We start from the raw sequence: 42001 nt of genomic DNA on the forward strand, positions 1-42001 counted from the left end.
CGTCCGCACCGACGCCCCCGCCGCCCCCCGCTCCGCCAGCACGCGGACGGTCGCCTCGATCAGGTCGTGCCGACGGGCGTCGGCGGTCACGCGCTTGCTCACGCCGCTTCCTTATTATACGATCGTGCAACACGCACGCGGAGACTCCGATGCCACGTCCAGCCGAGCTGCCCCTTCCCGATCCGGACGCGGACTGGAGCCTGCCGGCGTGGCTATATACCGATCCCGAGGTCTTCGCGCTGGAATGTGCGCGGATCATCCGCCCGTCGTGGCAGATCGTCTGCCATGTCAGCGATATCGCGGAGGCGGGCGCGTGGCGCACCCTCTCGTATCTCGGCGAGAATGTCGTGGTGATGCGGGGGGCCGACGGCGAAATCCGCGCCTTCCACAACGTATGCCGCCACCGCGCGATGCGGCTGGTCGATGGCGACAGCGGCTGCGCGCAGAAGCTGGTCTGCCCCTATCACGCCTGGGTCTATGAACTGGACGGGCGGCTGACCGGCGTGCCGATGCGCCGCGACTATCCCGCGCTCGACATGGCCGCCACCGGGCTGGTCCCGGTCGAGCTCGATACGTGGCGCGGCTTCGTCTTCGTGCGGCTGGAGGACGACGGCGGCCCGCGCGTCGCGGACATGATGGCCCCCTTCGACCATGAGGTCGCGCCCTATCGGTTCGAGGACATGCGCCGGATCGGCGACGTGCGGGTGCGCGACCGCGCGGTCAACTGGAAGAACGTCGGCGACAATTATTCCGACAACCTGCACATCCCGGTCGCGCACGACGGGCTGACGCGGCTGTTCGGCAAGAGCTATGCGATCGAGGCGGCGGGCTGGGTCGACCGGATGTCCGGTCAGCTGGTCGACCGGCCCTCCGCCGATCCGTGGGAGCGCTTCTATCAGGCGCATCTGCCCCCGGTCGATCACCTGCCGGAGGCCAACCAGAAACTCTGGCTCTATTACAAGCTCTGGCCGAACATGGCGTTCGACATCTATCCCGACCAGATCGACTTCATGCAATGGCTGCCGGTGTCGCCGACCGCCTGCGTGCTGCGCGAGATGGTCTTCGCGCTGCCGGGCGACGATCGCCGCGCGATGAAGCTGGTCCGCTACGCCAACTGGCGGATCAACCGCACCGTCAATGCCGAGGACACCTGGCTGATCGAGCGTGTGCAGCAGGGCATGGCCTCGTCCAGCTACACCGCCGGCCCGATCGGCGCGAGCGAGGTGTGCCTGCGCAGCTTCGCCGCGAAGGTGCGCGCGCGCATCCCGGAGGCACGACTGCATCGCGCGCCGCCGCCGGGCTGGTCGCGCAATCCCATGTCGCCCCTGCGAAGGCAGGGGTCCATGACTGTGGATTGAGGGCGGAGGACCGGACACCGGCGCGGCGCCGATGTGTCAAAGCGACGTGGCGGACTGGACAGACATAGGCCCCTGCCTTCGCAGGGGCGACGGGCGGGGCGCGAGGCATGACGAAAAAGTACGACGCACTCATCATCGGCGGCGGGCACAATGGGCTGGTCTGCGCCTTCTACCTCGCGCGCGCCGGGCTGAAGGTGCGCGTGCTGGAACGCCGCCACGTCGTCGGCGGCGCGGCGGTGACGGAGGAGTTCCACCCCGGCTTCCGCAACTCGACCGCCAGCTACACGGTCAGCCTGCTGCGCCCCAAGGTGATCGCCGACATGAAGCTGCACGATCGCGGCTTTCGTATCATCGAGCGGACGATCAGCAACTTCTTCCCCTTCCCCGACACCTATCTGACGCTGGGCGGCGGCACGGCGCGGACGCAGGAGCAGTTCGCGCGGTTCAGCCGCCGCGATGCGGAAGCCTATCCGCATTACGACGCCGCGCTGGAGAAGGTCGCGCAGGTGCTGCGCGATCTGGCGCTGAAGGCACCGCCCAACGCCGGTGGCGGGTTGATGGAGGCGGTCGCGGCGGCGCGACAAGGCTGGCCGCTGGCGAAGCTCGACATCGCGGCGCAGCGCGACCTTCTCGACGTTTTCACCAAGTCCGCGCGCGAGTTCCTGGACGGCTGGTTCGAGGACGATCACGTCAAATCGGCCTTCGCCTTCGATGCGGTGGTCGGCAATTTCGCGGGCGTCTCGACGCCGGGGTCGGCCTATGTCCTGCTGCACCACGTCTTCGGCGAGGTGAACGGCAAGTTCGGCGCCTGGGGCCATTCGGTCGGGGGCATGGGCGCGATCACGCAGGCGATGCAGGCGGCGTGCGTCGATGCCGGCGTGGAGATCAGCCTCGAGGCGCCGGTGTCGCGCGTCCTGATCGACGGCGGCAAGGCGGCGGGCGTCGTGCTCGACAGCGGCGAGCAAATCGCCGCGCCGATCGTCGCCGCCAATGTCGGACCGGCCATGCTCTATCGCCAGATGGTCGAGGGGGCCGACCTGCCCACCGATTTCCGCCGCCGCATCGCGGGCTTCAGGACCGGATCGGGCACCTTCCGCATGAACGTGGCGCTCAGCGAATTGCCCGACTTCACCGTCCTGCCCGGCAAGGAACGCGCCGAACATCACACCGCCGGGATCATCATCGCCCCCGGCCTCGATTATATGGATCGCGCCTTCGACGATGCGAAGGTGCATGGCTGGTCGCGCGAGCCGATCGTCGAGATGAAGCTGCCGACGACGGTCGACGACACGCTCGCCCCGCCGGGGATGCATATCGCCAGCCTGTTCTGCCAGCAATTCGCCCCCGAACTGCCCGACGGCCGCAGCTGGGACGACGCGCGCGAGGAGGTGGCGGACCTCATCATCGACACCGTCGACCGCCATGCGCCCAACTTCAAGAAATCGATCATCGCGCGACAGATCCACTCGCCGCTCGACCTCGAACGCAAGTTCGGGCTGGTCGGCGGCGACATCTTCCATGGACGGATGAGCCTCGACCAATTGTGGTCGGCGCGCCCGGTGCTGGGCCACGGCGATTATCGCGCGCCGATCAGCGGGCTCTACATGTGCGGATCGGGCACGCACCCCGGCGGCGGGGTGACGGGCGCGCCGGGGCATAATGCCGCGCACGCGATCCTCGCCGACCGCAGCCTTATCGGGCGCTGGCGCCGCCGCGCCTGACCAGCGCATAGACCGGCACCCCGGCGAGCAGCAGCACCAGCGCCCAGCCGTTCGCCTCCCACCCCAGCCCGTAGGAGAGCCAAGCGATGAAGCCGGCGGACACCAGCCCCGCCAGCCGCCCCGGCGCGTCGCCGCCCAGCAGCCGGACCGCCGCGAGCGCGTTGACGAAATAGGCGAGCATCCCCGCCGCCAGCGATACCGAGGCGACGAACGCGAACAGGTCGCCCATCCCGCGCGTGTAATTGGCAAGCGTGACGATCGTGACCAGTCCGCCCGCCAGCAGATGCGCGCGCACCGGCGTGCCGCTGGCGCTCTCCCGCGCGAACCAGCGCGGGAACACCCCGCCCGCCGCCATGGCGCGCGGCATCTCGCCCTGCAACAGCACGAAGCCGTTGAGCGTGCCCAGCGCGCTGATCGCGGCGAACAGCGCCACGACCTGCGTCATCCCCGCCCCCAGCGCGCCGCCCAGGAAGTCGGCGATCGGCGATGGCGACGCGGCGACGGCCGCGCGCGGCATCAGCGCGCTGATCGCGCCCGACACCGCCAAATAGATCAGCCCGACCGCCGCCGTCCCGATCAGGGTCGCGCGTGGCACTGTCCGGGCCGGATCATCCACCTTGTCGGCGGGAACGGTCGCGGACTCGACGCCCAGAAACCCCCAGAAGGTCAGCGCGGCGGCGCCCGCGATCGCCTGCGCGCTGATCGGCACCGCCGGTTGTGCGGGCAAGGGGTGTCCGCTCACCACCCACCAGCCCGCCAGCAGGATCACCCCGGCCAGCGGCACCAGCTTCAGCACCATCGTCACCATCTGCACCCGCGCCGCGACCCCGACCCCGGCGATGTTGACCAGTACCGCGAGCCAGACCAGCGCCACCGCGACCAGCGCGGCATGCGGCGCCAGTGACGGGATCGCGACGCTCAAGGCGCTGACCACCGCCACCGCGACCGCCCCGTTACCGGCCCAGACCAGCGTCCAGTAACTCCACGCCGCCGCAAAGCCGATGCGCGGCCCGAACGCCGCCTCGGCATAGGCATAGGGGCCGCCCGCGCGGGGCCGCGCCGCCGCCAGCCGCGCGAAGACCAGGGCCAGGCACATCGCCCCCATGATGGTCGCGATCCAGCCCAGCGTGGCATTGCCGCCCAGCGGCGCAAGCGTCGCCGGCAGCAGATAGATGCCCGCCCCGATCAGATTGCCCATCACCAGCGCCAGCGCGCCGCGAAAGCCCATCGCGCCGCGACCCGCCGTCGCCGCGCTTGATCGCGCGGGGGCGGCGTGGTTTGTTCCGTCTTCCATGTCAGTCCCCAGCCCCGATCGCTTTCCCGACCGCTTTCCCCCGATGCTAGTCGACGCCGCGCTGGCGCTCCACGACAATCGGCTGGAGATCGCCGAACCGCTGCTGCGCTCGTATCTGAAGCGCGATCCGTTCGACGCACGGGCGATCCGGATGCTGGCGGAGCTGGCCGGGCGGATCGGGCGCAACCGCGATGCCGAGACGTTGCTGCGCCGCGCGCTGGAACTGGCCCCCGGCTTCACCGCCGCGCGCGCCAATCTGGCGATCGTCCTCTACCGCCTGAACCGCGCGCCGGAGGCGCTGGCCGAACTCGACACGTTGCTGGCCGACGAGCCGGAGCATGTCGGCCACATCAACCTGAAGGCGGCGGCGCTCGGCCGGCTGGGAAGTTTCGAGGACGCCATCCCGCTCTACGAGCGCGTGCTGGAACAGGCGCCGACGCAACCGAAGGTGTGGATGAGCTATGGCCATATGCTCAAGACGGTCGGGCGGCAGGCCGATGGCGTCGCCGCCTACCGCCACGCCATCGCGCTCCGGCCCGCGCTGGGCGAGGCGTGGTGGAGCCTCGCCAACCTGAAGACGGTCCGCTTCGACGACGCCGACGTCGCCGCGATGACGGCGCAGCTGGCGCGCGACGCTATCGACGTCGCGGATCGCTTCCACCTCGACTTCGCGCTCGGCAAGGCGTGGGAGGAGCGCGGCGATGCCGATCGCGCCTTCGCGCATTATGCCGCCGGCAATGCGCTGCGCCGGACGCAGATCGATTATGACGCGGACGAGACGACGCGCTTCGTCGATGCGATCCGCGCCACCTGCCCGGCCGACTTTTTCGCGGCGCGCGCCGGCTGGGGGTGTCCGTCCGCCGATCCGATCTTCGTGCTGGGGATGCCGCGCGCCGGATCGACGCTGGTGGAACAGATCCTGGCCAGCCACCCGCTGGTGGAGGGAACGACCGAACTCCCCGACCTGCCCGTGCTCGCGCGGCGGATCGAGCATTATCCCGCCGGACTGGCGTCCCTCACGCCCGAACAAGCGCGACAGCTGGGCGAGGACTATCTGCGCCGCGCCGCCGTGCAGCGGCGCAGCGACCGGCCCTTCTTCGTCGACAAGCTGCCCAACAACTGGGCGCATGTCGCGCTGATCCGCGTCATCCTGCCCAACGCCACGATCATCGACGCGCGGCGCGATCCGCGCGCCTGCTGCTTCTCGAATTTCAAGCAGCATTTCGCACGCGGACAGGCGTTCAGCTACGCGCTCGACGACATGGGGCGCTATTATCGCGATTACGTGCGGATGATGGCGCATCTCGACACGGTGCAGCCCGGACGCGTCCACCGCGTGATCCACGAGGAACTGGTCGACGCACCCGAACCGACGATCCGCGCATTGCTCGATGCGTGCGCGCTGCCCTTCGATGCCGCGTGCCTGTCGTCGCACCGGACCGAGCGCCCGGTCCGCACCGCGTCCTCCGAACAGGTCCGCCAGCCGATCTTTCGCGGCGGAGACCGCGCGTGGCGACCGTTCGCCGCGCATCTCGCCCCGCTGGAGCGCGCGCTGGGCGACGTGATCGAACATTATCCTCTTGCGCCGGACTTCTCGTCGGCAGCGTGACAATTTCGCCACGCGGCGTGATTTCAGACGAAATGTTGCCGGATGCCGATTGACCCCGGTCGTGCCGCGTCGCAGCATGCGTCACAAAGGCGCAATAAAGGGCGCAACAAAGGGGGTTGGTGTGGTGGTCAGCTTTCGTCGTCGCGTGATCGTTTCGTTGCTCGCCTCCGCCGCGCTGGCCGGCCCCGCCCTGGCGCAGGATGCGGCGGGTTCCGGCTCCGGCCAGACCACGAAGGCCGACGTCCCCTCGCAACAACCGGACAATTCCACCGACGGCGACATCATCGTCACCGCGCAGAAGCGCGACGAGAATATCCAGAGCGTGCCGATGAGCATCCAGGCGATCGGCACGAAGCGCCTCGACCAGCTCAACATCTCCAACTTCAACGAATATACGCAGCTTCTGCCCTCGGTCGCCTTTCAATCGAGCCAGCCGGGCGTGACCACCGTCTATATGCGCGGCGTCGCCTCGGGCGGCGACGGCAACCATTCCGGTTCGCTGCCCTCGGTCGGCAGCTATCTCGACGAGCAGCCGGTGACGACGATCGGCGGCACGCTCGACGTCCATATCTACGACATCGCGCGCATCGAAAGCCTGGCGGGCCCGCAGGGCACCTTGTACGGCGCGTCCAGCGAGGCGGGCACGATCCGCATCATCACCAACAAGCCCGACACCGCAGGCTTCTACGGCCGCGTCGATGGCGAGGTGAACACGGTGAAGGCCGGCGGGATCGGCGGCACGCTGGAGGGGATGCTCAACATCCCCTTCAACGATCGCATCGCGTTGCGTGTGGTCGGCTTCTACGAACGCGACGCCGGCTATATCGACAACGTGCCGGGCACGCGCAGCTTCCTGCCGCAGCCGGGCGGGATCACCGTCGATAACAAGGCTTTCGTGAAGAAGGACTATAACGACACCGATACCTATGGCGGGCGCGCGGCGCTGAAGATCGACCTGGACGACAACTGGACGGTCACGCCGACGCTGCTGCATCAGGAACAGCGTTCGCACGGCACCTATGGCTATGATCCGAAGGTCGGCGATCTTCAGGTCCAGCACTTCTATCCGGAATATCGCCAGGACCGCTTCACGCAGGCCGCGCTGACGATCGAGGGCAAGGTGGGCAATTGGGACCTCACCTATACCGGCGCGCTGCTCGACCGCCGCACGCTGCAGTCCAGCGACTATACCGACTATTCGGAGGCGTATGACTCGATGTACGCCTCGGTCGGCGGACTGGCCGGCTATTTCGCCTATGTCGACAATGCGGGCAAGACGATCGATCCGCGCCAGGTGATCGTCGCGCGCGACCATTTCAAGAAACTCAGTCAGGAACTGCGCGTCGCCTCGCCGGTCGAGGCGCCGTTCCGGCTGGTCGCCGGCGCCTTCTACCAGCGACAGAGCAACCTGATCTTCCAGAATTACAAGGTGCCCAATCTCGGGTCGCAGGTGTCGGTCAACGACTATCCGGGCACGCTCTGGCTCACGCGGCAGCACCGCGTCGACAAGGATTATGCCGTCTTCGGCGAGGCAAGCTACGATCTGACGCCCAAGCTGACGCTCACGGCGGGCGGACGCGTCTTCATCTATGACAATTCGCTGATCGGCTTCTTCGGCTTCGGTCGCAATCCCGGCGTCGATGCGGCGGACGGCCGTCCCTACACCGCCGAACCATTCAACGCCGCCGGCAGCTCGCGCACCGGCGTCGCCGGCTGCTATCTGGCGGGCGGCGGCACGCTGCGCGACGCCTATCTGAACGGCGGGTCGATCGGCGGCTTCCTGCAGACCCCGGATGTCGGCGGCATCCCGTGCGTCAATCTGGGCGTGCCGGTCGGCAACAGCGTGGTGCCCAAGCGCGCCGATGGCCAGGGCGTCACCTACAAGGTCAATGCCACGTGGAAGCCGATCGACAACGTCCTGCTCTACGCCACTTGGTCGCGCGGCTTCCGCCCCGGCGGGATCAATCGCCGTGGCGATGTCGGTGATTATCAGGCGGACTTCCTGACCAATTATGAAGTCGGGTGGAAGACGACCGTCGTCGACGGCCTGCGCTTCAACGGCGCGGTCTATCAGCAGAACTGGGACCAGTTCCAGTTCTCGTTCCTGGGCGAGAACAGCTTCACGATCATCCAGAACGGGCCGGACGCGCGCATTCGCGGCGTGGAAATGGACGCGGCGTTCAACAGCGGCGGGCTCTCGCTGACGGCGGCGGGATCGTACACCGACGCCAGGACGCTGACCGACCTGTGTTCGTCGGTGACGTGCAGCCCGACGGGCGACGACGTGCTGGCGCCGCGCGGCACCCGCCTGCCGATCACTCCGCGCTTCAAGCTGAGCGGCACGGCGCGCTATGCCGTCCCGATCGGCGCGGTGCGCGCCTATATCCAGGGACTGGTCGCTCACCAGAGCTCCGCCGGCTCGGATATCCGCGTGCTGTCGCTGACCGCGGACGGGACATCGAAGGCGAGCGGGCTGGGCCGGTTGCAACCCTATACCAGCGCCAATCTGGCGATCGGCGGCGAGCTCTCGGGGTATACCTTCGAGGTGTTCGTGCGGAACCTGTGGGACGAACGCGGCGAGATCTCGCGCTTCCAGCAATGCGGCACCTGCGACCAGCGCATCTACATCGTCCCGATCGCCCCGCGCACGATCGGCGTCCGCTTGGGTGCGCGCTTCTAGAGCAAACCGATGGTCGAGCGCGGTGGGAATCACGCTCCGTGACCCCGGCGCGGGCCGGGGTCCATGTCGCCGAAACCCAGTGACGTGAGCGGTTCCGCAACGGCTCAGGTCATGGAGTCCACGGCCATGGAATGCACCGCCATGGCCCGAACACGTCGCGAACTCCGCGAAACACGCTCCCGCGCTCCTGCGAACGCAGGAGCACGGGGCAGCAATTCCCATCCGTCGTTGTCGTACGTGACGCTGGATCTTGGCGTGCGCCGAAACACGGCATCGACCCGGCGCCAGCGGAGGACTCGACCCCGCTCACCCGGTCGCGCGGTAACGTGGCGCCTTGTCGAAATCGGACGCACCGAACGGCCGATCGTAGAAGACGTAATCGTAATAGAAGGCGCGCAGCCGTCGATGAAACGCGCGGATACGGTCCTGATACGCGAGCTGGGCGGTCAGATCGGTGCCGGCCAGTCGGGTCAGCAGCGCCTGCACCCCGACCGACGGCAACACCCATCCGAGCGCATTGGCCGCCGCCGCGCGCCGCTCCAGCCCGGCGCGATAGGCGCGCACGCGCGCCGCCACGCTCTCGTCACCGTTCTGGTGAAACGCGAGATACCATTTGTAGTGGAAGGCCTCGGTCAGCGGCGGCGCGTCCGACCAGCGCCGATGGTTGGCATAGAAGCGCCGCATCGTCTCCTCGCGCGGGATTTCCCACGCGCGGTGGACGTTCTCGCGCTGCGCCAGCGCGATCTGCGCGCCCTCGTCGACCGGGTTCGTCCGGTTGATGACCACGTTCGCCAGCGTCGGGATGATCAGCACCAGCACCAGCCATAGTGCCGCGAGCGTCGCGGCATTGGCGGTCGATCCGCGCCCGCGCGACGATACGAGTCCCGCCAGCCCGATCCAGAAGAGCAGATACAGCGCCGCCACCACGACGATCAGGATAATTGCGCCGATCGCGACACCGGACCATATCGCGCCGGCGAGGAACGGGATCGTCAGCGCGGCGGTGATCGCGACGAAGCGCACCATGGCGCGTCGCCACCACAGCCGCCCCGCCCCCGGCATCGCCTCCAGCATCCGCGCCCGCCCCGCCTCGCACTCGCCGGAGCGCAGGTCGTGGAACAGCGCGATCGTGAACAGCGGAGCCAGAAACACCAGCACGAACGCGAAGTCGAACCGGCCGGGCAGCGCCAGTTCGGGGTTGAAGGTGTCGCCGTCGTAGATCTGCGCCTCGATCCCCAGCGCGCGGACCCGCAGGATATAGGGCGCGACGTCCCGCATCCCGATTGCGGCGAAGGCCAGCGGCGACGGCGCGTCCCAGGTCGGGTGGAAGCTGTAATAGGCCGCCTGTCCGCCATCCTTGCTGCGATCGACGAACGCCCGCACCGCCGCGATGTCCTCCGCCTGTGCCGGCGCGATGGCGGCGATCGCCCCGCGCTGCCGCGCGATCTCGGCCATGCCCGCCGCGACCGCCGCCGCGCTGAGGATCGCCAGCAGGGCCAGCGCCGCCGCCGCCCAGCGCGACCGGAGCAGCAGTTGCGCCTCGTGCATCCACAGCGGCATCACTTCGCTCCCAACCGTCGCGTCGCGGCCGTCAGCATCAGCGTCGCCGCAACCAGCCAGCCGGCGATGATTGCCAGTCCCTGCAGCCCGGCCGCCACCAGCGTAGCCGGCGTCGGTGGCGTGAACGTGAAGACTGGCATCCGCTGCCAATGATCGGCGCCGATCCGCTTCCGGCGATCGGCACCGGCATCCACCGCTGTGTCGTCGGCATAGCTCACCTGATCGGCCTGGAGCTGGTTGAGCCGCTGGACCAGGTCGTAGCGGTAGCGCTCCGCCTGTTCGAGAAAACGCTGATGCCCCCCGAAATCGGTACCCGCCGACGCCATCGACACCTGTCGCAACGCGATCGTGGGACTGAGCAGACCGAAGCCCAGCACCATGCGGTTCTGCGCGGCGTGCGCGGCATAACTCTCCCGCGCATAGCGATCGAACAGGCGGGATGTGATCGCCTCGCCCTCGATCGCCAGCAATCCCTTATAGTTGACGGGCAGATCCTCGACGCGCGTCACGCCGTAGCGGCGCAGTACGTCGGCCTTGAACCGCGCGAAGTGCGGATCATCGGGATTGTGGCTGTCGCCCAGCCAGCGCAGGTCGCGCGCGATCGCGACATCAGTCTGCAAGCGATTGGCAAGTGGGTAGATTTGCCCCGCCACGTCCGGGGCGACGCGGGGAAGCAGGACGACCGTCACCGCCCAGATCGCGAGCAGCGCCAGCAACGCGTCCCTCCGCCGCCGCACCAGTGTCGAAACCAAGGTGATCGCCACCGACCACAGCGCCAGATACGCGCCATAAGCGATGATAATCAAGGCGATAGGACCTATAGACGCGCCGGGCTGTCCGGCGATCAGCGCAAAGCCGATCATCGCGGGCACACCGACCACCCCCGCCACCAGCCCCAGCGCGGCGAGCTTGCCGAGCACGATCGACCATGCCGCCGCGCCCTGCAACAGCAGCGGACGTAACGTGCCGCGCTCGGTCTCGCGCGCGACCGCGCCATAGCCGAGGAAGATCAGCAGCAACGGCACTGCCGCCTGCAGGACGAACGCCGGCGTCAGCTGGCCGAAGCGGACGAGCAGCGAACTCTGTAGCACATCACCGAAATTGCTGGTGTTCTGCCGATGCCCCTCAAGGAACATGGTGTTGCCGGTAAACGGATCGACCCCGGGATCGAACGCCGCCAGCGGGCTCAGCGGCCGGAAGATGAAATGCCCATAGTGGACGACGCGGTGCGGATGCCGGTCCGGCTGTGCCTCGAACGCGGCATTCGCCGCGCGTTGATGGCGCGCGCGCGTCTCGGCGATGCCCTGCTGATGCGTCCAGGCCGTCGCCACCGCGACGACGGTCAGCAGCAACAGCAGCAATACCGCCGTCACCGCGACGTGGTTGCGCCGCATCAGCCGGAGTTCGTCGCGCGCGATCAACGTCATCGCGCTCATGCGGCGCGCGCCCGCTCGCCGAAACGCGCGCGCAGCGCGCGAATGTCGAACCGCTCCGTACCGGTCGCCGCCACCTCCTCGACGATCCGCCCGCGTTCGAGGAAGCCGATCCGGTCGGCGACATCGACGGCGGACAACAGGTCGTGCGTCACCATCAGCACGGCGGTGTTGCGGACACGGATCGCGTGGAGAAGCGCGTTGAAGTCCGCGGTCGCTTGCGGATCAAGCCCGGAAGTAGGCTCGTCGAGCAACAATACCGGCACCTCGCGCAGCCAGGCGACCGCGATCGCCACTTTCTGACGCATTCCCTTGGAAAAGCCGCTCAACCGTGCATCCCAGGCGCGCTCCTGCAAGCCCGCCGCCGCGAACGCGTCCAGGATCGCGGCCCGCGACGGGCGGTTGCCCGACAGTGCCAGCAGATAGGACGCGTTCTCGACAGCCGTGAGATGATCGTACAGCGCGACATTTTCCGGCAGGTAGGCGGTCCGGCCTCGCGCATGATCGGGCTCGACGCCAGGATCGACTCCGCACACCGTGACCCGGCCGTCGTTGGGTCGGACAAACCCGAGGAGAAGCGACAAAGTGGTGGATTTGCCCGCGCCGTTCCCGCCAAGCAACGCGGTGATGCTGCCCGCCGGTACCGCGATCGACAGACCGTCAAGGACGCGGTGCGAACCGTAGGACATCGACACATCCTCGATCAGGATGGGATGGGATGACAAAAGGGGGCTCCATCGACAATTTCATGCGCTGGTTTGCCGAAAATCGTCAACGGATACAAGATATCATATCGGGAGAGCGTCTTCGTCGAGCTTACAGTCGGCCCGCTCGATCCCCCTCCAGTCGTGCAGCGCGATGGCTGTCACGCAGCCGTAGTTCCATCGGCCAGCGCCGTTGCAGCGGCGCGCGCGTGCCGCTGTCGCGGTCGGCGAGGATCGCGACCAGTTCCTCCGCCAGCGCCAGCCCGAGCGCGTTGAGATCCAGCGTGAAACAGGTCAGGTCGGGGGAAAGTGCCCGGCAGGTCGGATTGTCGCGCAGCCCGATCACCGCGATGTCGCGCCCCGGTTCGCATCCCAGACCGCGCAGCGCGCGATAGGCGCCGACCGGCGCGGTCTCGCCCATCAGCAGCAGCGCGGTGGGCGGCGGGATCAACGCCATCAGCGCGCGGGTCGCGAGTTCACCATCCTGCTCGTCGGAATCGCCGTGATGGATCAGCGCCTCGTCGATCGGCAATCCGGCGCTGACCAGCGCGGCGCGATATTCCGCCACCACGACATGGCTGTTGTTGATCGTCACCGGGGGCGCGATCAACCCGATGCGCCGATGACCGTCCGCCAGCAACAGCGCCAGCGCACGCGCCACGACCCCCTCGAAATCGAGATCGATCCACGCATAGTCAGTCGCGGAAGCGGTGCGGCCGAGTGCGACGAACGGGATGTCCCGCTCGATCAGCAATGCGATTCGCGCATCCTCATGCTGCGTCCCGGACAGCAGCCAGCCATCGACGGTGCCGCGCGCGATATGCCGCCGCAGGAAGGTGTCGCCGTCCTCGCCCTTGCGCGCCAGCAGGATCACCAGGTCCAGTCCGTGCGCGAACAACCCCGCCTGGACCCCTTCCAGCAGCGCCATGAAGAACGGATCGCCGTGCAGCGCGCTGTCATGCTCCAGCGTCAGCATGAAGCCGATCGTCCCCGTCCGTCCGATACGCAGCGAGCGACCGAACTGATTGGCGATATAGCCGAACTGCGCCGCCGCCTCCAGGACGCGCTGGCGGGTCGCGGGGCTGACGTCCTTTCGATCGTTCAACGCGCGCGACACGGTGCCGATCGACAAGCCGAGGCGCCCGGCTAGGGTCCGGATATCCATGGCGGTGTGATCGCGTTCGCATGGCGGCGGCGCAAGGGGGTTGACAGCGACCCATGCTGACCGCACACATCCGGAAACGTTTACGGTCCCGGGCTCACCGGGCGTTTGGGGAGGTTGGTGAAGCGTGGACACGCTGACACTGGAAGCGCGCACGATCACCTGGCGCTATGATGGCGACTGGGTACGGATCGAGGCGCATGGCCCCGATGGCTTGCGGCTCCGCGCCTCCACCTACGCACCCCGTGCCGACGCGACCGGCGCGCTCATCGATCTCCCCGCCACCGACGCGGTAGTGACGCGCGACGGCCCGGTTGCCCGGATCACCAATGGCCGGATCACCGGCGAGATCGACCTTCAGGGGCGCGTCCGCTTTCTCGACGGCGATGGCCGCATCCTCCTTGAGGAGAAATGGCGGCAGCGCGACACGGTGACGAAGTTCTGGACGGTCGGCAGCGAGACGGTCGATACGATCAGCGCGCTGGGATTGTCCGGACGCGAGTTCAAGCCGCTACCCGGCGGTGCGGCGCGGATCACGGTGCGGTTCGAGGCGAAACACGCCGAACGGCTGTACGGCATGGGCCAGTACCAGCAGCCGAACCTCGACCTCGCCGGCTGCATCCTCGAACTGGCGCAGCGCAACTCGCAGGCGAGCGTGCCGTTCGTCGTGTCGAACCACGGCTATGGCTTTCTTTGGAACAGCCCCGCGATCGGAGAGGCGTGCTTCGCGGCCAACGGCACCGTCTGGACCTCGCACGCCGCGCACGAGATCGATTACTGGATCACCGCCGGAGCGACACCGGCGGCGATCCTTCGCAACTATGCCCGCGTCACCGGCACCGCGCCGATGATGCCGGACTTCGCGCTGGGCCTCTGGCAAAGCAAGCTGCGATATCGGACGCAGGATGAACTGCTGTCGGTGGCGCGCGCCTATCGCGATCGCGGCATTCCGCTTTCGGTGATCGTCGCCGACTTCTTCCACTGGCCGGTGCAGGGCGACTGGCGGTTCGACCCGCGCGAATGGCCCGATCCCGCCGCGATGTGCGCCGAGTTGCAGGCGATGGGCACCGAATTGCTGGTGTCGGTGTGGCCGACCGTCGATCCTCGTTCGGAGAATTACCCCGCGCTTGCCGAGAAAGGCTATCTGGTCCGCGCGAACCGCGGCGTCGACGTGCAGCAGGAATTTCTGGGCAACACGCGCTTCATCGACGTGACGCATCCGGGCGCGCGCGACTTTCTGTGGCAGACCCTGAAGCGCAACTACCGCGATCAGGGGGTGCGGTTGTTCTGGCTGGACGAGGCGGAGCCGGAATATGGCGCCTATGATTTCGACAATTACCGCTATCACGCCGGTCAGGTGCTGGCGGTCGGCAACGCCTATCCGCTCCACTATGCGCAGGCGCTGCACGACGGGCTGAGCGCCGAGGGCGAGACGGAGATCGTCAGCCTTGTCCGTTGCGCGTGGGCGGGCAGCCAGCGCTATGGCGCGCTCGTCTGGTCGGGCGACATCCACAGCTCGTTCACCGCCATGCGCAACCAGTTGAGCGCCGGGTTGAACATGGCGATGGCCGGCATCCCGTGGTGGACGACCGATATCGGCGGCTTCCACGGGGGTGATGTCGAGGATCCGGCGTTCCACGAACTGGTGATCCGATGGTTCCAATGGGCGGTGTTCACGCCCGTTCTGCGGATGCACGGCCACCGCGACCCGATCACCCCACCCGCCGAGCCGTTCCGCGACGGCGTCGCGCAATGCGACACGGGGGCGGGCAACGAACTCTGGAGCTTCGGCGAGGACGTGTTCACGATCCTTCGCCGCTTCGCTGCCTTGCGCGAGCGGTTGCGCCCCTATGTCGCGGGGCTGATGCGCGCCGCGCACGAGGCGGGCGATCCGTTGATGCGCCCGATGTTCTACGACTTCCCCGAACAGCCGCGAAGCTGGGAGGTCGACGATCAATATATGTTCGGCCCCGACCTGCTGGTCGCGCCGATCGTCGCGGCGGATGTGGCGGCACGCGATATATGGTTGCCGACCGGGACATGGGTCGATGCCTGGGCCGGCAGCGCGATCAGCGGCGGCCGCACAATCCGATGCGATACTCCGATCGACCGGATACCCGTCTTCGTCCGGGCCGGTGCGTCGGTCGCCGCCGCCTTCGCGGAGCCGGACGCATGACGACGATCGCGCAACAGGACGATGCCGCGCCGATCGTCACCGGCGCGGCGCCGGTCGGCCGCGTGCCGTTCAGGGAAAAGGTCGCCTATGGCTTCGGCGATGCCGGGGGCACGATCATCACCGGGCTGATCGCCAATTTCCTGACCTTCTACTACACCGACGTCTTCGGGATCGCGCCCGGCGTGGTCGGCATCCTGTTCCTGTCGCTGCGCATCTTCGATGCGGTGTCCGACCCGTTGATCGGGATCATGGCCGATCGCACGAAGACGCGCTGGGGGCAGTTCCGGCCCTATCTGTTGTGGACGGCGATCCCGGTCGGGCTCAGCTGCTTCCTGACCTTCCAGTCGCCCGATCTGGGCGCGGACGGCAAGGTCGCCTATGCCGCGATCACCTACTTCCTGCTCGCTCTGTCCTATTCGCTCAACAACGTGCCCTATTGCGCGCTGGTGACGCGGATGACCGACAGCGCGGAGGAAGGCGTCGCGTGCCAGTCGGTGCGCTTCGCGATGGTGGCCATCGCCTCGTTCACCGTCTCGGTCGGCCTGCCGATCATGGTCCGCGGACTGGGCGGCGGCGACGTCGCGCGCGGCTATCGCGACGGGGTGGCGATCCTTGCGCTCGCGGCGGTCGCGATGTTCCTGATCTGCTTCCTGTTCGTGCGGGAACGCGTCGCCTTCGCCGGCGCCGAGCAACCGCCGCTGCGCACCGCGATCGCCAACACGCTGAAGAACGACCAGTTGCGGATCACCTTCGCGATGACGCTGCTCCTGATCGCGATCTTCAATACGAAGGGCGGCGCGGCGCTCTACTTCATCACCTATGTCCTGAAGGGCGGCACCACCTATCAGGCGTTCTTCTTCGGGATCGCGACGATCGGCGGATTCATCGGCTCGATCGTCGTCACCGCCTTTACGCGCCGTTACGACGTGCGGACGATCTATATCTGGGTGAACCTGATCCTGGTCGCGGGACATTTCGCCGCCTTCTTCGTGCCCGGCGACTATCCAACTGTGTGGCTGGGGCTGGTTGGCCTCTGCTGCATCGTGCTGGGCTGCACCCTGCCGCTGCACTTCACGCTGATCCAGCTCGCCGACCAATATGGCGAGTGGAAGCTGGGGATGCGCTCCTCCGGCATGAGCTTCGCGTTCAACCAGTTCTTCGTCAAATTGGCCTGGGCGGTCGCGGGCGCGCTGATCAGCGGCGTGCTCGTCCTCGTCTCCTACAAGGCGGGCGCGGGGAACCAGACCGCGCTGTCGCTGACCGGCATCCGTGCGCTGTCGACGATCGTGCCGGGGCTGATGCACCTGCTGCTGGCGCTGACGATCAGCCGCCTGATCCTGAACCGCGCCACGATCGCGCGCATGAATGCGGAGCGTGCCGCATGAACCCTGTCCCCTTCCTCCCGGAGCCCCGTCCGATGCGTGCTGCCTTCCTTGCCGCCCTGCTCGCCACCACCGCCACGCCGCTGGCGGCGCAGGACACGCCGGAACGGCTGACCGTCGACATGAGCAGCGACACCGGCGCGTTCCACGGCGGCGCCTCGGGAACGCTGTACGGCCTGTACGACGCGCGGCTGCCGCACCCCAATCTGGTCGAGGGGATCGACCTCCGCACCGTCTCGACCAAGGCGCAGGACGGGCCGCAGCATCCGGGCGCCGACGCGCTGGAGGTGTCGACGCTGCTGACCGATGCGTCGGGCGGCGACACCTATATCTACATGACCGATGTCTTCCGGGAGTTTCCCTACAAGTGGAAGAGCGGCGACTGCGCGCAGTCCGTCACCAATTATATCGAGGTGCTGAAGCGGCAGGCCGAACAGGTCCGCGCCCTACCCGAACGCTATCGCAAACGCATCGTGTTCGTGCCGTTCAACGAGCCCGACGGCAACATGTTCAGCGCCGATGCCAAGAGCTGCAACGGGGTCAGTTGGCTGAAGGAACCGGCGGTGTTCCTCGACGCCTGGGACCGCGCGGTGCGCGCCTTGCGCCAGACGGCACCGGGCACGCGGATCGCGGGGCCGAACACCAGCATCCTGTTCGATCAGGTCGAGGGTTTCCTGCGCCACGCGATCGCTCAGGACACGATGCCCGACGTCGTGACGTGGCACGAACTCAGCGATCCCGCGACCGTCCGCACCAGCGTGCGCAAATATCGCGCGTGGGAGGACAGGCTGTTCGCCGGCACGAAGTGGCAGGGCCGCCACCTGCCGATCAACATCAACGAATATGCCTATAACTACCACACCTCGGTCCCCGGCCAGATGGTGCAATGGGTGGCCGCGATCGAGGATGCGAAGGTCGATGCCGACATCGCGTACTGGAACATCGACGGCAATCTGAGCGACAGCGCGGTGCAGGCGAACCGCGGCAACGGGCAATGGTGGCTGCTGAACGCCTATGCGGCGATGAGCGGGCACACGCTGGACGTGACCCCGCCGCACCGCGACCAGAGCTATACGTTACAGGGCGTGGCGACGCTCGACCCGGCGCGGCGGCAGGCCCGCGTGCTGCTGGGCGGGAAGAGCGGCGCGGCGACGGTGGCGATGACGAAGCTGCCTGCCTTCTTCGGCCCCGCCGCACAGGTGCGCGTGCGCGAGATCGCGTGGACCGGGCAATTGGGCGACGCGACGCCGCCGATCGTGGCCGCAGACCGGCTGGTCCCGATCCGCGACGGCGCGATCACGCTGACCTTCGGCCGCGACGGCCTGCCGGCGCTGCGGGAGGAATCGGCCTATGAACTGGTCGTCACCCCCGGCACGATCGCTTTGCCCGCCCCCACCGCACCGTGGCGGCAGGACTACGAGGCGGAGGCGGCGACGCGGCGCGGCAGCGGGCTGAAGGTCCGCGGGCCCGAGGGTTCGCCCAAGGACGTCTCGCGTTTCCACACCTCGGGCGGCTATTCGGTCGAGGGGTTCGCGACCGCCAACGACGCCGCGCTCGACTTCACGGTCGAGGTGCCGCGCACTGCGACCTACGACCTGCGCGTGCTGGCCAGCACCTTCAACAAGGACCCGCTGGCCGAGGCGCAGGGGCCGACCAACGTCTTCCTGCGCATCGACGGCACGGACGCGGGCGAGTTGTACCTGCCGCTCGGCTACAAGCCCGCGGTGCTCGACCATGTCGACACGCCGGTCACGCTGACGAAAGGCCGCCACGTCATCACGCTGGCGACGCGCAGCCGCGACGGGCGTGGGAAGACGCAGGGCAACGGGCTGGTCGACCGCATCACGCTGACCGAGGCGACCCCGGCGGGCAGGCCGCGCAGCTATGACGTGCGCGACGCGGTGATGAAGGACGGGGCCGCGACCTTCTGGGTCTATGCGTCGAAGGATGCGCCCGCGCGCCTGACCGTATTGGCCGATGGCGCGCGCCCGACGCTCAGCGTCAACGGACGCCCGGTGGCGGGCGACACCGCCTTTCTGCTGGGCGGCATCAACAAGGTGGTCGTCACCGGCGCGGGCGCACGCCTGCGCGGCCTGCGCGTCACCGATACGGGCAAGGCCGACACGCGCATCTACGAGGCGGAGGCGGCGCAGGTCGCAGGGTCCGCGCGCGTCGCCGACATGTCGCTGGCTAGCGGCGGCAAGGCGGTGTTCGACATCGGCGGCGCGCCCGGCAACGGCAACACGCTGACCTTCACCGACGTGCGCGTGCCGCGCGCGGGGAGCTATGCGCTGACGGTCCGCTTCTCGAACGACGAACAGTCGAAGGCGACGCACTACAACCCCGATCCGCTCGCCCGCATCGCGCGCATCGCGGTGAACGGCGCGACCCCGGTGCTGGCGACCTTCCCCAACAGCTTCCACCGCAACAACTGGTGGGAGATGACCGTGCCCGTCACGCTGCGCGCCGGCACCAACACGATCCGCATCGCCGGCGAGGAACAGCCGAACTGGGACGGCCGGACCTATGCGTCGCACGTCTGGCCCGACGTGCTGCTGCGCTCGCGCTTCGCCCCCAACATCGATCGCATCGCGGTGACGCCGATGCCCTGACCATCACCAACCCAACCAAAACAGAACAAAAACAAAAAAAACACGACCTAGGAGAAGGGACCCTTTCATGACCATGATGACGACTGCGCACCTGCTCGCCTCCAGCGCCGCTTTGGCGATCGCGCTGGCGGCATCCCCCGCGCTGGCGCAGACCGCCGCGCCCCAGGTCGATACGACCGCCGCCGAACCCGCCAACACCCCGCCCTCCGGCGATGTGGCCGCCACCGACGACATCGTCGTCACCGGCATCCGCCAGAGCCTGAGCAGCGCGCAGAACATCAAGGCCAATTCCGACGCGATCGTCGACGCGCTGGTCGCCGAGGACATCGGCAAGTTCCCCGACAACAACGCCGCCGAGGCGATCGCGCGCGTCACCGGCGTGCAAGTCACCCGCTACGCCGACGAAGCGGGCGGCGTGCTGATCCGCGGCCTGCCCAACGTCCAGACCACGGTACAGGGCCGCGAGATCTTCACCGCCGACGGCCGGTCGGTGTCGATCGCCGACTTCCCCGCCCAGGCGCTGTCGAAGGTCGAGGTCTATAAGGCGACCACCGCGAACAATCTGGAGGGCGGCATCGCCGGCCTGATCGACGTCGGCCTGCGCCGCCCGTTCGATTTCAAGGGCTTCCAGCTCGCAGGCGCGGCGCGCGGTGTCTACAACACCGAATCGCGCAAGCTCGACCCGATCGGCAGCCTGCTCATCACCGACCGCTGGCAGACCGGGATCGGCGAGATCGGCGCGCTGGTCAACGTGTCCTTCACGCAGACGCGTTACCTGAACTCGGTCCGCTACCAGGGCTTCCAGGACAATGTCCCCGCCGCGCAGACGATCCTGCCCGCATCGGTCGGGCGTAACTTCACCTTCCCGCAGGATATCGGCCTGTTCTACGGGCGCGGCACGCGTCAGCGGCCGTCGGTCAACGCCTCGCTGCAATGGCAGCCGACCGACAATCTGATGATTTATGCCGACGGCCTGTACCAGGGCTATCGCAACCGCAACGCCAACGACTTCTTCGGCATCCCGATCCAGTCGAACCCCAACGGCGGCAACCCGCCGACGATCCGCAACGCGGTGCTCACGCCGGACGGCACGACGCTGCAATCGTTCGATATTGACCTGGGGCTGGTCAACGGCCCCAGCAAGGAGTTCGGCACCAGCCGCACCGACACCTATCAGGGCGCGTTGGGCGCGCGCTGGGAAACCGGCAATGCGGTCTTCACCACCGACCTCGCCTATACCCGCTCGACCGTGAACAACAATTGGGGGCAGTTCCAGACGCAGGTGGCCACCCCGCTGTCGCTGTCGGTGAAGCTCAACGACCAGCGCAGCGTGAACTTCACGCCCAGCGGTGTCGACTTCAACAATCCCGACAGCTTCTACATGCGCGGGCTGATCGAGAATCGCGGGCGCGGCGCGGGCAGCCAGTGGCAGTGGCAGGGCAATCTCGCGCTCGACACCGGATCGTCGCTGTTCCCGAAATTCTACTTCGGGCTGCGCTACGGCGATCGCGACGCCAGCTCGGTGTTCGGTGACCGCTATGCCGCGCTTGCCAGCCTGAAGGACCCGATCTCGAAGGTGCCGACCGTCTCGCAGGGCGGGATCATCGAGGCGGGCTTCCACGGCGACGACGTGCAGCAATTCCGCTCGTGGTTCGCGCCCAACGCCTTCCTGCTGAACGACCGGCTGAACGACGTGCGCGGCTATATCCGCGACGCCTTGGCGCGCTCCGGGGCGGATGCCGCGACGCAGGCGGCCTGGGCCCCCGAACAGCCCGCGCTCAACCCGCTCAACGCCTTCAAGGCGCGCGAGCAGGTGTTCTCCGGCTATGCGCAGGTCAATTACGCCTTCGACGTCGGATTCCCGATCGATGGCGTCATCGGCACGCGCGTGGTCATCACGCGCAACAAGCTGGACGGCACCAATTCGCTGCCGATCCCCGGCACCAACCAGACGCAATTCGTGCCGATCGCCTCGTCGACGCAATATGTCGACATCCTGCCGAACATCAGCGCGCAATTGCACTTCACCGACCGGCTGAAGCTGCGCCTGTCGCGGACCGAAGCGCTGACGCGGCCCGGCTTCAACCAGATCAACCCGACGCTGACCATCTCGCAGGGGACGATCGGCGGCAACATCTCCTACACCGGCAACGGCGGCAATCCGGACCTGCAACCGATCCGCTCGAACAATTACGACGCCTCGCTGGAATATTATTTCTCGAAGACCGGCTCGGTGTCGGTCGCGGGCTTCTATCGCGAGATCACCGGCTTCATCAATTCGCTGCCGCAGGTGGTGAACGTCCAGCCGTTCGGCGACATCCTGGTCTATCGCCCGTCCAACTCCAGCACCGGCACGATCAAGGGGATCGAGGCGGCGGCGACGACCTTCTTCGACTTCCTGCCCGGCGCGCTGCGCGGGCTCGGCGCGCAGGCCAACTTCACCTATATCGATGGGGAACAGGTCGTTCCCGCCGCCGCCAATTTCGCGGGCGGCAGGCAGACGCTGCCGGGCGTGTCCAAATACAGCTTCAACGTGATCGGCCTGTACGAACTGGGACCGGCGAGCGTCCGCCTCGCGTATAACTACCGCAGCGCGAATCTCGACGGCTTCGGCGCGCCGGGGGTATTCACGACCGTCTATTCGGACGCGGTCGGGCGGCTCGACCTCTCGGCCAGCTACAACCTCAACAGCAACATCACGCTGACCGTCGACGCCACCAACCTGCTGCGCACGCCGTATCACAGCTACGTCAAGGACCCGCGCTATCCGCGCGACGTCCGCTGGGAGGCGAGCCTGCTGTCGGCGGGCGTCCGCTTCCGCTTCTAAGCCGCCGGCACGTCGCGCGGGTGGCAGGCGTCATCCGCGCGGCGTTTTCGCGCCCGCGTGATCGTCCGGCACTTGGTCGATCACACCGAACCCGGCATAAGCAGATGCATGGCTGCCTTTGATGATTCCGACGACCCGCTGCTGGGTGCCGCATGCAATCGCCTCGCCGCATGGGTCGAGCCCCTGCCGGCCGGGATCGTGATCGACCCGGCCTCGGGCCTGACCGAACAGGATCTCGCGCTGATCCTTCGCCATCTGCACGCGACCCGGCATACGGTGCCCGCCGCCGGCAGCGGCGCGCCCCGCCCGGCGCGAGCGTCCGTCCCGCTCACCGCGCGCGACTGACACCACTTCCATGGCGCAGCGCACCGAAAAGCAGAAGATGCTGGCCGGCGAACCCTATCACGCCGGCGACCCGGAACTGATCGCCGATCATCAGGCCGCGCTGGCGTGGATGGCGCGCTACAACGCGGCGTCGACGCTGGGGGCGGCGGAGCGTCGCGCGATACTGGTCGAGCGGCTGGGGCATGTCGGCGCCGGGGCGGTGATCCGGCCACCGTTCCACTGCGACTACGGCGACAACATCCGCATCGGCGATGGCGTCTTCCTCAATTACGGCTGCATCATCCTCGATGTGGTGTCGGTGTCGATCGGCGACGGTACGCAGATCGGACCGGCGGTGCAGATTCTGACCGCCGATCATCCGCGCGATCCGGCCGAACGGGCAAAGGGCGCCGAATGGGGTCGCCCGATCACGATCGGACGCAACGTCTGGATCGGCGGCGGCGCGCTTATCCTGCCCGGCGTGACGATCGGCGACGATGCGATCGTCGGGGCGGGCAGCGTGGTGACGCGCGACGTCGGGGCGGGTGCCACGGTCGCCGGCAATCCCGCACGCGAACGGACCGGTCGCCCCCTGTGATCGCGCGCCATCCATAAGACTTTGGTCGAAGCGCCGCGCCGTCGGCGACACGCTTAAGCGACCCTTTACCAGCGAATGTCAGCCACTTGGCAACTCATCATGCCGAAGGCCAACCGATCCATGCTGACGTGGTTCAAGGAAACAGCCCCGATCCGCCTCAAGTTCAAGGTGCTTCTGGGCATCTATGGCAGCCTGGCGGGTACGCTCGCCGCGCTCGTCTGTGTTGCCGCGGGACCGGGCGCCATGCCCCTGAAGGCGGCGGCGGCGGCCCTGTTCGTGGCCGTGCTGGTCGTGACCCTCGTCGCCTCGCACCTGATCTGCACGCCTTATGTCAACACCGTGCTGCGGATGGAGGCGCTGGCGGCCGGCGATCTGGACAGCCCGGTCGCCTATACGCAGCATCGCGATTGCGTCGGCCGGATGACCACCGCGATGGAAAGCTTCCGCGAAAGCTCGCTGGCGGCGGCCGAATGCCACACGCAGCGCGCGATGGCGCTGGCGATGGGGTCGGGGCTGAACGAACTGGCCAAGGGCAACCTCGCGCACCGCATCACGGCCGACCTGCAAGGCCCGTTCGCGCAGTTGAAGAGCGACTTCAACAGCGCGGCGGCCGCCCTGTCGGCGGCGATGTCGGTGGTGAACGCCAGCGCGTCGGGCATCGCGGACGGCGCGCACGACATCCACCGCGCCGCCGACGATCTGTCGCGCCGAACGGAACAACAGGCCGCGTCGCTGGAACAGGCCGCCGCCGCCATGCAGCAGATCACCACCACGGTACAGCAGACCGCAACGCATGCGACCCGCGCCAACGATGCCGTTACCGAGGCGCGCCACGATGCCGACCAGTCCGGCGACGTGGTGATGCGCGCCGTCGACGCGATGAACGGGATCGAGCGTTCGTCGAGTGAGATCAGCGAGATCATCGCGGTGATCGACGGCATCGCCTTCCAGACCAATCTGCTGGCACTGAACGCCGGTGTCGAGGCGGCGCGCGCGGGTGACGCGGGCAAGGGATTCGCGGTCGTGGCGTCGGAGGTACGGGCGCTGGCACAGCGCTCCGCCGAGGCGGCCAAGGACGTGAAGGTCAAGATCACCGGATCCAGTCAACAGGTCGAGGCGGGCGTGAAGCTGGTCGCGGAGGCCGGAACGTCGCTGCAACGCATTTCCGGTCGGATCGCGAAGATCAGCGTGCTGGTCTCCGACATCGCGTCGGCCGCCGATCAACAGGCGACCGGGCTTCAGCAGGTCAATCTGGCGGTGGCCGAGATGGACGGCGTCACGCAACAGAATGCCGCGATGGTGGAACAGACGATGGCGGCGACCGCCAGCCTGACCGAGCAGACCGACCGCATGTCGGCGGAGGCTGGTCGCTTCACGCTGGCGACGGACGCGGCGAGAAACCGCGCGCACCCCCCGCGACTGGCGATCGCGCGACGCGCCTGAGCGCTTCTTCCCCTCCGCGCCCGCGCCGTTTCTACGACCTCGACCGCATTGACGGCATCGCCGCGACGTCGATACACAAGGACAGGATCACAACGGGTTGGGAGGGGATATGGGCAAGGCTCATCAGCGCCGCGCGTGCGGAGCATCGTGGTGATCGATCGCCGCGATGCGCTGGCCGGGATGGTCGCGGCCTTCGGGGCGAGCGTGTTTGCCCCATTGGCGCGCGCCGCCGCCTATCGGCCAAACCCGGTCATCAACACCGGCGCACCCGCCCCGGTCTTCACCGCCGCGCAACGCGCGCTGGTCGCCGCACTCAGCGAGCGTGTGATCCCCACGACGGACACGCCCGGTGCCATCGCTGCGGGCGTCCCCGACTATATCGAGCATATGTTGGGCGACTGGGCGATCGACGACGAACGCGCCACGATCCTGGGCGGCCTCGCCGCGATCGACGCGCGCAGCATCGCGCAATACCGCACCCCGGCGGCCAAGGCGACGCCGGCGCAACAGGACGCGTTGCTGACGCTGGCGATGAACGACGCGCTGCCCGGTGCCGCATCCTTCTTCCCGGCCTTCAAGCAACTGGTTCTGACCGGCTATTACACGTCGGAGGTCGGCATCACGCAGGAACGGCACTACCTGCCGGTCCCCGGCGATTACGACGGCGCCTACCCTTACGCGAAGGTCAAGCGGATCTTCTCGTCCTGACCGGTCGCGCCGATCCCATCCTTCTTCCTCCCCGAACCTCTTTCCGGCGGGCATTCATATCATGGCAGCAACAGATCGTTTCGACGCCATCGTCATCGGCTCCGGCGTCAGCGGCGGCTGGGCCGCCAAGGAACTGACCGAAAAGGGGCTGCGCGTCCTGATGGTCGATCGCGGCCGGATGGTCGAACATGGCGAGGATTATCCGTTCGACGGCAAACCCGCCTATGAGATCCCCGCGCGCGACAAGATGCCGGCCGCGCTGGCCAAGAGCGATTATTTCGCGCTCAACGGCTGGGTGTCGCCCTCGACGCAGCCGTTCTTCATCAACGACCGGCTCAACCCGTATGATTACGACGCGCCCAACAAGTTCAACTGGGTGCGCCCATCGGTGGTGGGCGGCAAGTCGCTGACCTGGGGGCGGTGGAGCTTCCGCTGGGCACCGACCGACTTCGAGGCGAACAAGCGCGAGGGCATCGGGGTGGACTGGCCGATCCGCTACGAGGACGTCGCGCCCTGGTACAGCTATGTCGAGAAGTATATCGGCGTGTCGGGCGGGCGGGAGAACCTTGACTATCTGCCCGACAGCGAGTTCATGCCACCCTTTCCGATGAACGTCGCGGAAACGTGGCTGAAGGGACGGCTGGAAAGCGAGTTTCCCGGCCGCAAGCTCATCAACGCACGGCTCAGCAATATCACCGAGGACAAGCCCGAGCAGAATCGCACGCGCTGCCAGAAGCGCGCGCAATGCCATCGCGGATGCAGCTTCGGCGCGTATTTCTCCACGCAGGCGGTGACGCTGCCGGCCGCGCGCGCGACGGGCCGACTGACGCTGCGCTCCGACACCTGGGTGACGAACCTCGAATACGACCCCGCGAAGAAGCGCGTGACCGGGGTGCGGATGGTCGACGCCAATACCGGCCGCGCCGAGGTGGTGGAGGCGCGCATGGTGTTCCTGTGCGCTTCGGCGATGAGTTCGATGCACATCCTGCTCAATTCGCGCCCCGCCGGCAGCCAGCGGAGCTGGTTCCACTCCAACGGTGCGCTGGGCAGCGCGGTGATGGACCATATCTTCCGCGTCGGCGTCTCCGGTGACATCCCCGGCATGACGGATCTCGTCGAATATGGGCGGCGTCCCGGCGGCGTCTATGTCCCGCGCTTCCGCAACCTCGTCAGCGAGGATCTGCCGTTCAGGCGCGGCTATGGCTATCAGGGCGGCGCCAGCCGTCAGCCTGCGATGGTCGAGGGCTTCGGCGCGGCGATGAAGCACGGGATGCGTGAATACGGGCCGTGGCGCTTCTCGATGGGCGCGTTCGGGGAATGCCTGCCCTATGACGACAATCGCGTCATGCTGAACTTCGACAAGACCGATCGTTTCGGAACCCCGTTGCTGCGCTTCGACGTGACGTTCCGCGACAATGAGATCCGGATGATGGACGATGCGCTGGAACAGGGGAAGCTGATGCTGCAACGCGCCGGGCTGACCAATGTGACCGGCGGCCGGGGCAAGCACGTGCCCGGCGAGGCGATCCACGAAATGGGCGGCGCGCGCATGGGACGCGATCCGGGCAGCTCGGTGCTCAACGGCTGGAACCAGGCGCATGACGCACCCAATCTGTTCGTCACCGATGGCGCGCAGATGGCATCGGTATCGTGTGTGAACCCGTCGCTGACCTTCATGGCGCTGACCGCGCGCGCCGCCGATCATGCCGTCAAGCAGATGCGGGCCGGGATGATCTGATCGCGGCCGCGGGAGGAACCGCCGATCGACGCTGCCCCCCTCGCCTTGCCCGCATTCTCGCGACGGCACAGTCACGGCCCGGCAAGGCTTTGACGATGCGGCTCCGGTCCTTACAACGGTCGGACGGCACCGGCTGGCAAGAGGATGAAGGATAAAGATGACCGCGGAGCCGAACGGCCCGTCGCCCGTGTTCGTGGTCGAGGACGACGATGCGATGCGCGACGCGATCGAGGCGCTGCTGCGGATGTGCGGGCATGACGTGCGCAGCTATGTCAACGGCGCGGCGTTCATGGCGGCGATCGGCGAGGCGCAGACCGGCTGCATCGTCATGGACGTGCGGATGCCGGAGATCGACGGGCTCGCCTTTCAGCGCCACATGGCGGAGGCCGGGATCGCGTTGCCGATCATCTTCATCTCCGGCTATGCCGATGTCGCGCTGAGCGTCACCGCGATGCGGCAGGGCGCGTTCATGTTTCTGACCAAGCCGTTCCGCGACCAGGATCTGCTGGATGCGGTCAGCGACGCGCTGCGCAGCGAACGCGAAACGCGGGGACACCGTGTCGAGGCCGCCGCCGCCCGGGCCGCCTTCGCGGCGCTGACCCCGCGCGAGCGGCAGATCATGACCGATATGACGCATGGCGAACCCAACAAGGTGATCGCCGCACGGCTCGACCTGAGCGAGGCGATGGTGAAGGTGATCCGCGCCGGGATCATGCGCAAGATGAACGCCTCATCCCTGCCGCACCTCACCCGGCTCGCCGAACGCCACGGCCTGACCTGACGCGGATGGACGCCCCGATGCGGGATCGCTGGCTGCTGACGGGATGCGGCGTGGTCGCGGCGCAGTTGCTGGCGCCGGCGTCGGCGGAACGCTTCGTCGATACGATCTCCGCCGGGATGGCGGCGCTGGCCATCCTCTGCGCGGCGCGAACGATCCGGCTGACCCCGCCCGTCGGCGTGCCGGATCGCTGGCGCTGGCAGGCAGGGGGTGTCGCATGGAGCCTGTGGGCGGCGCAGTGGCTCGCCAATGCCGCGCAGGACTCGCTGTTCGCCGGCAATCAGTTGCTGGCCAAGGCTTTGTCGGAGGCGCGGCTGGCGGTGCTCGTCATCGCGCTGGTTCCGCTGGCGGCCAAGGGCGACGATCGGCGGCTACGGTGGCTCGATGCGCTGTTCGCGCTTGCCTTCGCCTTGCTGATGACGCTGCTCTCATGGCCCGACCTGTTCGATACCGAGCCACACGGTCCCGACAAGACCTTCCTCTATCTCGGCTATGTCGCGATGGCGGTGTTCGCGGGATTGAGCGTGCTGGGCCAGCCCGCCCGCCCGTTGCGGCGCATGTCATGGGCGCTGTTCGTGACGCTGGCGACCTATGCGCTGGTAGGCATTTCGTCGCGTGAACTGATCGAGCATGGGTTGCTGGGCATGGACGCCCCGGTGTTCGCTTATGGCGACCTGCCGTTCCTGGCCTACCTCTATCTGATCGGTCGTCCACCGCCCGGGGACGGGCCGGAGGACGTGGCGGAGCCGGGACACCGGCTGCTCCTGCTGGCGCGTCTGGTGCCGCTGGTGTTGACGATCCTGATCGTCGCGCTCGCCTTCATCGTCGCCTATACGATGCGTGACGCGGCGCTGATCGCCGGCATCGTCGCGCTGGCGATCCTGATCGCCTATGCCGCGCGCACCGCGCTGACCGAGGCGTTGCATCATCAGCGCCGACAGGCCGCGTTCGTGCGCGAACAGGCGCGCGCCGCCGGGCTGACCGATCTGATGCACGAACTGCGCTCCCCGCTCGGCGCGATCGCGCTCAATGCCTCGATCCTGCGCCGCGCCGGAGAAGGTGTGCCGGGTGCGGAGCGCGCGGCGGTCGCGATCGAGAGCGGGTGCATGACGATCTCCCGCCTGCTCGACGACGTGCTGGCGCTCGAACGGCTGGAGGCGGGCCTGACCCCCGCCACGCTCGCCCGCCACGATATCGCGATGCTGGTGCGCGAGGTGGTGGCGATGCTGGGCGCCGAGGCGGAGGAGTATGGCGTGACGCTGAAGGCGCATACCGTCGCGCTCAACGGATCGGTCGACGCCGCCGCGTTCCAGCGTATCCTGTTGAATCTGGTCAACAACGCGCTGCGCTTCACGCCGCGCGGCGGGCGGATCGACGTCGCGCTGTCGCGCGCCGATGGCGCTTATCAGGTGACGGTCGCCGACACCGGAGTCGGACTGCCCGCCGAGGTGCGCGCGCAACTCTTCCGCCGCTTCTCCACGGTTTCGCGTCCGCTCAACGGCCGGCGCGGATCGGGCCTCGGACTGGCGATCTCGCACGCGCTGGCGCGATCGATGGGCGGGACGATCACGGTCGATCCGCCGGCCCCCGCGGGCACCACCTTCCGGGTGGTGATCCCGGCACGCTGATCATTATACCTTGGTATAATTCGGTTAGACCACGGCAACGGTTGCCAAGTTAACGCCTCTTACATCATCATCGCCGCCAGCCGATGGTCGCACGCGACGCACCATCATCACGACATCGACACGACGGGACTATCCGTCGCGTGGGCGGTTGCCCGCGCGGGAGGATGCCGGTGCGTGCCGGCCTATCAGGAAAGGACACGTCATCATGACCTCCACCCCGCGCTCAGCCACCGCGCTGACCGATGGTCTGCTTTCCTCGCTGCGTACCGGCGGCGACTCCCCGTTCCAGACGCGCTTCGGCAAGGCGCATGATGTCTCGGTCGGCTTCACCGAGGCGTTGCGCGCGTTCCCCGACCAGACCGAAGCGAGCTTCGCCACCAGCGACATGGCGGTGTCGCTCGCCGGCGGCGCCGCATCGGCCGCCAGCCTGAACCCGGGCCTCAGCCCGCTGTTGCTGCGCGCCGCCGCCAACAACCGCAAGATCGCCGCGACCGTGGAGGATCCGATCGCCGCCAAGCAATGGCACCTGGGCTATCTGGGCGACCTGGCGAAGGTCTGGCAGGATTTCGACGGCACCGGCGTCAGCTTCGGCGTGTATGATTCCGGGATCGACAAGCGGCTGGACGCCTGGGGCGATCGCTACGACGCCAGCAAGGAAGTCGTGATCGACGGCAAGAAGTATGACGGCGACTATACGCCGCTCTCCGGGCCGCACGGCACGTCGGTCGCGGGACTGATCGCCGCCGGCCGCGATGGCGATGACACGATCGGCATCTCCTATAACGCCGGCATCACCGGTGTGAACATCTTCGACCCCTATTCGGGTGGCGGTCGCAAGCAGGGCATCTACGTCAACGCCGACTATAACGCCCCCTTCTTCGAGGCGGTGAACCAGTTCGGCACGTTCGACGTGGTCAACAACAGCTGGGGACCGGGTGAAGCGTCCCACGGTCCGAACGACAACCGGCTGTTCGAGGGCTCGTTCGCCTATGGCATGACCCTGGCCTATCAGAAGGCCGCGGCCGAGGGGCGGGGCGGACTGGGCACCGTCGTCGTCAATGCCGCCGGCAATTACGGCATGGTGCGCAACAACACCGACCTGCTGTACGCGGTCGATGGCGCGCTCGATTCCGCCAGCACCGATCGCCATGCGATCGCTGTCGCGGCCTATCGTCAGACCGACGGCAACGCCGCTTCCTATTCGACGCGCGGCGCACACCTGCTGATCAGTGCCCCGTCGAGCGACTATGCCGAACTGGGCAGTGCCGGCATCTGGACCGCCGACCTGAAGGGCAAGGAAGGCTATAACACGCAGGACGATCCCGGCGGCGCGCTGGACTATACCGACAGCTTTGGCGGCACGTCCGCGGCGGCACCGATCCTGAGCGGGGTCGTCGGCCTGATGCTGGACGCGAACGCCAATCTCGGCTGGCGCGACGTCAAGAACATCCTGGCCACCTCGGCGGTGATGCCGGTCGATTTCGACACCGGCGAGACGGCGGTCGAATACCAGGGCACCCGCTATTATCTGAACGAGGACCGCTTCCACCTGACCGGTGACGGCAGCGCGTCGCGCATCAACGGCGGCGGTTATCACTTCAGCACCGATTACGGCTATGGCGCGGTCGATGCGTTCAGCGCGGTGCGGATGGCGGAGGTGTGGTCGCTGTTCGGCGCGGCCAAGACCTCGGCCAACGAAAAGGTCTATTCGGGCGGCGGTGCCTTCAACCGCGTCCTCCCCGATGCGCGATACAGCGGCAATTCGGTCGCCACGACGCCGATGGTGTTCAACATCGGCATCGGCAAGAACGTCGATATCGAGCATCTCGACCTGAAGTTCACGTACACGAACCTGCCGAACGGGTTCGATGATTTCGACTATTCGGCGTCGTTCCGCATCACCGTCCGGTCGCCCGACGGCACGACGTACCAGACGTCGCTGGTCGGCCTGGGCTATGCCTATGGCGAGAACGACACGCTCATCACCGAGGCGATCGGGCTGGCGGGCTTCCGGGGCGAGACCTCCGGCGGCAACTGGACGATCACGTTCGAGGATGTGACCCCGGGCACCGTGAACGTCATCAAGGACATGCGCCTGGAATTCTCGGGCAGCGAAGTGACGACCAACGACGTGTACCATTTCACGCAGGAATTCGCGACGATGGCGGCGATCGACGGCCAGTCCGCGCGACGGCAGATCTTCGACACCAATGGCGGGGAGGACTGGATCGACATGGCGGCGATGACCGACAATGTCGATCTGAACCTGTCGGGCGGCGACATCTATCTGGGCGAGAATCAATATACCGGCGCGATCCGGCTGATGAACGGATCGGTCGAAAACGTCGTGTCGGGCGACGGCAACGATAGTCTGACGGGCAGCGCGCGCGCCAACAAGCTGTACGGGATGCGCGGTAACGACGTCATCAACGGCATGGGCGGCAACGACATCATCAGCGGCGGTCAGGGCAACGACACGATGGATGGCGGCAGGGGCGCCGACACTTTCCTGTTCAGCCTGGCCGAAAACACCGGGCGCGACATCATCTACAATTTCGACGCCGAGGACCGCCTGTCGTTCGACGCGAAGCTGGCCGATGCGAACAACGACGGCAAGATCGAGCTGCAGGTGTTCGAAAAATACGGCGTGGCCAGCCTGCTGCGGCTCGACAACGTCCTGAACGGCGACCGGATCACGTTCGAGAACCGCAAGATCAGCGCGATCTATTTCCTGGGCGAGAAGGACGGCCAGTTCCTCTACGGCACGACCGCACCGGCGCAGCAGACCTTCGGTTTCGACGCCTCGACCCAGCCGGCCGCCCACGCCGAACCCGCGCTGTGGTACACGGGGATGGAAGGCGCCGTGCCGCATCACGACAGCCTGTTCATCGCCTGACGGCACCGGTCCTGTCGGCTCCTGCGCCGACGGGATCGCCCACGCAGGCCACATAGCCACGCCACCGGGCGCGTCGACGACGCGCCCGGTTTTGCGTCAGGCGACAACGGACGTTCAAATAAATTACCGTCCGGTACAGAAAGCCGTTGACGACCCGCGGACCACCTTCTATACCGCACGGTACGCAATGAGAAGCCTTGACGGCCTCTCACGCGCTGCGGGAGCCGTCATGAACTATCCTTCACCGCATCCTTACGGCGCGACCTGACCGGTCGCTCCGCAACGCCACGTTTCACATCGATGCGCGCCCCTCCGTCGATCCTGCGGCGGAGCAGGGTCACGCGCACCCGTCCGCAGGGAGTTCGCTTATGGCCTATCTGATGCTCGACGACGACCGCGCGGTCGTCACGACCGCCCCGCTCCCCGCCCCGGTCGCGGAAGACCTGCCGACGAAGCTCAGCGCGCTGGAATGGTCGGTGGTCGCGCTGGCACGCAACGACCGGCTGTCCTCGCTTCGCCAACCGGGCCGCATGGCGAAGGCTCTTGGAATCGTCTTCAAGTCGCCGCACAATCCGATGCTGGCGGACGAGCGGCTGGAGGCGTTGCGCCGCATCGCGGTCCTCGGCTGGCATTACGGCTATACCGTGCCGACCGAGGAACTGTCGCGTTTCCTGCACGCCGGCTTCACGACCGCACAATATGAGTTGATGATGGACAGTATCGGCGTCGCGCGCCTGCGCGCCGCGCGCCACTAACCGATCAGCAACCGTGTGCCCAGCGCCCCCGCCAGCGCGGGGATCATCGTCGCCGCGCCGACCTTCAGGAACGCCCAGAAGCCGACATCCTCGCCCTCGCGACGGATCGCCTGCAGCCACAGGATCGTCGCCAGACTGCCGGTGATCGACAGGTTCGGCCCCAGGTCGACCCCGATCAGCAGGGCATCGACGATCACGCGCGGTGGCTGCGCCTGCGCGACGGCGGTGCTGGCGATCAGCCCGGCGGGCAGGTTGTTCATCAGGTTGGACGCGAACGCCAGCACGGTTCCCGACACGGCCGCGCCGCGTACCGGATCGGCGGCCAGCGTCCGCAGCCCCCCGGCCACCCAGGCGATCACCCCGGTGCGGTCCAGCGCCTCGACCAGCACGAACAGCCCGGCGACCAGCGGGAGCACGCTCCACGACACCGCGCCCGCCGTCGCCAGCGGCGAGCGCCGGACCAGTCCCGCCACGAGCAGCATTGTCGCCACGCCGGCCAGACAGGTCGGCAATCCGAGCGGCCGATCCAGTGCCGAGACGACCAGCAACACCACCACCGTCGCCGCGATGCCCGCCAGCGCCGCCTTGCCGGCCGGCGACAGCGGCGCGCGCTCGACCTCCCGCTCGCACGTGCCGGTCAGCCGCGCGCGTTCGACATGGCGCAGCGCCAGGAAGGTCACGACGATCGCGACGACCGACGGCAGCGCAAAGGACGCGAACCACTGTCCCAGCGGCGGCATGCGCCCCCCGTACAGCACCAGATTGGCGGGATTGGAGATCGGCAGCACGAAACTGGCCGCATTGGCGATCAGCGCGCAGGCGAACAGCAGCGGCAACGGCTCCGCCCGCGCCTTGCGCGCGGCGGCATAGACCGCCGGAGTCAGCACCACCGCCGTGGCGTCGTTCGACAGGAAGGTCGTGATGACGATTCCGGTCGCATAGACCAGCAGGAACAACCGGCGCGGTGATCCACGCGCGTGATCCACCGCCGTGGCCGCCACCCAGTCGAACAGTCCCTGTTCGCGCGCGGTTTCGCTGAGCAGCATCATGCCGATCAGGAACAGATAGACATCCGCGCCCTTGGCGACCGCCATCAGTGCGTCGGCCGGCGCGAGCAGCCCCAGCACGAGCAGCAGCGCTGCGCCCGCCACCGCCCAGATCGCCTCCGGCCAGCGGAACGGCCGCGCGATCACCGCCGCGGTCGCGGCAGCGCAGATGCCCCAGGTGACGCCCGTCGCCAGAATCATGGCTACCGATACCGACTGATGAAGATCATGCCTCCGCCCTGCCCGATCCGCCCCGCCGGCACCAGTCGAAGCGGACGACACACGCGCATCCGCCCCTGTCAAGCCGCAGCGGCGACCGGCAACGCAGCCTCGGCGCACGCTTCGCGAATGTCGGCCGCCAGTTCGTCGATCCGCGCCGGATCCGCATCCCACGCGAACATGAATCGCGCGCCGCCACCGATGAAGGTATAGAAACGCCAGCCGCGCCGCAGCAGCGCGTCGAGTACCGGTTCGGGCGCGAGCAGGAAGACCGAATTGGCCTGCACCGGAAACAGCAGCGACACCGCGGCCACATCCGCGACCTGCGCCGCCAGCCGCGCCGCGCAGGCGTTGCCATGCTCGGCATTGCGCAGCCACGCGCCGCTTTCCAGAAGCCCGATCCACGGCGCGGACAGGAAGCGCATCTTCGACGCCAGCTGCCCCGCCTGCTTGCAGCGATAGGCGAAATCCTCCGCCAGCGCGGGATCGAAGAAGATCACCGCCTCGCCGACCGCCAACCCGTTCTTCGTCCCGCCGAAGCAGAGCACGTCGACGCCCGCCTCCCACGTGATCGCCGCGGGCGTGCAGTCCAGCGCCGCGCAGGCGTGAGCGAAGCGCGCGCCATCCATGTGCAGCTTCAGCCCGAGTTCGCGGCATACCGCCGAGATCGCCTTTACCTCGGCGATCGAATAGACCTGCCCCGTTTCGGTCGGCTGGGTGATCGTCACCACGCGCGGCTTGGGAAAATGGATGTCCGACCGGCTGGTCGCCAGCGCACGGATCGCGTCCGGCGTCAGTTTCCCATCCGCCGACGGGGCCAGCAGCAGCTTCGAGCCGTTCGAGAAGAATTCCGGCGCGCCACATTCGTCCGTCTCGACATGCGCGGCCGACGAACAGATCACGCTGTGATAGGACTGGCAGAGCGACGCGAGCGCCAGCGAATTGGCGGCGGTGCCGTTGAAGACGAAGAACACCTCCGCATCCGTCGCGAACAAGGTGCGGAAACAGTCGGAGGCGCGCTGGGTCCAGTCGTCGTCGCCATATGCGACCGCCGATCCGCCATTGGCGGCCAGCATCGCCTCCACCGCCTCCGGGCACGCCCCCGCGTAATTGTCGCTGGCGAATTGTTGTGCTTGGCCCGTCACGTGCTGATCCCTGTCTCTGGTCCGGCATCAGGCGACGGGAACGACGATGTGGCGAGGGATCCCGTTGGTTGCCGGTCCGGCCACATCCCTCCGTTACCGGAGGCGCCACCTTGCTCGGGAGCAGGTTGGCGTCGAACTTGGTCCGACTCTTGATGCTGAGCGTTCGTTACCGTCGTGACGATCGCCGGTCAAGGATCGAGCGGATCGGCCGGATCGACGCGCAGCGACAGGCGCGACGCGCGTACCGCGATGGCGGTCGGCGCGATACGCGGACCGATGGCTGCGGGTTGATAACCGAGCTCGCGGCTGTTGCGCTCGACGAAGGCGGGGCTGGCGATCGCATCGATGTGCGGCACGTTGCTGATGACCAGCATGTCGCGATCGAGCGGCGCCCCCAGCGCGACCAGCCGCCGCGTCGCGTTGCGCAGGTTGGTCGTGGTGTGCCGTGCATAGGGCTCGACGACGATCGCCTCGGGGGGGATGCCGTAGCGTTCGATCAGCGCGCGCCGCATCTCCAGCGCCTCGACATGTGGCGTGTCGCGCGGATGCACCGCGCTTCCGCTCACGATGATGAACGGCGCCTCGCCCGCCGCATGACGTTCCGCCGCCATCCGCACGTTCAGCTTGCCGCGCGCACTCAGCGGCGTGGCCGGATCCTCCGGCCCGACGCCCAGCGCCAGAATCGCCGTATACCGCCAGCGCGCCCAGTCCAGCGTCTTCGCCCGCGCCAGCGCGGGCGCATTGTAGCGCCGGTCGAGCGGCTCGAAGGCGACCGCGGCGTCCTTGTCATTGACGTCGAGCAGCGCGAGCGCGAGCGACAGGCTGACGTCGCCCCCGGTCGCCGGATCACGCTGCTGCGCGCTGGCCAGCCACACCGCATCCGCCACCTTGGCCGCGAAGCCCGTGCTGCCGAAGGGCTCGTCCGACCCGTCGATCAGTGGATAGCGCGGCAGCTTGCCGACACCATAGACGCGCAGTACCTCGTTCAGCCCATCGACCTCGCGACGCACATCGTCGCCGTGCGTGGCCGCCGCCATGGCCAGCGCCTCGCGCTCCTCGTCGCGCAGGATCGCCGCCGCGACCACACATGCCGGGGCCTGCGCACAAGCCGAGACCCGTGCGTCACGCGCGGCGAGCGCCGGCACATGCCCGGCCAGCGACGGGAACAGCCGCGCCGCCAGCGCCGCCAGTCGCGCGTCGCGCACCGGCGCGGCGACGACGGGGGCAGCGCTCAGCGCCGCCGCCACTGCCGCCCACCGCGCCCCGCGCCTCACCACGCCTTGCTCACGATGAAGCGCACGCTGCGCCCGAAGATCGGGCGACCGTAGATCGCGTCGCGCGTCGTCTGCCCGTCGAGCTGGTCGGTACGCGGATTACCCTCCGTGAGCCCCTTGTTGTTGAAGATATTGTCGCCCACCACCTGGAACTGGAACCCCTTGTGGGTCAGCGTCGCGCCCAGCCCGAAGATGTTGTATGACGGCAGCCGCGTGTTGTTGAACAGGTCGACGTAGCGACGCCCGACATACTCGTAGCGGCCATAGACCTCCACCTGATCGCCACCCGCGTCGAACGAGAAGGTGGGGCGGATGTTGCCGAACACCTTCGGCTCGCGGATGATCTGGTTGCCGTTCACCGCCGAGGGATCGGCCCCGGCGCTGTTCTGCAGGTTCTTGTACTGCGGATCCTGATAGGTGAACGAACCGGAGACGAAGAACCAGCGTGCCGGGGCCAGCGTGCCGTCCACCTCGACACCCTTGACCTCGGCCTGGCCGATGAACGGCACCGCCTGATCGTTGCGCCCGGTTGCCGGATTGAACGCCACGAACGACGCATTGAACGGATCGAACTTGGTGTAGAAGCCGGTCAGGTACAGGTAATTGCGACCGAACGATGCCTTCAGCCCGGCCTCGTACTGGTCCGCCTGCGTCTTCACCAGCACCGGGTTGATGTTGTAATAGCTGGCCGATTGCGGCGGCACTTCCAGATGCGAGGCGCGGATATAGCCGCCGAAATGCTCGCTCGCGTCGTAATTGGCGCCGATCGTCCAGTTCAGCGCGGTCGGGCTGTCCTTGCGCGACTGCCGCGCCCCGTCGAAGCTGCGGACATTGTTGTCGGCCAGCGTCGTGGGATCGCCCAGATTGACCGAGGTCGACGTCAGGCCATACCCCTCGATATTGTACCATTCGTGGCGGATCCCGCCGTCGATGCGCAGGCCCGGCAGCACCTCCCACGTGTCGTTGGCGTAGAGCGAATAGACGGTCGAATCGACATCGCCCTGGTTCAACGTCGTGCCGTAGCGCAGCACGCCCTTGTCGGTGACATAACCCAGCACCGCGCCGCTCGCCGAGTAGGCGACGAGGTCCAGCGTGCGCGGCTTGCCGCGCACTTCCATCAGATAATCCTGATAGACCGCCTTGTTGGTCAGCCCGTAGGCGGAGGCATAGCCGCCGATCCGCAGGTCGTGCGTGCCCAGCCCCGTCTCGAACTTGCGCGTGACGCTGACATCGCCCTGCCCCGAATAAAAGCTGGAGCCGACGCCGCGATACTGCGCCTGCACCACCAGCCCCGAGGCGGCATAGGGATCGTAGGCGGTCGCGCCGTTCGTGCCCGACAGGGCATAGCCCAGCCGTGCGACCGGCGTCGCGGTGGTGCCGAACGCCGTGTTGGCCGCGTTGCGGAAGCCGGCGGCGAAGGTGTTCGCGTCGACGGGATTGGATGTCGAATAGAGCGCGTCGAAGTTCAGCCGCCCCTTGGTGTAGCCGCCGCGCACCGCGACCTGCCACCCGTTGAAATCGGCGTCATATTGCAGGCCGATATTGCCGTATTCCATGTGGCGCCCATCGGCGAGATCGCGCGTCTCGCTTTGCACCACGCCCGCCCCGTCACGATATTTCAGCGTCACGCCACGGAAGGCGGGCGAGTTGAGCGTGCCGTGGAAGAAGTCGATATACGGGTTCAGCGACACCGACGGGTTGCGCGGATCGGCGACCGGAATCGGCAGATAGAAGGTATTGTGATCGTTAAGATAATTGACGCTCACCCGGATCGAGCCATTGTCCAGGTCATGCTTGATGTTGGCGCGGATCTGTCCGCCGCGATCATTGGGGAAACCGTTGTCGCGCTGCCCGCCGTCGCGACGCAGGAAGCCGCCCACGGCATAATAGGTCCGCTCGCCCAGCGGCCCGGACTGCATCGCATCGAGACGGTAGAGATCGGTCGTACCGACCGTCACCTGCACCTTGCCGCGCGGCGTGTCGCGGCCGGTCACGGTGATGTTGTTGACGATCGCCGCGGCCTGGCTCGCGAAGATCGGCGCCGGGCCGCCGCGCACCACCTCGACCCGCTCGGTCATCAGGTCGTATCGGTTGAGGCTGTCGCCGCGAAAGAAGTTACCGTTGATGTCGTGGAACAGCGGCAGGCCGTCCTGCTGGAACACCGCATAGCCATCATCGGTGGGGATGCCGCGGATACGCGTGACGTTCTGCACCTCGCCGCCGGTCGCCTCGACCTGAATGCCGGGCAGCTTGCCGAGCAGATCCGCGACATTGAGCGGCGCCAGCCGCTTCACATCGTCCTGATTCAGCGAATTGACCGCATAGGAGACGTCGAAGCGCCGCTGCCGCCGCGCCGATCCGGTAACGATGATGTCGGACGGCGCCTCGTCGCCCTGCGCGGCGGTCGCGTCGGCGGTCGGCGTCGTCGGTTCCGCGCCGGTCTGGGCGAATGACGGCGTGCCGATCGCGAGCAGCGTCAGCGAGGTCGCGCACAAGAGTGCGCGCTTGGCGAAAGCGTTCATGGTGTCCCCGTTTGTTATCGAATTTGCAGTGCCCCTGCGCACGAAATACGACAATTTGGTGAAAAGGCTACGTTTATCGTCGACGTGACTGTCGCTTCATCGCTTGCCACCCACTGGCGACAGGTGCCATCGCCACGACAAGCCTGTATGGGCCGCGCCGTGGCCCCGCGTCGTCCCGCCCCCCGCCCGCGCGGCACGCGCGCCCGTCGCCGCCACCGCCGCCGTGGCACGACGCTGCGGGCGTGGTGGCTTCTGCTCGCGCTGTCGATGCTGGGCGCCGTCGGCGTGGCGCTGCTCGCCCGGCGCATGACGCCGCCCGCGCGGATCGAGCCGCTGTCGATGGAGGAAGCGCGCGCCTCCAACGCCGCCGTCCCGATCGCTCCGGCGCGTGCCCCCCGCCCCTTTCGCTTTCGCGGCGGCGCGGCCGAGCGGGCGCAAGCGCTCGATTGCCTCGCCACCGCCGCGCTCTACGAGGTCGGCGACGATCCACGCGGACAGCGCGCGGTGATGCAGGTCATCCTGAACCGCGTCGGACGACCGGGCTTCCCCGGCACGATTTGCGGCGTCGTCTATCAGGGATCGGCGCGCAGTACCGGTTGCCAGTTCTCCTTCACCTGCGACCGTTCCTTCACGCGCCGTCCGCAACATGTCGGCTGGGCACGCGCGCGCCGCGCCGCCCGTCGCGCGCTGTCCGGCGGCACCTTCCCCGCCGTCGGGCGCGCGACCCATTACCATGCCGACTGGATGGTCCCCTATTGGCGCGACACGCTGGTGAAGGTGGGCAAGGTCGGCCCGCACCTGTTCTACGAGGGCAATCGGCGAAGCTTGACGTTGCGGAACCAGACCGGCTCGCCGTGATCCTGCAGCGCGATGACCCCGCTGTCGAATGTGCCGAACAGCGGCATGTCCTTGAACTTCGACGCCGCCACCCGTGCGCGCCATGCCGGATCGCCATAGGAGACGTCGGCGGTCAGCGTACCGTTCAGCCATTGCCGGATCCGCCCCCGATCGACCCGCAGCCGCGCATGGTTCCAGCTTCCCGCCGGCTTCGCCGCGCCGACCGGGGGCACCGTCAGGTCATACAGGGCGCCGGCCCGGTGCGACGGGATCTTGCCGTCGCGGTGCCCGACGTCGTCGAGGATCTGCATCTCCAGCCCGGTCTCATAGACATGCCGGGTCTGCGGCACGTCGCGCGCCAGATACAACACCCCGCTGTTGCCGCCCGGCGCAACCTTCCAGTCGAGGGTCAGCTCGAACGTGCCGTACCGTTCAGCGGTGACCAGATCGCCGCCGCTCATCTGCCCGTCGTGCCGATCCAGCATCAGCACGCCGTCCTTGACCGTCCATGACGGGCTCGGCGTGCCCCCGGAAAACGATCCCCAGCCGCTCAGGTCGCGGCCGTTGAACAGCAACTGCCAGCCCTCCGCCCGTTCCTGACGGGTCAGCCTGTTGGTCGTCCCCGTCCGCTCCGCCCCGGGCGCGCCCGCGCTCACCAGCACCGCCGCCGCCATCGCGACCTTCCACCATCCGATCATCGCGCTCTCCTCTGCCATCCGGCGTGGCGCACCGTGACGCGACACGCAAGGGGTTGGAAAGACGACCATAGCGGTCGATCGCCTCCCGGGCCTGGCGACGGCGCGATACGCTGGCTGCGCAACCCCGACTTTCCGATTACAAACGCGGTGGGCAATGTCGTGACGATCGGCCGCATCGGGCACGAGATCACCGCCGATAAGATCGCCACCGATCGGCTCGAACACGGCTGCGCGACGCCATGGGCGATACCGGAAGCCGAGGGGGGTCGGCCAGTTGTGGCGCGCGATCGCGGACCTGATCCGCCGCCGACGCGCGGCGCGGCGTTACCGCTCCGCCATCCGCCGCGCGAAGAATATGTCGACCGCGCGCCGTACGCTCTCCGCGATCTTCGCGCGCCCTTCCTTGCTGTCCAGGAACGCCGCATCCCCGGGCGTCGAGATATAGCCCGTCTCGAAAAGGATCGACGGCATGTCCGGCGCCTTCAGCACCATCAGCGAGGCGGTGCGATGGAAATTGCTCTTGGTCGCGATCAGCGGTCGCGCCTCGCGCCCCAGCAGCCGCGCGAAGCCGGCAGACGCGTTCATCGTCTCGCGCTGCGTCAGGTCGATCAGTATCGAGGAAACGTCGGGATCGCGGTCCAGGGTCACGCCCGCGATCACGTCGGCGCGGTTCTCGCGCGCCGCCAGCCGCGCCGCCTCGCGGTCGGACGCGACATCGGAGAGCGTATAGGCGGTCGCGCCGGTCGGGGTGCCCGTCCCCACGCTGTCGCAATGGACCGAGATGAACAGATCGGCCTTGGCGCGCCGCGCGATCCCGAACCGCTCGCGCAGCATGATGAAGCGATCGTCGTCGCGGGTCAGCGCCACCCGCGCC

At 67.7% G+C, this 42001-nt stretch carries 29 protein-coding genes and 1 riboswitch; of the genes, 17 read left to right on the forward strand and 12 right to left on the reverse strand.

Features of this window, described 5'->3' with window-relative positions:
• The first annotated feature begins 149 nt into the window (after positions 1 to 149).
• Together NS334_RS09625 and NS334_RS09630 are read left to right on the forward strand one after the other, a co-directional pair.
• Positions 150 to 1358 carry an aromatic ring-hydroxylating oxygenase subunit alpha gene (locus tag NS334_RS09625; RefSeq protein ID WP_058755759.1) on the forward strand — a complete coding sequence of 403 codons (1209 nt, stop codon included), beginning with the start codon at positions 150 to 152 and terminating at the stop codon, positions 1356 to 1358.
• A 107-nt stretch (positions 1359 to 1465) separates the two neighbouring features.
• Entirely contained in the window at positions 1466 to 3079 is a 1614-nt protein-coding gene (locus NS334_RS09630; RefSeq protein ID WP_058755760.1) for a phytoene desaturase family protein, read from the forward strand.
• Here NS334_RS09630 and NS334_RS09635 read toward each other — a convergent pair.
• Entirely contained in the window at positions 3051 to 4373 is a 1323-nt protein-coding gene (locus tag NS334_RS09635; RefSeq protein ID WP_083500380.1) for an amino acid permease, read from the reverse strand. The two genes, NS334_RS09630 and NS334_RS09635, sit on opposite strands and share 29 nt — an antisense overlap.
• 43 nt (positions 4374 to 4416) lie before the next feature.
• Between NS334_RS09635 and NS334_RS09640 the strand changes: the two genes are divergently transcribed.
• Both NS334_RS09640 and NS334_RS09645 read left to right on the forward strand, forming a co-directional pair.
• On the forward strand, positions 4417 to 5982 hold the full coding sequence (locus tag NS334_RS09640) for a tetratricopeptide repeat-containing sulfotransferase family protein (RefSeq protein WP_058755762.1): 1566 nt from the start codon (positions 4417 to 4419) through the stop codon (positions 5980 to 5982).
• A gap of 121 nt (positions 5983 to 6103) precedes the next feature.
• On the forward strand, positions 6104 to 8662 hold the full coding sequence (locus NS334_RS09645; RefSeq protein ID WP_058755763.1) for a TonB-dependent receptor: 2559 nt from the start codon (positions 6104 to 6106) through the stop codon (positions 8660 to 8662).
• Between the two features lie 306 nt (positions 8663 to 8968).
• Here NS334_RS09645 and NS334_RS09650 read toward each other — a convergent pair whose 3' ends face one another.
• From NS334_RS09650 to NS334_RS09665, 4 genes are all read right to left on the reverse strand, one after another.
• Positions 8969 to 10222: a DUF3526 domain-containing protein gene (locus NS334_RS09650; RefSeq protein WP_058755764.1), complete on the reverse strand. Its 1254-nt coding sequence runs from the start codon at positions 10220 to 10222 to the stop codon at positions 8969 to 8971.
• Positions 10222 to 11658: an ABC transporter permease gene (locus tag NS334_RS09655; protein WP_058755765.1), complete on the reverse strand. Its 1437-nt coding sequence runs from the start codon at positions 11656 to 11658 to the stop codon at positions 10222 to 10224. The genes NS334_RS09650 and NS334_RS09655 overlap by 1 nt, the downstream gene beginning before the upstream one ends.
• A complete protein-coding gene (locus NS334_RS09660) occupies positions 11655 to 12344 on the reverse strand; it encodes an ABC transporter ATP-binding protein (RefSeq protein WP_058755784.1) in 690 nt (229 codons plus the stop codon). The genes NS334_RS09655 and NS334_RS09660 overlap by 4 nt, the downstream gene beginning before the upstream one ends.
• A gap of 127 nt (positions 12345 to 12471) precedes the next feature.
• Complete coding sequence (locus NS334_RS09665) at positions 12472 to 13524, reverse strand: substrate-binding domain-containing protein (RefSeq protein WP_058755766.1); 1053 nt, start codon at positions 13522 to 13524, stop codon at positions 12472 to 12474.
• Between the two features lie 124 nt (positions 13525 to 13648).
• On the opposite strand from NS334_RS09665, the gene NS334_RS09670 reads away from it, so the two are divergent.
• The 4 genes from NS334_RS09670 to NS334_RS09685 all read left to right on the forward strand — a co-directional run bounded on the left by NS334_RS09670 (position 13649) and on the right by NS334_RS09685 (position 22518).
• Entirely contained in the window at positions 13649 to 15697 is a 2049-nt protein-coding gene (locus NS334_RS09670) for a glycoside hydrolase family 31 protein (RefSeq protein ID WP_058755767.1), read from the forward strand.
• Positions 15694 to 17082 carry an MFS transporter gene (locus NS334_RS09675; protein ID WP_058755768.1) on the forward strand — a complete coding sequence of 463 codons (1389 nt, stop codon included), beginning with the start codon at positions 15694 to 15696 and terminating at the stop codon, positions 17080 to 17082. Before NS334_RS09670 ends, NS334_RS09675 begins: the two co-directional genes overlap by 4 nt.
• Positions 17083 to 17114: 32 nt before the next feature.
• On the forward strand, positions 17115 to 19691 hold the full coding sequence (locus NS334_RS09680) for a cellulosome protein (protein WP_153002679.1): 2577 nt from the start codon (positions 17115 to 17117) through the stop codon (positions 19689 to 19691).
• Positions 19692 to 19758: 67 nt separating this feature from the next.
• Entirely contained in the window at positions 19759 to 22518 is a 2760-nt protein-coding gene (locus NS334_RS09685) for a TonB-dependent receptor (RefSeq protein WP_083500382.1), read from the forward strand.
• A 30-nt stretch (positions 22519 to 22548) separates the two neighbouring features.
• Here the strand turns inward: NS334_RS09685 and NS334_RS18205 are convergent, their stop codons facing one another.
• Entirely contained in the window at positions 22549 to 22773 is a 225-nt protein-coding gene (locus NS334_RS18205; RefSeq protein WP_153002680.1) for a hypothetical protein, read from the reverse strand.
• A 100-nt stretch (positions 22774 to 22873) separates the two neighbouring features.
• On the opposite strand from NS334_RS18205, the gene NS334_RS09695 reads away from it, so the two are divergent.
• The 8 genes from NS334_RS09695 to NS334_RS09730 all read left to right on the forward strand — a co-directional run bounded on the left by NS334_RS09695 (position 22874) and on the right by NS334_RS09730 (position 33386).
• Positions 22874 to 23440, forward strand: a complete 567-nt coding sequence (locus tag NS334_RS09695) for a sugar O-acetyltransferase (protein WP_058755772.1) — start codon at positions 22874 to 22876, stop codon at positions 23438 to 23440.
• Positions 23441 to 23560: 120 nt separating this feature from the next.
• Positions 23561 to 24883 (forward strand): methyl-accepting chemotaxis protein, encoded by a 1323-nt coding sequence (locus tag NS334_RS09700; RefSeq protein ID WP_083500384.1) that lies wholly within the window; start codon positions 23561 to 23563, stop codon positions 24881 to 24883.
• Between the two features lie 135 nt (positions 24884 to 25018).
• The gene (locus NS334_RS09705) at positions 25019 to 25591 is read left to right on the forward strand and encodes a gluconate 2-dehydrogenase subunit 3 family protein (protein ID WP_342585540.1); all 573 of its coding nucleotides are present in this window, start codon (positions 25019 to 25021) and stop codon (positions 25589 to 25591) included.
• A gap of 61 nt (positions 25592 to 25652) precedes the next feature.
• Complete coding sequence (locus tag NS334_RS09710; RefSeq protein ID WP_058755774.1) at positions 25653 to 27329, forward strand: GMC oxidoreductase; 1677 nt, start codon at positions 25653 to 25655, stop codon at positions 27327 to 27329.
• A gap of 157 nt (positions 27330 to 27486) precedes the next feature.
• Positions 27487 to 28110, forward strand: coding sequence for a response regulator transcription factor (locus NS334_RS09715; protein ID WP_058755775.1), 624 nt, complete (start codon positions 27487 to 27489; stop codon positions 28108 to 28110).
• 17 nt (positions 28111 to 28127) lie between these two features.
• The gene (locus tag NS334_RS09720; protein ID WP_058755776.1) at positions 28128 to 29735 is read left to right on the forward strand and encodes a sensor histidine kinase; all 1608 of its coding nucleotides are present in this window, start codon (positions 28128 to 28130) and stop codon (positions 29733 to 29735) included.
• Between the two features lie 205 nt (positions 29736 to 29940).
• The gene (locus tag NS334_RS18630; protein WP_058755777.1) at positions 29941 to 32631 is read left to right on the forward strand and encodes a S8 family serine peptidase; all 2691 of its coding nucleotides are present in this window, start codon (positions 29941 to 29943) and stop codon (positions 32629 to 32631) included.
• Between the two features lie 368 nt (positions 32632 to 32999).
• Positions 33000 to 33386 carry a hypothetical protein gene (locus tag NS334_RS09730; protein ID WP_058755778.1) on the forward strand — a complete coding sequence of 129 codons (387 nt, stop codon included), beginning with the start codon at positions 33000 to 33002 and terminating at the stop codon, positions 33384 to 33386.
• Here NS334_RS09730 and NS334_RS09735 read toward each other — a convergent pair.
• The 4 genes from NS334_RS09735 to NS334_RS09750 form a co-directional block, all read right to left on the reverse strand.
• The gene (locus NS334_RS09735) at positions 33383 to 34633 is read right to left on the reverse strand and encodes an arsenic transporter (RefSeq protein WP_058755779.1); all 1251 of its coding nucleotides are present in this window, start codon (positions 34631 to 34633) and stop codon (positions 33383 to 33385) included. The genes NS334_RS09730 and NS334_RS09735 overlap by 4 nt on opposite strands.
• A gap of 98 nt (positions 34634 to 34731) precedes the next feature.
• Complete coding sequence (locus NS334_RS09740) at positions 34732 to 35796, reverse strand: threonine aldolase family protein (protein WP_058755780.1); 1065 nt, start codon at positions 35794 to 35796, stop codon at positions 34732 to 34734.
• A 54-nt stretch (positions 35797 to 35850) separates the two neighbouring features.
• Positions 35851 to 35957, reverse strand: a riboswitch (SAM-I-IV-variant riboswitch).
• Between the two features lie 27 nt (positions 35958 to 35984).
• On the reverse strand, positions 35985 to 37070 hold the full coding sequence (locus NS334_RS09745) for a YdcF family protein (RefSeq protein ID WP_241491890.1): 1086 nt from the start codon (positions 37068 to 37070) through the stop codon (positions 35985 to 35987).
• Complete coding sequence (locus NS334_RS09750) at positions 37067 to 39592, reverse strand: TonB-dependent receptor (RefSeq protein ID WP_058755781.1); 2526 nt, start codon at positions 39590 to 39592, stop codon at positions 37067 to 37069. Before NS334_RS09750 ends, NS334_RS09745 begins: the two co-directional genes overlap by 4 nt.
• Positions 39593 to 39739: 147 nt before the next feature.
• On the opposite strand from NS334_RS09750, the gene NS334_RS09755 reads away from it, so the two are divergent.
• Positions 39740 to 40450: a cell wall hydrolase gene (locus tag NS334_RS09755; RefSeq protein ID WP_058755782.1), complete on the forward strand. Its 711-nt coding sequence runs from the start codon at positions 39740 to 39742 to the stop codon at positions 40448 to 40450.
• On the opposite strand, the gene NS334_RS09760 is transcribed toward NS334_RS09755, so the two are convergent.
• Together NS334_RS09760 and NS334_RS09765 are read right to left on the reverse strand one after the other, a co-directional pair.
• On the reverse strand, positions 40396 to 41127 hold the full coding sequence (locus NS334_RS09760; protein ID WP_206542645.1) for a 3-keto-disaccharide hydrolase: 732 nt from the start codon (positions 41125 to 41127) through the stop codon (positions 40396 to 40398). The two genes, NS334_RS09755 and NS334_RS09760, sit on opposite strands and share 55 nt — an antisense overlap.
• Positions 41128 to 41451: 324 nt before the next feature.
• A partial coding sequence (locus tag NS334_RS09765) for an N-acetylmuramoyl-L-alanine amidase family protein (RefSeq protein ID WP_193753050.1) occupies positions 41452 to 42001 on the reverse strand: 550 nt, incomplete at its 5' end.

The organism is Sphingomonas endophytica (assembly GCF_001476895.1).
In the GTDB taxonomy this organism is placed as follows: Bacteria; Pseudomonadota; Alphaproteobacteria; order Sphingomonadales; family Sphingomonadaceae; genus Sphingomonas; species Sphingomonas endophytica_A.

Excerpts from the sequence above, each read along its gene's own strand:
- NS334_RS09625 (WP_058755759.1), top strand. The coding sequence starts at position 150 with ATGCCACGTCCAGCCGAGCTGCCCCTTCCCGATCCGGACGCGGACTGG.
- NS334_RS09630 (WP_058755760.1), top strand. The coding sequence starts at position 1,466 with ATGACGAAAAAGTACGACGCACTCATCATCGGCGGCGGGCACAATGGG.
- NS334_RS09635 (WP_083500380.1), bottom strand. The coding sequence starts at position 4,373 with ATGGAAGACGGAACAAACCACGCCGCCCCCGCGCGATCAAGCGCGGCG.
- NS334_RS09640 (WP_058755762.1), top strand. The coding sequence starts at position 4,417 with ATGCTAGTCGACGCCGCGCTGGCGCTCCACGACAATCGGCTGGAGATC.
- NS334_RS09650 (WP_058755764.1), bottom strand. The coding sequence starts at position 10,222 with ATGCCGCTGTGGATGCACGAGGCGCAACTGCTGCTCCGGTCGCGCTGG.
- NS334_RS09655 (WP_058755765.1), bottom strand. The coding sequence starts at position 11,658 with ATGAGCGCGATGACGTTGATCGCGCGCGACGAACTCCGGCTGATGCGG.
- NS334_RS09660 (WP_058755784.1), bottom strand. The coding sequence starts at position 12,344 with ATGTCCTACGGTTCGCACCGCGTCCTTGACGGTCTGTCGATCGCGGTA.
- NS334_RS09665 (WP_058755766.1), bottom strand. The coding sequence starts at position 13,524 with ATGGATATCCGGACCCTAGCCGGGCGCCTCGGCTTGTCGATCGGCACC.
- NS334_RS09675 (WP_058755768.1), top strand. The coding sequence starts at position 15,694 with ATGACGACGATCGCGCAACAGGACGATGCCGCGCCGATCGTCACCGGC.
- NS334_RS09680 (WP_153002679.1), top strand. The coding sequence starts at position 17,115 with ATGCGTGCTGCCTTCCTTGCCGCCCTGCTCGCCACCACCGCCACGCCG.
- NS334_RS09685 (WP_083500382.1), top strand. The coding sequence starts at position 19,759 with ATGACCATGATGACGACTGCGCACCTGCTCGCCTCCAGCGCCGCTTTG.
- NS334_RS18205 (WP_153002680.1), bottom strand. The coding sequence starts at position 22,773 with ATGGCGAAGGATCAGCGCGAGATCCTGTTCGGTCAGGCCCGAGGCCGG.
- NS334_RS09695 (WP_058755772.1), top strand. The coding sequence starts at position 22,874 with ATGGCGCAGCGCACCGAAAAGCAGAAGATGCTGGCCGGCGAACCCTAT.
- NS334_RS09700 (WP_083500384.1), top strand. The coding sequence starts at position 23,561 with ATGCTGACGTGGTTCAAGGAAACAGCCCCGATCCGCCTCAAGTTCAAG.
- NS334_RS09710 (WP_058755774.1), top strand. The coding sequence starts at position 25,653 with ATGGCAGCAACAGATCGTTTCGACGCCATCGTCATCGGCTCCGGCGTC.
- NS334_RS09715 (WP_058755775.1), top strand. The coding sequence starts at position 27,487 with ATGACCGCGGAGCCGAACGGCCCGTCGCCCGTGTTCGTGGTCGAGGAC.
- NS334_RS09720 (WP_058755776.1), top strand. The coding sequence starts at position 28,128 with ATGCGGGATCGCTGGCTGCTGACGGGATGCGGCGTGGTCGCGGCGCAG.
- NS334_RS18630 (WP_058755777.1), top strand. The coding sequence starts at position 29,941 with ATGACCTCCACCCCGCGCTCAGCCACCGCGCTGACCGATGGTCTGCTT.
- NS334_RS09730 (WP_058755778.1), top strand. The coding sequence starts at position 33,000 with ATGGCCTATCTGATGCTCGACGACGACCGCGCGGTCGTCACGACCGCC.
- NS334_RS09735 (WP_058755779.1), bottom strand. The coding sequence starts at position 34,633 with ATGATTCTGGCGACGGGCGTCACCTGGGGCATCTGCGCTGCCGCGACC.
- NS334_RS09750 (WP_058755781.1), bottom strand. The coding sequence starts at position 39,592 with ATGAACGCTTTCGCCAAGCGCGCACTCTTGTGCGCGACCTCGCTGACG.
- NS334_RS09755 (WP_058755782.1), top strand. The coding sequence starts at position 39,740 with ATGGGCCGCGCCGTGGCCCCGCGTCGTCCCGCCCCCCGCCCGCGCGGC.
- NS334_RS09760 (WP_206542645.1), bottom strand. The coding sequence starts at position 41,127 with ATGATCGGATGGTGGAAGGTCGCGATGGCGGCGGCGGTGCTGGTGAGC.